This is a genomic window from Vibrio sp. EA2 (assembly GCF_033042495.1).
Classification (GTDB): domain Bacteria; phylum Pseudomonadota; class Gammaproteobacteria; order Enterobacterales; family Vibrionaceae; genus Vibrio.
Genome location: NZ_JAWLID010000005.1, coordinates 173,014 through 230,264, shown reverse-complemented (window position 1 = coordinate 230,264; position 57,251 = coordinate 173,014). Strand labels below are relative to the sequence as shown.

Genomic DNA, 57,251 nt, shown 5'->3' with positions numbered 1-57,251 from the left:
TTGCCGCCTCATACCCAGACTGCTTTGTCGCCTTGGTGTAATATGCAGATTGTAGCTCAAAGTTACTGTCACGGTTTACCTGGTTAATAAATGTATTCCCTCTTACGTCACTAATGTAACCTTCTGAAAAGTAGAGCACACTGTAGTGACTGTTTTTTGGGAAGCGTTGACTAAATTCTTTCGCCAGTTTGCGGCTGCCTTCAGCATGGTCAAAACCAACATAAAGAAACGGCTGGTGATTATCCCAGTCTCTTACTGGGGTCGTAATGTTTTGTAAGATCAGCTTAGTTTTCTTGGAATCCAATACATGCTCGATAAACTTACGATGTCTGGTGGTATCAAGAGTAAAGATCAGATAGTCCGAGTTGCTTTTCAATGCCTCCATCAGAGAGAGGCTTTGCTGTTTGATATCAGAATTTGGGCGAGTAAAAACCTGATTAAGCTGATAATCAATATTCAGCTTATCTAACCGCTTTTCAAATGCGTCTATATTTCTGATCCAGTAATCCGAAATTTGCTGCCCCGGGTAAACCACAGAAATCTTCAGTTCACGCTTTTTCTCAATGGTAATCGGAGTGGGTTTTTCTCTAACCGCTTCAGCCAACGCGTCGGTTAGCTGTTTTTGCTCAGGGAATTCGTCCAGAAACTCTTGATAGCCCCAATATCCATTCAGGACTTGAGATGCATGTGCTGCTGAGGCAATACCCGTCATTAAAATAAGGGAGAATACTAACTCTTTCTTCATCTGTTGCTCTTTTTAGTTTTTACCGAGTCCCATTCACTCTATTTATTATCTAGCCGAGTCATCCGTTACTTGGGCGTGTTGAACTATTGTAATCTACCTTCCACTGAGTGCTGGTTTCAATATCAATTTCTTCGTTATGCATTATGAGTGATATGAACTTTATATAACAAACGCATATTGCACGGTATTTCAGCCTATTATCAAAATCAATGCCTATTGAATCAGTGTGTTATTCTGAAAACGACAGCAGTTTTTGTACCAAGAACACATTTTGGATAAAAAGAAACCGCCTTCAAAACTTCGGCGGTTTCTTCATCAGTCCGTGCGGTACGTTTCTGGACTATCTATCGAGCCCTAAAGACGAACGGTCAAGTTCAAGCTTTGGTCTTCGTCCACGGCAAGTGAGGCTTTCGATTCAACGAGTAGCTCTTTTTTGCTTTTCGCTAGTTGTTTAATAAAGTATTCAGCTTTCATCGCAACACGCTTTGAGTCAAAGCTCATTGTCCATTCCAGGACTAATGGGCCTTTACCTTTGAGTGCCTTGGCACCTTTACCATTCTGGTGCTGTTGAAACCGGCGCTCAATATCATTGGTGACGCCACAATAGAGTGCATTGCGGTTATTTCGTATCAGATAAACACTCCAAACTTGTGCCACACTTTCACTCATCAAAGTAGCGATTCTACCTGAGCTTTCAATGCATCAAGCTCCTCTCTGAGCATGGACACTTCTTGCTCAAGCTGACTCACGCGATCAGAGCTCGGTGACACTGCCGCCGCTGACTCAATAGCAGATACATCGACTTCACCACAGAATAAATGCATATAGCGAGATTCACGCTTACCAGCCTCACGCGGAAGTTTGACGACTAATGGGCCTTTCTCTTCGCTCGCCAAATACTCAAGTACATTTTCCACCTCTTTAACATCGTGGAACGTTGTCAGGCGGTTAGTTCGAGTACGAATTTCACCTGGCGTTTGAGCACCACGTAGCAGCATACAGCATACGATGCCTTTTTCTTGCTCAGTGAGTTTCAAATCGCCAAACTCCGTGTTACAAAAACGGTGCTGATACTTGCTCACTCGGCTATTAAAGGCACTTTCGTCACTGACAAGTCGACGTTCAATCAATGCATCTACCGCATCTAATACATCAGACTCAGACAATGACATGACTGGCTCACGATTACTTTTTTGATTACATGCATTGGTAAGTGCATTCAGACTCAGGGGATAAAGATCGGGAGTCGTCACTTCTTTCTCGATCAGGCAACCAATTACTCGTGCTTCTATTGCCGTTAGCTCAACTTTCATAATGCATTCCTTATTATTTTTTGCATCTGAATTTTATACTCAAGTCACTTTATGCTGCCAGATTGAAACCTGAACGGTTTTAAAATCACTTGAGTATAAGGTAGTCAGGCTAAAGCATAGTCTAAGACCTGACCCCTTTTGTGAATAGGGTTAGGTCTCAGTGCTCGGAGAGAATAGGTACTTTTCTCATGTTTCCGTTTTCATCAATCATCATTATCTTCGAACGATTGAGTTCAACTTCTGTAATTTCAAGTTGATTACGCGCATTGACGTATGCTGTTTTTAACTTCTCAGCCAAAGAGCTCGTGACTTGTTCACTATCTTGACTGTCGACTTGCTCCGCAGTATTACGAGAGTCCATATCAAGTGTCATCATTTTGTATTTAATGACGCTGATAATATAGTGAAGGTTCAATCATGACAACGCATCGATGCACTCTAACCCAGAGTCAAACGCATATTTGTCCAAACTGCGTCGTAAAAAGGCTTTATGCTCACTGAATTACCTGGACACTCGAATATAGAAATCGCAGCAGATGAGGCGTTTCAGGCTGCGAAATCACCTTTGCTCTAAGGTAAGTCAAGTAAGACTGAGTATGGTGTCAACCAGCGATGCTTTCCTGTCGTGAGGCAAGGAACATAATGATTGGTCGAGAAATGTTCAACTCATCGTCGTGATTGATCTAAAGACTGTTATGCTACGAGATGTTGTGCTTTAATCGAGAAAGATATTCACAAATTAGGAAAGGGAACTATGAGTAGCGTATTTGAAATCGTTAGCCAAGCTCGTCGTAAAAATAAACTGAAACGTGAGCTTGTTGATAACGAGAAAAAAGTTCGTGATAACCGCAAACGTGTAGACTTGCTGGAAAACCTCCTAGACTACATCAAGCCAGAGATGACTCACGACGACATCGTAGCTATCGTCAAAAACATGAAATCAGATTACGAAGATCGTGTTGATGACCACATCATCAAGAGCGCAGAAATCTCTAAAGAACGTCGTGACATCAGCCGTCGTATTCGAGAACTGACGGAACAAGATAAACAAACTAGCGGCAAGAAATAAACACCAATAGTTCTGTTATAATTTGAACCCCGAGTAAGACAACTTGCTCGGGGTTTGTTTTTGTCACCGATCAGAGTGCTGTGTACAATAACATCAACCCATTCCCCTAACCTATTAACTTAATAAGCTGTTTATGTCCTCAACTACGATCACCCCACAACCTACATTAGCCAAGCAATTGTTTTCGATGACCTGGCCCATGCTCTTTGGTGTTCTATCACTAATGAGTTTTCAGCTTGTGGACAGTGCTTTTATCGGCCAGCTGGGGGTCTTACCGTTGGCAGTACAGGGCTTCACACTCCCACTACAAATGGTCGTGATCGGAATTCAGGTAGGCTTAGGTATCGCAACAACCGCGGTTATCTCTAAGGCGCTTGGCGCAAATGAAACTCGCTATGCCAAACAATTGGGTGGCTTAGTCCTTATGATAGGCTCAGTCGGAGTTGCGATAATCAGTGTGTTAATTTGGTTGCTTCGTTACCCAATACTATCCATGCTCAGCGCACCCGATACCATCATGCCTATCATCGATAGCTACTGGCCTTGGTGGTTACTGAGTTCCTGGACCGGAGCCCTGCTCTACTTTTACTACAGTATCTGCCGAGCCCATGGAAATACCATGTTGCCAGGTACCATGATGATGATCACCAGCGGTGTGAACCTTGTTCTGGATCCGATCTTCATTTTTACTTTAGACCTCGGTATTAATGGTGCTGCACTTGCGACGATTGCGGCCTTTGGTCTGGGTATTTTGGTGGTTGCTCCTCGAGTCAAAAAGAATCAGTGGGCCACAACACAGTGGCAAGACTTAAACGTGATAAAGAGTATCCGCTCGATCGGTAACATCATGGGACCCGCGATGATAAGCCAATTGTTGCCCCCTTTATCATCCATGCTGGCAACGAAGCTACTGGCTGGATTCGGTACGGCAGCCGTAGCCGCCTGGGCGCTAGGATCACGTTATGAATTTTTTGCTATTGTCTCTGTGCTCGCGTTAACCATGTCTCTGCCACCTATGGTTGGGCGCTTACTTGGTGCAAAGAACTACAGTGATATTCAATCACTGGTCAGTATCGCGGTTAAGTTTATTTTGAGCTTCCAGCTCTTAATCGCCGTTATCACCTTTGCCGTAGCAAACCCTTTGGCATTGTTAATGACCAGTGATTTACAGGTTGAGCAAGTGTTGGCGATGCATTTATCCATCGTCCCTATCAGCTTAGGTTCTCTGGGCGTATGTATGCTTATGGTTTCGGTTTGTAATGCATTAGGCAAGTCATACACGGCTCTTACTGTCTCGGCGTTACGTCTGTTCGTGTTTTTCTTACCGTGTTTGTGGGTTGGTTCTCAGCTGGGGGGAATTAAAGGCCTTCTGCTTGGGGCATGTATTGGTAATATCTGCGCGGGTATCGCAGCATACCTCACCTATCGTCGTACCATCGTAACCTTGTCTGAAATGCGTAAGACGAATTAAGCCGATAAAGCGATCTATTCCCTTATTCCTGTAATGAAGCCCTCCTGATTCGAGGGCTTCATTTTATACCTCAGACGCCTTTTATTGCATTAAGCCGTTTTGTCAGCAGGGAAAACCACGCCAGTTTGTCTTCTGACTTCCGTCAGCACGTTGGCAACCGTCAATGAACGTTGCTTGGTGTTCTCATCAATCACTCCTAACTTAAGTTGCTCGGCAAAAGCTTTAGCTTCGTAAAACATGTGGTTTTCGGTTTGTGGCAGGGTCAGTACTTCTTTCTCTTGACCACGAAGAATGCGTTCGACGCCACGACCCGTGGAGATCATATCAACTAGCACGCTACCCTGTTCACCCTGAAATTCACTCGGGATTAACGAGTCACTCACTTTTGAATGCAGTAAGTTCACGTTAAAACCATCGTAGGCAAGCGTCACACTGCCACATCCATCTACGCCTGATGGCAAAACAAACGCGCTGGCCTGAACCTGATTAGGCTCTCCGAATAACTCAATGGCAGCGCCCAGACAGTAATAGCCGATGTCCATAATTGAGCCATTGGAGAAATCGGGATTGAATGTATTCGGGTTCTCGCCATTTAAATACTTTTGATAGCGCGATGAATATTGGCAATAGCTGATCGTTGCGTGTCTTAACGGAGCTATAGTAGGCAGGCTTTCTTTCAGCACAGTAAAGTTGGGGGTATAAGGCGACATGAATGCCTCAAAAAGCACGACATTATTCTCTTCAGCGCACGTAAACATCTCCTTGGCAAGCGAGTAATTTGATGCCATTGGTTTCTCGCAAATTACGTGCTTACCTGCTTTTAGCATTTGCAGCGCTTGGGGTGCATGAAGTGAATTAGGGCTCGCAATGTAGACCGCATCAATATCGGGATCTTCTCCTAAAGCGTCTAGATTGTCATAGAAACTCTCCGCATGGTATGGCACACCAAATGAACGAGCCTTATCAAGCTCTCTCGAATAAACGGCTTTGAGGCTAAATTCTCCCGTTTGTATGGCAGCTTCAACAAATTGTTGCGATATCCAGTTCGTCCCAATAATCGCGAGTTTAAACATGTCATTTCCTTCTAATTTTGACTATCAACGCCAAGTGAATTCAGGTATATCGTCGATTTAAACAAGGTTTACAGGATTAGACAACGTTTAGAAGCGAAGGCGTTGCATAGTGGCGCGATCCAGTTGACATTCTTACCAAATGTGACAGCGTAACCAACAAAACAGAATACTTAGCGTAGTTAATCGTCGTTTTATTGATAAGCCTCAACAATCTCACACCATGGGGCTGGTAATTTTAGGCCGTTCGAGAGTTATCAGATACGAAGTTTAATCCTGATTTGCTCCTTTCGTGAACAGTAGACCTAGTATTAAAGTGGTTAATGTCTATTCTATGAGGGTTTAATCTCAGTTCACATTGTGATTTGCTGCAAACTTTTGATATTAAATTTTAACCTTACAATCTCATTTCAGCCTATCCATTCGTCTTAGTTAACAAATCACCTAATTACGAGTTTTATGTTTACCTCTTGAGTTGCGTTATCGATTCACATCACACATAAATGTAATTCATAACCTTAATTTCAACGAGAATCATTGATAGAAAACATTATCATCGCAAAATAAGTTTGCACATTTGAAAATGTCAACACCTTAAATGCAACGCCTTAGTCACATTAATCATCCACATAACCGTCATATAACAGTGATTTCCACTGGATTTATTTTTCCTAGCAGAATAAGCCCTTCAACCGTAGAATCCGCCCCATAATTATTACAACCCTACATTACCACCAGACTCCTACGCTCTACCGTAGAGGTAACAGCGGCGAGTATGGTTAGCCCCCAAAACGTGAAAGGTCCAATACAACAATGAGTCCAGAGAAATATCTCCAAGACTGGCAAACTAGCCAAACGATTGCTGAATCTATTTCCCCTCTAATTGGTAAGCTGTATCGTGAAAAAGGAATCGAAGTGGTTCTGTTCGGTAAAACGCTTATCAACGCAACAACTATCGACATTCTCAAAACTCACCGCGTAGCAAGACGATACACTGGAAACCCTCTCTCTCTAGAGCAGACAATGCCTATCATTGAAGCACTATGCGAAATGAGCATTTCTTCTAGCCGCGTGGATATCGGTCAGTTGGCAACTAAGTATTGGAATGAGCACGAAGACACTTCTGCGCTTAATGATTTCCTACAAACCGCACTTCAAGGTGCTCGTGATGCAGATTCTTCTTTGAAAGCTCGCGATGTGGTTCTTTACGGGTTTGGTCGTATCGGTCGTCTACTGACACGTCTTCTTATTGAAAAGAGCGGCCCTGGTTACCCACTACGACTTCGTGCAATCGTTGTACGTGGCGGCAAGAAAGGCGATTTAGAGAAGCGTGCTAGCCTACTTCGTCGTGACTCTGTACACGGTCAATTCAACGGTAGCATCATCATTGATGAAGAGCGTAAAGCACTGATCGTGAATGGTAACTTCATTCAAATTATCTACGCAAACAACCCAAGCGAGGTTGACTACACTGCTTACGGCATTAACAACGCACTTGTTGTCGACAACACAGGCGTTTGGCGTGATGCAGAAGGTCTAAGCCAACACGTAGCGTGTAATGGCGCAGAGAAAGTACTACTGACAGCACCTGGTAAAGGCGATATCAAGAACGTTGTATTCGGTGTAAACGAATCTGTGATTCAAGAAGATGACACCATCATCTCAGCAGCAAGCTGTACTACCAACGCTATCACGCCAGTGTTGAAGGCGTTGAACGATAAGTACGGTGTGCTTTCAGGCCATATCGAAACGGTTCACTCATACACTAACGACCAAAACCTGATCGATAACTTCCACTCAGGTGACCGTCGTGGACGCAGTGCATCTTTGAATATGGTTCTGACGTCAACAGGTGCGGCGAAAGCGGTAGCAAAAGCACTGCCAGAGCTAGCTGGTAAACTGACAGGTAACGCAATTCGCGTACCGACGCCAAACGTGTCAATGGCAGTTGCAAACCTAAACCTGGGTGAAGACGTGGATCGCGATTCACTGAACGACTACCTACGTGAAATGGCGCTGAATTCTGAGCTATCAGCACAGATTGACTACACAGACTCAACTGAAATCGTTTCAACAGACTTGGTTGGTTCTCGTCACCCTGGCGTCGTTGATGGTCAAGCGACTATCGCACAAGACAAACGTTGCGTACTTTACATCTGGTACGACAACGAATTCGGTTACAGCTGCCAAGTTGTGCACTGTATGGAACAAATGATGGGTGTTCGTTACCAAACATTCCCTCGATAGGTGAACATTGCTCCACAACGTTAACCACATGGTGTAGCGAACTATACCTCAACATTTGTTCTTAATAATAAGCGCGTAAGCGCACTACTAATCTTAACTCCCCTTTTATACGCCTGAGCTTCCCCTCAGGCGTTTTTTCATATGAACAGTTGTACTTTTTGAGGCTTTGACATTCCTCAGACATAATTGCGTCTATCGTTCATGTTTCGTTCATATTCACTGGGGTAATCTGAACACATAGACAAATAGAGAGGTCAAGTTTATGAATCGGATCATCGTTACAGCACTGGCACTGATTACCGGCCTTTTTGCTTTAGTAGTTAGCCTGATCATGGCGATCCCATTGACCATCGCGGCACTGATTACCGGAAAACGTATTGAGAAGCGCGTCAAGTACATGCAGAAAGAGATGCAGCAAGAATATGAATTTAATACTGGAAAAGCAGACGCAATAGAAGGCGAATTTGAAGAAGTTCGCCGATAAGAGAATTAAAGTGTTTCTCACCCCCTCGTCCCCCAAAAGCTAATAAAGCTCCTGAGAAACTCCTTGCTTACACCCAGCCTTGAACAAGCTGGGTGCTTTTTTATGTTCTGGAAATCAAATTTATATCGTTACAACCACGCGCAGAGCCAACAACATAAGCACGACGCCAGACAAGCGATCGATCAACACCGCTTTTGAGCGAATACGATCAACCACTCGCGAGCTGGAGAGTACGATAGTAATGAACGTGTACCACAAACCGTCAACGATAAACGGCGTAGCAACAATGATCATTTGATTACTCAGATCATTACCCAGAGCAACGAACTGGCTAAATAAGGCGATAAAGAACAGTGCAATTTTAGGACTGAGAATAGAGATAAAAAAGCCTTCTCTTGCCGACTGTGCAACGGTGGTTTCCTGCCCAGATTCAAGCTTAGCCGCTACACCACCTTTCGAACGCAGAGCATTAAACCCCAAATAGGCCAAGTACGCTGCCCCCGCCAAGCTGATCGCTTTAAACAGTAGCGGGCTTTGCTGTAAAACCACTGCCAAACCAATCAAAGTAATAAATGCGTATATCCCGATACCAAATGCGTGTGCCCACGCTGTCGCCAATCCATTAACACGACCACCAGCCAAAGCGTGTTTAGCGACAATGGCTAAACTGGGCCCAGGTGACATTGCACCCAATAAACAGACGGTAAAAAGTGATAGCCAAATTGTTAGTGTCATAAAATCCTCTCCTCATTTGGTATCAATCTATCAAGTGAAGGGATATAAATAGAAATCAAAGTTTTTCATAAAGGTCATGACTTGAAATCATAACTTAATGAATAGAGTATTCCGATAGCTTCATCACTGTCCGAATTTGTTCTCTAACCCAACGATGGGCAGGATCGGTGTCGTATTTTGGATGCCACATCAACCAATATTCATGTGTCTGGGTTGCAAAAGGCAGTGGCTTATTGACTAAACGCCAATGCTTGGCGAGGTTCAGCGCAATATGTTCCGGCACAACCATGAGGTGTTCACTCTTCACCAGCCTGTTTACCGCGGCAGAGAAGAACGGCACTTTGAGGGCAATATGACGCTGCAGACCAATCTCTTTTAACGCCAGATCAGCACTGGAGTCCTTGTCACCACCTCCCGTCACCTTAATGTGCGAATAGCTGACGAGTTGCTTCGCGCTGATACTTTTACACTTAGCCAGCGGATGAGAATCTTTCATCAGACAAACCGAATTATCCGAGCCGATATTGATGCTCGATACGCCTTCTGGTTTGGAGGGGTACATAGAAGAAGCGATGTGAATGCCGAGCTCATGCAGTTTGTCCAGAAAGTCTGGCTGCCAAAGCCGATAAGCCATATCAAGTTGTGGCGCGAACTCACAGAGGTGCGACGCTATATCCGGTAGAACATATTGGGCAACGTAATCACTCGACGCAATCACGAGTTCTCCCTGCCAGTCTTTGGGCTCAAATGGCTTGTCATCCAAAAGATGGTCAAATTCCGCGAGTAACGCATCCAGTTTTTCTTTTAGCGCTATCGCTCTTGGTGTAGGAATCAGCTGATTACCCTGGCGAATAAGAAGTGGATCACCACACAGCTCGCGGAGTTGAGCCAGCTGACGACTCACCGCAGATTGGGTGATGTGCAGCCGCTCGGCAGTGCGGCTTACATGACACTCTTCCAGCAGTACATGTAAGGATCTCAGCAGATTTAAATTGATGTGGTTTAACATTCTTTATCCATGTGACTGGTATTTAAGGCCTGTGTAGCTAATCACTTGACGAACTTATTACCCGTGGTATTAAAAAACTCGGTAAGTACGGTATGCGTCATGAGATGGCGAAGCTCAGGAAAGCGTTGAATTTGGTCTCTGATTTCGTTTAAGCGATTCATGTTGGGTACCTCGACAAAGACCATCATGTCGGTTTCACCACTAATGGCATGGCACCATTTCACCCCATCTATCTTGTACAGCTCATCCGCGTAGGATTCACAGAAGTACGTTGACGTCGACTTATCAAACTTCAGAGCGAAGTAAGCACAAATTGAATCTCCTGGCGTTGAAGCAATTTCTGCGTGATAACCCAGGATAACTTTGTCATTTTCTAGCTTACGAATTCGAGCAGTTACCGCTGAACGAGAGAGGTTCACTTGATCAGCAATTTCGGTAACCGAAAGTCGTGCATTATGCCGGAGGATATCAATGATCTTATGATCAAACTTGTCCATAAACTTACCGCTTCTTCCTTATTTTCTTCATTTTATAACGATTTTAAATGCATAAGAAACCAACATTTTGTTGGAATTATTTGAAACAACCGTCATATTGGCGGCTCAGTAACGCATTTTGTATTTCGGAACTCATTTATTCTTAGAGTTCACTTAGTTCTACACCCTCAGAGACCAGCATGGAACAGCTAAAAAAAGACATTTCACTTATATCCGGCATCGCCCAACTTTCCACCACATTAATGGGCACAGGTCTATTTATGATCCCGGCGATTGCGGCAGGGATTGCAGGTCATTTTTCACTCTGGGCATGGATATTACTGTTTGCTGCAATCTGCCCGATTGCTCTGACGTTTGCTCAACTAGGCAAACGATACCCCAACGCCGGCGGTACCGCTTTCTTTGTGCGTAAAGCGTTTAATGCAAAATTAGAAAGCAGCGTTGCCTGGCTGTTTGTCAGTGTGATCCCAGTGGGCATACCAGCGGCTATCGCACTTGCTGCGGGTTTTCTCAAACAGCTGCTTCCGGAACCAATAAACCATGACTTATTCGCTCAAATGGTTACGATAGCCCTACTGGTCATCGTCAACTTGCTAGGAACAAAATCGTCGGGCCGTTTACAAACAGTGATTGCGCTGAGCGTATTTGCCCTAGTCGGTGCCTTTCTCTGGAAAGGGGAAATAAATAGCGCAGACCTTACCATGCCAGCCGTCACAGCAGACTCAATTTGGCCAATTACCGCCGCGCTTGGCGTTATGTTTTGGTGCTTTGTCGGTATAGAAGCCTTTGCACACATGGGCGAAGAGTTTAAGAACCCACAACGCGACTTTCCTATCGCGATTATTGTCGGCAGCTTCGTCGCCGGTGCCACCTATTGGGCGTGTTCAGTTGTGATATTAAAGTTTGGCGCTTATGGCACGCCTCAGTTTGATAATGCCTCTATACCTTGGTTAAGCGCTCATTTGCTGGGTGATAGTGCGAAATGGATCATCAGTATCATTGGATTTTCAGCGTGCTTCGCCAGTGTTAATTTATACACCCAAAGCTTGGCACGTATGGTATGGAGTCAGGCTCGTGAATATCGTCCCGATAGTAAGCTGGCGAAAGTCTCGCGTCGAGGCGTACCGTCCTCAGCGACATTGCTGGTCGGATTCATCCTATTAGTGTCCTGTGCGGCAGGTACGCTTTCTCAGCTTGATCTAGAGTTTTTCCTTAAACTGGCGAACAGCATTTTTGTGTTGGTTTACCTGCTCGCAATGCTGGCCGCCTATAAACTGCTTAAAGGCGTCGGTAAGGTAATGGCGGGGGTATCTCTACTCCTTTGTACAGGCGTATTTATCTGCTTAGGTTGGTCTATGCTGTATGCGCTGACGATTTTTGTCGTGCTCTCATTACCATGGAAGCAATTAAGATCAAAACGCGAGTCAAAAGTGACGGAATAAAGCTTTAAACCACTCAGTTATTCGTTTTATGACAGGTCTAAAGCAACATTGCCGTACCCAGGCATACTCTTAGAGTCTTTCAGCCGCTGGCACTGCTGGCGGTTTTCTTTGTAAATGTATCCAATGACACAATTTTCCCGTATAACAAGTAATTCCCAAACCACATCAAAAAATAACATTCATTCGTGGTTTGGATAAAACTTACGGGAGGCTCTCAATGTCGGACAAGGAAAAAAACTTACCCACCCATCGCATCTCCAGATTCGGTAAATTTGCCTCTCTTGCAACAAGAGTTGCCGGAAATGTTCTTGCTGAAGGCACCAAACAGCTCGCTAAGGGCAATAAGCCGAAAGCGAAAGACCTCCTGTTGACACCACAAAATATAACCAGACTGACCGATCAGCTTGCTCACTTGCGTGGAGCTGCCATGAAACTCGGTCAAATGCTGTCAATGGATGCAGGTGATATTCTCGAGCCTGAACTAGCAGACATCCTCTCTAGGCTGCGCTCAAATGCCGATCCGATGCCAGCAAAACAGTTGAACAGCGTCATGGAAAATGCACTTGGCCCGGATTGGAAAGCGGAGTTTCTGGCGTTTAACTTTAAACCGATTGCCAGTGCTTCAATAGGGCAAGTACATCAGGCGTACAGTGACGCGGGTGATAAACTTGCGGTAAAAGTCCAATACCCGGGCGTTCGTAAAAGTATAAACAGTGACGTCGACAACGTTGGCACACTGCTTAAAGTCGTGGGCCTGATACCAGAATCCGTAGACTATAAAGGACTGCTTGAAGAAGCGAAAAAACAACTTCACGATGAAGCTGATTATGAGCGCGAAGCTCAATTCGCGCTGCGCTATTTCGATGCTTTAAAAGAAAACCCTTGTTTTATCGTGCCGAAAGTCCACTTGGAGAGTTCTTCACAGTCGGTGCTAGCCATGGAATTTATCGAAGGGGTTCCAGTGGATACCATCGTTAGCTGTGACCAAAGTACCCGCGATACGGTAATGCATAACCTGCTTGAACTGCTTTTCCGCGAACTGTTTGAGTTCAAAATGGTTCAGACCGATCCCAACTTTGCCAACTATTTGTACCTCGAAGAAACCAAACAGATTGGTCTGTTAGATTTTGGTGCCACACGCGAATACAGTGAACGATTCAGTTCTGGTTATCGTCAGGCCTTTTCTGCTGTTGTAAACCATGACGAACACAGCCTGAACGAAGCCTTAGAGAAGATTGGTTTTTTCAGCCAAAACATCATGCCAGAGCAACGCAAGGCAATTTTGGATCTGGTCAAAATGGCATGTGAACCCATGTTAGTGGATCAAGACTACGACTTTAAAGCCAGTGGCCTTGCGCAGCGATTACGTGACGCTGGTAAGATCCTCAGCATGGAGCAGGATTACTGGCATACACCACCAGCCGATGCGATTTTTCTTCACCGAAAAATCGCAGGTATGTACCTACTTGCCGCACGTATCGGTGCGAAAGTGAACATTCGTAAATTAGTGCAGCCTTATCTGAATATTCACGTCGAGTAGCCTATTGTTTTTCTGCTACTTTCGCGTACTTTAATTGGCGCGAACGTATAGCGCGATTCTTCGCTATTGTTACTAGACCACTATCTCTATTTTTAACGAACAAACTGTCGGGGTGCTCGGTGAGCAAGTTTCAAGATCTCTCCACTCTAATACAACAAATTGGGCAAGCTGAAGAAGCGGATCAAATCGCAACACTCAACGCATCAATCGAAGAGGGTTTAGACCCCGGCTCCATCGCTTTAATATTGGAAGCGTTTACCATCAATGACCGTGTTCGGTTATGGAGAGCATTACCGTTAGAGCTGCATATTGATGTGCTGACTGAAATGCGTGCTGACGTGCGCTTTTCAATCATTAATGCGCTGTCAGAAGTCGAGCTTAAACTGACGCTCGCCAAACTAGACAACCTTTCTCTGATCGAGTGGGCAGACTCCCTACCCGAAGAGATTATTAACGAAGCATTGGCATTGATCGAGAAGGACGAGTTAGAGCTTTACGATCAAGCCAACGCGTATGAAGATGAAGAGATCGGCCGTTGGGCAGATCGAAAAATCGTAACCTTACCTTTTAACATTACGGTTGGCACTGCAAAGCAGCTGATGGATCGCTACAGCTACGATACGCCTCAACACGTCTATTTGATTAACCGTAACAAACAGTTTCGTGGCACGGTTAACTATTTCGAAATCTTGCGTAGTGACTCTGACGTTCGCTTAAAAAGCCTGTCGATAGAAGCTGTCACGGTCCTCGACAGTAAAATGTCTTTGCCTGAAGCAGTCGAGGCTTTGGAGCACAGTGCTCTTTCGGCTTTACCCGTAACAGACGCCGACCAAACATTGATCGGTGAAGTAGACTGGCAATTTGCCTTAAGTACTCAGCGAGAGATTTATGAAGCACGATTGATGGCGGGTACCGGTATGGACGAAGGCGATGACTTGTTTGCTCCGGTCATCAAAAGCTCACAAAAACGTGGGGTATGGTTAGGAATTAACTTAATGACCGCCATTTTAGCCTCCGTCACTATTGGACTTTTTGAAGACGTGATCGCTCAAGTAGTGGCGCTGGCGGTATTAATGCCGATTGTCGCATCAATGGGTGGTATTGCGGGTAGCCAAACGCTCACGCTGATGATTCGCGCAATGGCACTGAATCAGATCACGCCCGGAAACCGCTTCAAGCTACTCAAAAACGAGTTAGGTATTGGGTCTCTGAACGGTATTGCCTGGGCTGTGATCATTGGTGGTCTGGCAGGATTATGGTTTCAATCGGCGGTCCTTGGCGGAACCATTGCTTTAGCTATCGTCGTCAATATCATCACTGCCGCTCTGTTTGGTGTGTTGATTCCAATTATTTTGGATAGATTAGAACTCGACCCTGCCCTGGCGGGTTCCGTTATTTTGACCACCGTGACAGACGTTGTTGGTTTTTTCGCCTTTTTAGGAACCGCTAGTCTCGTATTATTGTAAGTAACTAGTACTAATTTACTAATCAATCATTAGCATAATAACGTACTTTTGCATATCGCAATTGCAAATTGCAAAACCAGTCGGCATTTAGGCAACAAAACTCACAGAAACTACGCTTTTTAGTGGCTTTAAAAGTTGGCACGCCAGATGCATTACTTATAGCGACCCTTCTTAAGCCGAGGGTCACCTAGCCAACTGACGTTGTTAGTGAACTCAACTTTGTTCATATATATAAGCCAATCGCACCGTTTGCGGTTGGCTATTTTTTTATCTGTCTTTTCTCAATCTATCCTCCCTTTGATTACGTCAGTCTAATACGGTTACCGTGACTGATTCGTTATCGGCTATAAGTCTCAATAACTTCACCGCGCTTGGAAATTCGTTATCGGGTTGGGCATACTCCTCTCACCCCCAAGTATGAAGTATTACCCATGACCTTATTAAACAAAGCAGAACCCTTATTCCTAGAATTCATGCAGCAAGAGATGCAAATCGATGCCGCGCACGACCTGGGCCACGTAAAGCGTGTCGCCAAAACCGCGAAACAGCTCGCTGAGCAAGAGGGCGCTCAATTGGAAGTCGTCTTGCCTGCCGCCTATTTACATGACTGCTTTACTTACCCCAAGGATCATCCCAACCGTAAGCAGAGCTCGGCGATTGCAGCTAAAAAAGCCATCGCATTTTTGGAAAGTATCGACTATCCACGCCATTTCCACGATGAGATCGCCCACGCGATAGAAGCACACAGTTTCAGCGCTAATATTCGTCCCAACACACTCGAAGCCAAGATCGTTCAGGATGCTGATCGTCTGGATGCTCTGGGTGCAATAGGCGTAACGCGCTGCATCCAGGTTAGTACTCAGTTCGAGGCCAAACTGTATGATCATCAAGACATGTTTGCGGAAGAACGGGAACTGGATGATCAACAATTTACGCTTGATCATTTTCAGACTAAGTTGTTTAAAATTGTCGATACGATGAACACCGACTCTGCCCAGCAGGAAGCCCAAAGACGCAAGGCGTTCATGCAAAGCTATTTGGGCCAACTACGCGAAGAGATCGCTGAGTAAATACCAGAATACAATCGCTCTCTGGTTTGCATTCAGTGTTGCGAATAGGTACCAATGTGAGCCATTCATTAAAGGACAAGATTTTAACGGTATACTCTCAGCGGAAATGTTCTTTTTTGAATGGACACTGACAGCCTAATTAATTCCTTACCAGCCTCCGTCAATCTGTTTGTCGACCTCGCTATTGGTGTGTATATAGTAGTTACCCCTAATTTAGAGTAAGATACCTAGAGAAGTCATTGGAGATAATATGAAAATCATCATTCTACATGGTCTTTATATGCATGGGCTGGTAATGCAGCCGCTTAGCCAAAAGCTACGTAAATTGGGTTACGAAACGCAAGTTCTTAGTTACAACACCGTATCGATCAATGAACACGCTCTGTTTGATTCAATAGACCACGCACTCAACCCACTGACCACCAACGTATTGGTGGGACATAGCTTGGGAGGTTTGATGATTAAGCGATATTTAGCAAATAGAAAAACCTCCACCAGTTTGATTTCTCACGTTGTCGCCATTGGCTCTCCACTAAAGGGGGCGTCGATTGTCTCTCGCATCCAAGACCTCGGTTTAGGGGCACTTTTAGGTAACTCACCTCATCACGGTTTAAACAAACACGACGACGTCTGGGACTTTCCTCAGAAACTTGGCAGTATCGCCGGCACACTCCCTGTCGGGGCTCGTCCTTTGCTTATTCGCGATGATAACACCATGTCCGACGGCACCGTGACCGTAGAGGAAACTCGCTTAGAAGGGATGCAGGACCATATTGAGGCCAAACAGACGCATACTAGCCTGATCTACAATACATTCGTCCCAGAGCAAATTGATCACTTTATTCGCACCGACTTTTTTCGTCGGTAGCACATTTTTATGTAATAAAAGCGTAATCTGCTTCCCAAGATATCGCTTAATCAGTAATATCTCGTTGTCAGTCTTCGTAAAATTAACTGACTTGACATAATTTTAATTGTTCTCAGGGCGGGGCGAAATTCCCCACCGGCGGTATACTCTTTTGAGTGAGCCCGCGAGCGCTCGATTCGTCGAGGTCAGCAGATCTGGTGAGATGCCAGAGCCGACGGTTATAGTCCGGATGAAAGAGAATAAGAATACACCAGTCCACTTACTCAATGTGTTGAGAAGAACTGGTGCACTTCTTTGTAATCGCATAATACCGCGAGCTCTCATAGCGCCCTGATTCTGGTCATATTTAGGAGTTAACCATGAATCAGTCATCTCTACTTGCCGAATTCGGCGACCCAATTACTCGCGTTGAAAACGCACTTATCGCACTGCAGGAAGGCCGTGGTGTGCTTCTGCTTGATGATGAAGACCGTGAAAATGAAGGCGACATCATCTACTCAGTGGAACACCTGACTAACGAACAAATGGCACTGATGATCCGCGAGTGCAGTGGTATTGTGTGTCTTTGTCTGACGGATTCTCAAGCAGACAAGCTAGAACTGCCACCAATGGTTGTAAACAACAACAGCGCAAACCAAACCGCATTTACCGTTTCGATTGAAGCGAAAGTTGGCGTAACGACAGGTGTATCTGCGGCAGACCGTGTTACCACTATCAAAACGGCAGCAAATCCACATGCGAAGCCAGAAGATCTTGCCCGTCCTGGCCACGTCTTTCCTTTGCGCGCTCGCCCAGGTGGCGTGATGACTCGCCGCGGACATACCGAAGGCACGATTGATCTGATGCAAATGGCAGGGTTACAGCCTGCGGGCGTATTGTGCGAAGTGACCAATCCAGATGGCACGATGGCGAAAACACCAGAGCTCGTTGCATTTGGGCGTCTTCATAACATGCCAGTTCTTACTATTGAAGATATGGTCGCATACCGTAATCAGTTCGATTTGAAGCTGGCATAACCCCCCACTTTATTTAAAAGCCGTGCAATTACTGCGCGGCTTTTTGATCGATATCTAATCTCCTGAGTAACACTATACTGACTAAGGTGAACAAATAAGGAGATCAAATCATGAAAGGAATAGTGAGACCCTTTGTCACTATCGGGCTCTTCAGCCTGAGTACGTTGGCTTTTGCTTCGAGCTGCCCGGATATTCTTCAGGGCAAACAAAGGCTACTCAACTCCACTGATGAAATTGATTTGTGTGAGCAATTTAAAGGGAAGACATTGCTCGTCGTCAACACCGCCAGTCAATGCGGATTTACGCCGCAGTTCGAACAGTTAGAAACCCTATACCAGACGTATAAAGAGAAAAATTTCGCGGTGATCGGCTTTCCAAGCAATGACTTTAACCAAGATAAAGGCAGCGAAGAGAATTCCGCAAAAATTTGTTACCTCGATTATGGGGTCACCTTTCCAATGATGGCACGTAGTTCCGTGATGGGCAGTGATGCGAACCCAGTATTCAGCGAGATCAGCCAACAAGCAGGCGTCACCCCAAGATGGAACTTTTACAAGTTTCTGATTAATAAGGATGGCAAAGTCATTGCCACATTCCCAAGCTCAACTTCTCCTACTAGTACTACGCTTACTGATATGATTGAAAAACAACTGTAGGACAGCAATCATGACGACCACACGTTCTACCATGTTACGGCTGGGCTATTTAGGACTTATTCCATTCTTACTTAGTTTGCTGCTCATTATTACTGAAACCACTTTATTTAACTTAAGTGGTCATCAGTTCTTTATTGCCTACAGCGCGGTTATCTTAAGCTTCTTATCAGGCGTGTTATGGGGGAACGGGATTGACCACTATTACCATCGTTTAAGTCGCAATATTTTAGTTCTGAGTAATCTGTTTGTTTTACTCGCTTGGGGCGCACTGCTGCAGGGACATACTCACTACGTCACCGCCACTCTTCTTCTCGCTGCGGGTTACATTGCAGTCTGGTACTCTGAAAAATTAATTCGGAAGGTAGAACAGGAAATCGACCCAAAAGGTTATCAGGGAATGCGTGGAAAGCTTACCTGCGGGGTCTTGTTGATGCATGGCATCGTGCTGTTTGCTTGACGGTTAAGAAAAATGGCGACCATTAAGTCGCCATTTTTTGTGTTTTATATTTAAAGGGTCAGTAAGTAGTTAACTAGCTGGTTATACTCATCGTAAGAACTGATTTCATTGGGAATGACAATGTACTTGTTGTTCACAATCACCCCAGGCACCCCAGTCAACGTACTTGCTTTGAACTCTTGGTCGAAACGCTTTTGCATCGAGTTCACAGCAAAGCTGTTGTACGCTGCGTCAAACTTCTTACCATCTACACCATAATCAGTGAAGACTTGCTTTAGTTCAGCTTCGTCTTTCGGTGCCGCACGCTTTTGGTGGATCTGAGCAAACATCACCGGAATCATCTTATCTTCAACCCCGAGAGATACCATTGTTGCGTAAGACTTCGCCATCGGAACTGCCATGTTCCCACCCATAAATGAAACATGGATTTTCTCAAATCGCGCGTCTTCAGGTAAGGCTGGTTTCAAGTTCTCAACCAAGCTTTCAAATTTATAACAGTGCGGGCAGTAAAAAGAGAAAAACTCTGTCACCGTTGGTTTAGCGGCCTTCTCTGCATCCAGCACTTTGTAGTGTTTTCCCTCTTCAAACTGGGCTGCATGGGCCGTAATCGCAAGTAAAAGGGTGCTGCATAGAGCAAGTAATTTCTTCATTGTTTGTTTCCTTTAGACAGCAGTGTACTGTCTTGTTAAATCAATTAGTCGTTGTATTTAGATTAGAAGAAAATCAAACAATGGGAGGTCGATACGGTTGGTAGATCACCGATACCGCTTTTACGGCGGGAGATTTACCAATGAGCGCAAGCCGGTGAGGAAAGCGCATCAGACTATTTTGCGGCAAGGTTACTGGCACCTTCATAATACATGAAGAGCTGCAACTGGTGTGTTGGTCTTTCTCTGACGTAAGCACTCGTTCATTTTCTGAGGACTCAATACAGTCAGTATTAACCCCAAGCTGAGCCTGGAGCTCTTTCAATGGAATCTGATTACTGTGATTCTGGCTCGGTATAGTCGCTGCTTGTACATTAGGTGCCAGGCTCGTTAGCAGCATGGCTACCAAGCAAGTCAATGTCATCAGCAATGTTCGGTTAAAGGTGAGCATACCAACATCTTCACAATCCAGATGATTTTCATCATACAGAAACGTTCTATTCATACAAGCTTCAAGACCAGCTCGTCATTTATCCAGCTGATTATTTCGCCTTTTTTACCGTCTTGTCGCTGATATAACTTGAATTCAGTATGAAAGCTTAGTAATAGTTAGAATAGTTTTTGTACAAACAAGGAAAAAATTAATGCTTAAAAAAAGATTTTTTAAAACCAAAGATGAAGTTGAAGTCACCTTTGAACTTGATAAAGAGCAGCGTGAGTCGGTAAAAATTGCGGGAGACTTTAACAACTGGCAACCAGAACCAATGAAGTTGGTTAAAACCAGCGGCCAGTTTAAGTTTAAAACTCGCTTACCAAAGGAACAAAACATTCAATTCCGCTACCTGCTGAATGAAGCTGAATGGGAAAACGACCCTCAAGCCGATGCCTACGTTCCGAATGGTTTTGGCAGTGACAACAGCGTCGTTTGCACCAGCGAGCAGCCCGCTTAACGTTAATAACTCACCTGAATAAGTATTTAACCCTTTTTTCACAGGCGCACTCGTTGCGCCTTTTTATTTGTGAAAACTAGCTCGTCATCTACGCTTACTTTCTAACCTCATACTCATCCTTCTAAACCCAATAGCCTCATATTCACAAATGTTTCACGCGTAACCCATTAATCTCGTCACCAGCTTGGGGCACGTCGAAACCAGCCACGTATTTATCAACGAGCAGTATTGGAACTCTATTTTGAAACCAGGAAAAACAGGCATTCGCCGGGTCATGGACGCGACCGGTTATTCATTTCAAGGATTGAAAGCAGCTTGGCTCAATGAGGCCGCGTTTAGGCAAGAATTACTCCTGGCAGTAATTCTCACTATCAGCGCCTTCTTTTTGTCCGTCACAACATTAGAAAGAGTTCTCATGATCGGCAGTTTATTGTTGGTCCTAATCGTCGAATTAATTAATTCCGCCATAGAAGCGGTTGTCGATCGTGTCAGTGATGACTGGCATGAATTGAGTGGTCGTGCCAAAGATATTGGCTCTGCCGCTGTATTTGTTGCTTTATTACTCGCCCTTTTAGTTTGGGCGTCGTTTTTGCTTTAGTCATTTGTGAGGCAGGATCTATGAAGACCGTTGATTTACAGAATGAAGGAATCTCTTACGTTGCCTTTACTTTCTTGTTAGCGTTTTATTTTGCGCTTGTCGTCAATATTCCTATTTATAAAGAACTCATTGGCATTTTATCTCGCCTCGATAACGTTAAAATTGGGTTTATCACCACCATCCCCATTTTCTTTATCGCTGCACTCAATTTCTTGTTTAATTTATTCAGCTGGCCATGGATAGGAAAGCCATTTTTTATCCTGCTACTAATACTATCGAGCATGGTGAGCTACGCCAGCTTCAACTATGGCACACTGTTCGACTACGGCATGATCGCCAATATTATTGAAACAGATACCAGCGAAGCCAGCTCCTACTTCAGTACTTATTCCGCTCTGTGGGTGCTATTAATGGGGATCATCCCAGCATTGATTGTGGCTAACGCCAAGCTGCATCCGCTAAGTGGCCAGTGTTTACGTTTTTCAATCACTAAGTTGATTTCGATGGTCGCCTCTCTTGCTGTTATTGCAGCTATTGCAGCGTTGTACTACCAAGACTACGCATCAGTCGGAAGAAACAACAGCTATCTGAAAAAAATGATTATTCCAACTCAGTTCGTCTACAGTACAGCGGGATACGTTAAAAAAAATTACCTTACCACGCCGGAGCCATATCGCGAGATTGGGACAGAAGCCAAACAGTCAAAAGCCGCCTTACAACAAGCACAGGAAAAACCAACACTGTTAGTCTTTGTTGTCGGTGAAACCGCTCGATCGCAGAATTATCAACTTAATGGTTATACGCGTAAAACCAATCCATACACCAGTAAGCTAGATGTGATTTCGTTTCAGGACTTTGCCTCGTGCGGAACAGCAACCGCAGTATCGCTTCCGTGTATGTTTTCCCAACTGACGCACCACAACTTTGATCGCAGTAAAGCAGACAATCAAGATAATGTAATAGATATTATGCAGCGTGCTGGCATTGACCTGATGTGGAAAGAAAATGATGGCGGTGATAAACACGTTGCGCATAAAGTCAAAAAGATCGCGGTAGACAGAACGAAGACAGATCAATGGTGTAATGGTACGACTTGCTATGATATGGCGCTTCTCGACAACTTTGAGCAAGAAATAGATAGTATGGAGGGTAACCGAGTCGTCACACTGCACCTTATCGGCAGCCATGGTCCAACCTACTTTCAGCGATATCCGAAAGACAAAGCGTTCTTCCAGCCAGATTGCCCTCGCGCTGATATCGAAAACTGTAGTGTCGAACAGATAGTCAATAGCTATGACAACACGATCCGCTACACTGACTATGTACTAGAGCAAGCCATTGAAAAACTCTCAATTTTGGAAGACAAATACAACACGGCTTTGGTTTACATCTCTGATCATGGTGAATCTCTCGGCGAAAACGGAATGTTCCTGCATGGCATGCCTTATAGTCTCGCACCAGAGACTCAAAAACGAGTGCCGTTCATGATGTGGATGTCACCAAGCTTTAAGCAGGCGAAACAGATCGATACCGATTGTTTAAGCAAGGAAGCGCAAAGCGTGGGCAAGTATTCTCAAGATTATGTCTTCCACTCGTTGCTAGGAATTATGGATGTTCAAACCAACGCATATGACGGTAACCTGGATATATTCAAAACGTGTCGCACGCCAAATGCCTAAGTAATTATAGGGTAACTAAAACATTAAGCCTGATCACAATTTGTGAGTCAGGCTTTTTTATGACATGACACTTCAGCAAATTCTCTCTTGCCCTTGCTATAATAGGCGGCTAGTCACCTAAAAGAGAACAATCCAGATGAAAATTGGCATCATCGGCTTAGGAGATATTGCGCAAAAGGCTTACCTTCCGGTTATCACTCAGCTCCCCAATATTGACCTGGTATTTTGTACCAGAAATACCACAACTCTGGGCGCTCTGGCTCAACAGTATAGAATCTCAGAAACCTGTCAGGACTATCAGCAGCTTATGAATTTCGGCGTCGATGCCGTCATGATACATGCCGCTACCAGTGTACACTTTCAAATAGCTGAATACTTTTTAAAGCAGGGGATTCCGACCTTTGTAGATAAACCTTTGACCGACAACGCCACAGAGGTTGAAAAACTGTATGAGATTTCAGCTCAGACGAATCAGCCTCTTTATGTTGGCTTTAATCGCCGCCATATCCCGCTCTACAATCAACACATGCAGGGGGTACAAACGGGAGACCTCGCTGGATTGAAGTCACTTCGCTGGGAAAAGAATCGGCATAACCAGCCGGGTGATGTTCGTACTTTTATTTTTGACGATTTCATTCATCCGTTAGACAGTGTGAACATTATGGCTAAAGATAACCTGCAGGACGTTTACGTCACCCATCAGATTGATGGAGCTGAGTTAGCCCGACTGGATGTGCAATGGCAACATGGTGAGACACTTCTGCACGCTTCTATGAATCGCCATTTTGGCATCACAACCGAACGAGTACAGGCGTGTTACGCTAACCAAGCGGTCGAGTTCAACTCTTTTGTCGAGGGCAAACGTTGGCAAGAAAACCAAGAGCAAAAGTTAAGCTTAAAGGATTGGACGCCAATGCTAACCAGTAAAGGCTTCCATGCCATGCTGTTGGATTGGTTAAGCGTCATAGAAATCGGGACACTAGCTCACAATGTCGTTGAACGTAATATCGCCAGCCACCAATTAGCAGAAGCAATATGCCAACAAATTGAGAAAGCCATTTTACGTTAAGCTCCGTCAATACTGTATCCACGTTCGTTTGCTTTAGCTTAAGTGAAGAAGCATCGTGTGCGTGGATATTCTTCCCGCCTTACAACTAGTTACTTCCAAACCTTAGCTCAGATTAATGGTATTCATACTCTGTTAAGATTCCTGTGACATACTTATAATCATGTCCATATTGGATTCAATGAAGTCACTTTACATCGGTGGCATAAACTCGATTTAAAATCGACGATTAGAAATAGGAAATAGAATGAGAACTCTTGGCAACATCATCTGGTTTGTGTTGGGTGGCGTATTTATGGGGCTGCTGTGGTGGTTTTTCGGCATCCTAGCCTTCATCAGCATTATCGGTATCCCGTGGGGGCGCGCCTGTTTCGTCATGGGTAACTTTTCATTTTTCCCATTTGGAAAAGAAGCCATTTCACGTGATGAACTGACCAAAGAGATGGACATCGGTACTAGTCCACTTGGTGTTATTGGCAATATCGTGTGGTTTGTGTTTGCAGGTATCTGGCTGGCAATCGGTCATGTTATTTCCGCCGTAGCATGCTTCGTTACCATCATCGGTATTCCGTTTGCGCTTCAGCACCTGAAACTGGCAATTATTTCTCTCGCGCCAATTGGTAAAACGGTTGTATCGAAAGAAGAAGCTGCAAGTGCGCGCTTCAATATTAATCGATAAGACTTTCTGTCCTCTGGGAGGTAACTCTCAGAGGGTAACTCCGGTCAAAAGTAAGCCAATGATTGCTACCGCGTACTCGATTATGGTTGATTGTATGTTCATAACGTCGCCTAATATTGTAAGTTAATACCTAGACCACTACTGACTTGCTATTTTTGTTATATAAATCAAAGAAATTTATAAGATCACCTTCTGCAAAACGATAGCTCACTTTTGAATCCAGCCATCGATTTCGCCTATCCTCCACCCTGTAAGTTTCTAAAAGCCGAACTATAAGCATAGTAAAGATCCCTCTAAGAGATGGAGATTCAGGTTTAAATAGCGAGAGAATAATGAGTCGATTTCAAGGTTTGTCAGCGAAGATAATGACTTACAAACTCGAAATTTTGCCAGGGAGTCGACGAAAAGAACTAAACGAAAAGCACAAGAGCCGCAGTCGTTATTAGCGAGTTACATAAACCATAAAGCAGAGGCCATGAGCGCTCTGCTTTGAACTAAATTGAGCTATTCGAAAAGGCTAGAACTCGCGGTTCATTCTTTCCAGGCAGGTAAGGAAAATGGATTGTTGCTCAGGTTCAATATGCCGAGTCAAATCACGAACTAAATCCAGATGCAGCTGATTATGATGACGATGGATGAGCTCCCCTTCTGGTGTCAACTTGACCACAATCGCACGACGGTCTTCAGGGTGTGGGCAGCGTTCAATCAAATTTGCATTAACCAGTTTATCAACCTGAACGGTTAACGTTCCCGTTGTGATGCCAAGCTTTTCCGCTAGCTCTTTCATACGTAAAGCTCCATGCCCACCGAGTACTTCAATAGTGTGGACCTGAGCCAGTGAATAACCCGTTTCTTTCACAACTGACTGCTCCCACGACGACATTTTATCGTAGAACTCAGTCAGCATCTGATTCAGTTTTTCTAGTTCGCTCATCGTTTATTCGTTTTGTACTTCGAGAGTAAGATGGTGAATCTTATCAAACTTACTCAACATTTGTTTAAATTCACCGAGTGATTTGTTACTGCGATTCTTAATCGCAATAGCCGCTGAATAATGGTGTCCACTCACTTTCCATACATGAAGATCGACTACATCAGCGTAAGGGGCAAGCTCTGCACGAATATCTTGTCGATATTGCTCATCAATACTTTCATCTAATAAAACCGGGGCCGTTTGTCGCATTAACCCAATCGTCCATTTACCAATGACCAGCGCACCGACAATACCCATAGTCGCATCTAACCAAACCCAACCATAAAATTTACCAATGATGAGTGCGACAATCGCAAGCAGAGACGTTAACGTATCCGCAAGAACATGGAAATACGCCGCCGCCAAGTTGTGATCATGATGGTGATCGTGATGATGATGCTCATGCCCATGATGGTGGTGATCCTTTAACAGCAACATACTCGCCAGGTTTACCACCAAGCCAATGACCGCCACCATTATCGCTTCGTTAAACTTAATCGTTTCTGGGTTGAATAACCGATGTACAGACTCAACCATCATCATCAATGCGACGATGCCAAGTGCTATTGCGCTGGTGAACCCGCCCAAAACACTTACTTTGCCTGTACCAAAAGAAAATCGCTCACTGTTCGCGTGCTGCTTTGCGTAACGATAGGCAAACAAAGTAATGCAAAATGCCGCGGCATGAGTCCCCATATGCCAGCCATCAGCCAGTAACGCCATGGAGCCAAACAACGTACCCGCGCTAATCTCTACTATCATAGTGACCAGCGTAAGAAGCAGTACGTAAAAAGTTCGTCTTTCACCTTGATGGTTATGTGACACAAAATCATGTGAATGCTGCGAGACTGTCATTGCGTGACCTTTCATCCTGAATGCTCATTTGTTTGATAATCAAAATACTTGATATAAACTTAGTTTGACAATCAAACATTGTCAACGACTAATGCAACCCCATGTCTGGTTGGGCTTTGGTTATATCACTCAATACGTTAAGCTAATGGTCATCCAATCTGACCCAAACGTGATGGAAAATACCGATGGAACAAGTAGGTACTCGCGCATTGATTGTGGAGGGAGGCGCTATGCGGGGCGTCTTTTCGTGCGGCATACTCGACCACTTTTTAGAGCAAAATTTCTCGCCATTTGACAGCTTTTGGGGAGTGTCAGCTGGTGCAAGTAACTTAGCGGCTTACCTAGCGAACATGCCGGGCAGAAACCTGAAAATCTATCTCGATTACAGCCTACGTAAAGAATTTATTAACCCGAGTCGGCTGGTTCTTGGCGGAGATATGATGGATCTCGACTGGATGTGGAATCTCACACTCGAAGAGCTTGGAATAGACAAAGCCGCTCTGGCTGCAGACCCACGCCCTTTCTTCTTAGGGGTTACTCGTCAGGATACGGGGGAAGCGGAATACCTGATTCCAGACGTCGATGCACTGGCAGAAACCATGAAAGCCAGTAGTGCACTACCTATCCTTTATCGCAACGGCGTATTACTGAATGGTACACGATATGTTGATGGTGGCGTCTCTGATGCGATTCCTATTGCAGAAGCCATTAAACGAGGTGCAACGAAAATCATGGTATTGCGCAGTCGTCCCGCAAGCTACCGAAAATCAAAATCAAAGTTTGGGGCCGCAACTAAACGTATGTTGAAAGCTACACCTGCTTTGATTGATCCGATGCTGACTCGTGACATTCGCTACAATCAAGCCCTATCACTTATTGAGAATCCGCCAGAAGGCATAGAGATTATTCAGGTTTGTCCGCCAGAGACATTTAAATTGAAGCGCTTGAGCCGTTCTCCGGAGCCATTACGTGCAGCGTATAATCTCGGTTTAGAGGCTGGGAAAGAAGCCATTATGCGCTGGGAGCAGATTTAAAATTATCGGTTTCGAAAAGAAAAAAGCCACACCCTAAGGCGTGGCTAATGCAAATTCGATGGCAGTGGATTATCGTATTTGCTTTTCAGTAAGCCCAACAGTCAGGCTCCAAATCTCTTATTTTTTGTTCCCGGTAAACCACCAAAAACTAATAAGTTTCAAACAGTCCCGCATTGTAGTCTTGGATCGCTTGTTCGATTTCTTCAATGCTGTTCATAACAAATGGACCATAGTGAACCACGGGCTCGTTAATCGGCTCGCCGATGAAAACTAGTACTCCACTTGCGTCGTTTGCCGTCAGCTCTACCCACTCTCCTTGAGACAAGAGCGCCATTTCGCCTTGTTTTATCACGCGTTGCTGAGTTTCAACGTTACCTTGGTAGACATAAAGCATCATGTTGTGGTTCGACTCGGTGACCAGCTGGAGCGTTGCGCCTGCATGTGGTCGCCAATCAGCAACTGTTGCATCAACACCCGTTTTCGTTAGCGGCCCACTCGTGCGGTTCCCATTGATATTAAGTTCCCCGGCAATAATACGAACCAAGCCGACATGTTCGTCATTCACTTCGGTGATGGTTTCAGGCTGGAAATCATGATACTGAGCAGGTTGCATTTTATTTTTTGCGGGCTGATTAATCCAAATCTGAAAACCATGCAGTTCGCCATCTTGCATAATTGGCATTTCACTATGAATAACACCACGGCCAGCAGCCATCCATTGAGCGCCACCAGAACGAAGTTCACCGACATTATTCATGTGATCACGATGCTGAAAGTGCCCTTTCAACATATAGGTCAGGGTTTCTATGCCTCGGTGAGGGTGCGGAGGAAAACCGCCGATATAGTCAGCGCGGTTATCAGATTTCAACTCATCCACCATCAAAAATGGTGAAAAACTGGCATTATTGAAACCAGCTACTCGGCGAATTTTAACGCCATCGCCATCCGCAGTAGGCTGGGAAGGAATTAATTGACGGACTTCTCTTATTTTACTCATAATCTTTCTCCTCAAAAGCCTCGCTCACTTTTCTCTGTCAAGTTCGTATCACTTGGCTATCGGTATGCAGTTATTGTAGTTTGAAGAAAAATAATCATGACCATATGCAGTTGAGCTAATTGTTCAATATTTTCGAATGACAACAATTCTTCCCTCCGCTGTTGTGTAAATGGAGGCAAATTATCTGCTCGCTCACTGTTGGAACATTGGCTAACACCAACCAAAAAATAAATGTGGCTATTTTCTAAACTCGGTGTATAGTGGGCGTTGGCTCTTAAAGAAGAGCTGTTAATGCAACATTTAGTTTAAGTTCCTTCTCAGTAAAATCTTGAATCACCCATTCAGACACCTGCGTACAACTTCCTCTTGATTGAACATTCAATAGCTTAAAAAAGATCCACACGAAAATTCGTAATTAAAATGTTTATTTCAAAGGTGTTTTTATGTCTAAAGTAACGGGTTCAGTAAAATGGTTTAACGAAACTAAAGGCTTTGGTTTCCTATCTCAAGACAACGGCGGCCAAGATGTATTCGTACACTTCAACGCGATTGTTGCTGACGGTTTCAAAACACTGACTGAAGGTCAGAAAGTAAGCTTTAACGTAGAGCAAGGTAAAAAAGGTCCTCAAGCGACTGAAGTTACTCCTCTATAAGACTGCTTTTCTTGGTGTAGCATATTCATGCTGCACCAAACTTCTCCCCTTCAAAAATCCCATTTTAATTTTTAGCCATTTAATGGCTTAGCTTAGTGCTGTCTAAAATAAATTTGGCAGTGCGATTTTATATTTTATTAATAAAAGGAAAGTAATATGTCCTCTAGAAGAACTAGCCGTCAAAGGCATTGGTACCAACTACTTAACAAAGACAAAACGGTAAAGAAACAGGAGAATAAATGTTAGAAATTGAGTTTAATTTAAAACAACCACAAACCACTTGGAATGCCAGAATACATCAACTTAATAGCGATATATTAATGCGACATGTATTGCCAAAACTTCAAACCAACAGTGTTTCTATTGACTTCCAATATAATGAAAAAAACGGTGAAGGTGCAATTCTGTGTGACGAAGGTTCAAAGATAGGAAGTTTTATTGTCAAATAAAACATTTTTCAGGCATTGATAGTATTCACGTTCAAGTTGGAGGCCTTTTTATGGCTAAGAAAAGTAACAAACAATTAGAAAAAGAAAAGAAAGAATCTGAGCAAAATAATGCAGCGATTAAGCAAAAAACTCGACGCCGTATTGAAGACATTATGGAACAAAGAGAGTTTGATAAATTATTTGATCTCTAACAGAGTAACATCATCTTCTTTCTTCATGTTAAGTGTAAGGTAACGCCGCCTGCCTTTCACTCACATGAACAGTGCCTTTTCTATCCGAATCCTCTTCTATACAGCCTAACCGAATATCCTCCGATTATTTCACTCGTTAAGTGACACCAATAAACCCCTAGTCAAATTGATAATTTTGCGTATAATCGCAACCGTTTGCTTCGTATAACCCCAATGATATGGTTTGGGGGTCTCTACCAGCTCCCGCAAAGTGCTGATTACGAAGAGTTGAGATCACGATGTATCTTACTCTTTGTAATAGCGTTCGACTTATTTCTATCAATACCTATTCTTAGAGTAACTGCATCCACAATACACAAAAGGTGGAATATGAACGCATTTATTCAAGGTCTTCCAAAAGTAGAGTTACACTTACATATCGAAGGTTCACTTGAGCCAGAGTTGCTGTTCAAGCTTGCTAAACGCAACGGTATTGAAATCCCGTACTCGACCCCTAGTGAATTACGCGAAGCATACCAATTCGAAGATTTACAGTCTTTCCTCGACCTTTACTACCAAGGCGCTAATGCTTTACGTACAGAGCAAGACTTTTATGATCTGACCTGGGAGTATCTAGAACGCTGCAAAGCCGATAACGTCATTCATACGGAAATCTTTTTTGATCCTCAAACTCATACCGAACGCGGTATTGATTTTGATACCGTGATAAACGGAATCAGTCGCGCGTTAAAAGATGGTCAGGAACAACTTGGCATTACTTCTCAAATCATTGCCTGCTTCCTACGTCACCTGTCTGAAGAGAGCGCTATCGAAACGCTACAATCTGTTCTCAAACATCGCGATAAAATTATTGGTGTCGGCTTAGATTCATCAGAGAAGGGACACCCACCAGCAAAATTTGAGCGCGTATTCCAACAAGCAAAAGCGGCGGGTCTACTAACGGTTGCACACGCAGGTGAAGAAGGCCCAGCGCAAAATATCTCAGACGCAATTGAAATGCTGGAAGTCAGCCGCGTTGACCACGGCGTTCGCTGCGTAGAAGACCAAACCTTGGTTGCCTCACTTATCGAAAGCAAAATGCCTCTCACGGTCTGTCCACTCTCGAACATTAAGCTGTGTGTCTTTGATGATATGAAGCAGCACAACATTGTCGATCTTCTCCGTCAAGGCGTAGCGGTCACGATTAATTCAGATGACCCGGCTTACTTTGGCGGCTACATGACCGACAATTTCCTCGCTGTGAGTAAAGCACACCCAATGAGCAACGATGAGATCGCGCAGTTCACGCTTAACGCCATAGAAGCGAGTTTTATTGATGACGAAATGAAAGCTAGCTATCGTTCTCAAGTAAAAAACTACGTTGAAAGTCATTCTTCTTTATAGAAATTGAGACTCGTTAAATCGTTATAAATTGATGTGTATACTCAAATGACTTTCCGATTTAATTCAGAATGTTAATAATACTTGGGTATACCCTTACAAACCCTCAGTGGTTAATGTTCAACTTAAGCGCTAGACTGACTGAGACAAATAACGAATATCAAAAGGAAGACAATTATGATTCAACAAGGCCAAGCACTACCTTCTGCAACTGTCAGTGAACTCACCGCCGATGGCATGGCAAATCACGACGTAACTGAGCTGTTTGCGAATAAAAAAGTGGTGTTGTTTGCTGTCCCGGGCGCGTTCACTCCAACTTGTTCAGAAGCTCACTTGCCAGGCTATGTTGTTCTAGCAGACCAGCTAAAAGCAAAAGGCGTTGATCTTATCGCATGTATCGCAACAAATGACGCATTTGTTATGCACGCTTGGGGTGAAGCTCAAAATGCCTCTGAGATTATGATGCTGGGTGATGGTGATGCAAGCTTCACCAAAGCACTTGGTCTGGAAATGGATACCGGTAGTTTTGGTGGTATTCGTTCGCAACGTTATGCGATGATTGTTGATAATGGTGTCGTGACCACACTTAATGTTGAAGAACCACAGAAGTTTGAAGTGAGCAACGCAGAAACAATTCTTGCAGCACTTTAATTAAAAAAAGAACGCCCCGACTTAACTCGGGGCGTTCTTTTATGTTTATTAATACTAGCGATTAATAACTTTTCTTCTGCCTGCCGCTAAAAGTAGCATCAACAGTAGGTACATGTAACCGATAGAACCACCGCTACTGTCGTCATCGTCATCACAAAAAGCAACGTATTGACCTTCAATCGAAGCGTTACACTCTTCATCTTCTATGACTTCTTCGTCCTCTGTAACCGTTTCACCTTCTTCTCCTTCCGTCACCGTATCTTCGCCATCTTCGGTTTCCTCTGGAACAATCAGAAAGTCAGGTTTGGTAATTACTACTTCAGGCGGTTGCTCACTGTCCAAGTATGAGTCAATCCACTCTGTGTAATAAGAAACGTTGGTGTACCAAGTTGGTAAGGTGATAGAGCTACAGACGCTATTAATGATTGGACCAGCACTGATAATACCAACTTGGGTAAAGCTCAAACCATCGCTGCTTGGCAGTAATAAAGGACCACCAGTATCGCCGACACAAGCGCCGTTACCGTATATCGAGTCATCTTGCACTATTTCTGCTTCATCTTGTGTTAGTGAATCATCTTGTGTGGTTGGGTCCACTTCCTCTTCCGTAGCGCTTGTCAAATTTACAATCTCTGTAGGTAACGTACATAACTTTTTGGGATCGGCAGGAGACTCAATGTAAATAGGTAGCTCTTCTGCAGATTCAAGACGTTCATAACAAAGAGGCATTGGGTAGTAAGAGACATCTGTCTCTTCTAGTTCCGTACCATCTTCACCAGTCCCCCACCCTGCGACTTTTACATTGGGAACAGGCTCTGCAGAGTTCCAATCATCTTCTAGTTCAGAAAGCACTATATTGCTATCACTGTTTCCTAAGCTCACCTTGCCGACGAGACTGGCAGGAAAATCGCGTTCAACATAAAGTAAAGCAAGGTCATTCTGGTATGCGGTTGATTCAAGAACCATTACCTCGGTCTCACCGGTGTTATCTGTACTATCGATTGTTTCTACAGTAACAGACTGCTCTGGATAATAGTCTGGATGTATCACAACGTGAGTGACCTTATAAATGTCAGATATGTCAACTTGAGATAAATCTGCCTTACCAGCCGTTATTGAGATTTCTTTAGGTTTGGCCACATCATAAAGTGTAAATACGTCAGCGTTCGCGTTGCTATCTTCCAAACTGGTGTCAGATGCAACTAAACAGTGGGCAGCAGTCAACACCCAGCGGTCACTGATAATGGTTCCTCCACATGAGTGATCTTCTGCGAAAATACTGGCTCGAACAGAGGCTAAAAAGGCGAAGTTTTCCTCAAATGCCCCCTGTAATACTGGTGCATCCTCCTCTCCACCAACAATCGCATATGTTGGTGCACTGATCAAAAGTGAGGCAAATAGCGGTGCCCATTTGTTTCTCATACATTTCCCTCCTTGGATATACAAAGCTGACTGAGTATGATCGAAAAACGCTATTACGCACTCACATACTTAGGCAATGACTATCATAACAGTATAAGCACTTTGTTTAACTCAAACTGCAACTTAAGTTGTAAAACAGGATCTAGCCTGCATTAATCTAAAGTATGAGAATTGGTTTCAGTTATTACACAGATTTATGATACATGGCACATAACACGTCTAATAAATCGGTAAACATCTTAACCAAAAGGATGAGCAGACGTTTACTCGAAACAGCATGAGAAACTGTTAAAGCGACAGTGAAAGAAAGTAAAAAGACGTCCGCACTCAGGCGGGTTAAAAAACACGTGTGCGGACATAACAACAACACAGTTCATGCTGGCGAACTGGAAAATAGGGGGCAATGAAAATCAACGAAACATGACTTCCAATAAGGTTAGTATTGCGTCTCTTTGATTTTATATTGTTAGCTAAGGGTCAAAAATATGGCTGGGAAAATCAAGCAGGATAAACATTCAATTAATCGTTTTAAAAAACAAAATCAAAACTATAGCGATAACATATAAATTTCGCTTATGTCAGATATTAATAGCGTTTATGTTTTCAAACTAGATTTAAAAATAGAAGAGTCTTTTCCGTTGTTGATACTACTAATATTAAACGTAACTTTAGTTAATCCGTTTTAGTATGCGAGTTCATAGAAAAGCTGAATAGAAAACTGCGCACCAGTCTGGAGAATGGTACGCAGAATAATGTCTTTGAGCCTATGGTTTTAGCTTTAACACATTATCAATATCTTGTGCGCTATGTCGTTCCTCTAGATACTCACCTTCTTCTCCCCAAGTTCGGTTAACGATACGGCCACGTTTTACCGCTTCGCGTTGGTCAATGGCTTTTGCCCAACGAACCACGTGCTCGTAGCTGTGTACATCTAAGAACTCAGCCGCATCATAAGCTCGTCCCAACACTAGATTTCCATACCAAGGCCACGTAGCGATATCGGCGATACTGTATTCATCGCCACCTAAAAACTCATTGTTCGCTAAGCGCTTATCCAGAACATCCAGCTGACGTTTTGCTTCCATGGTGAATCGGTTGATCGGATACTCAAATTTCTCTGGAGCGTAGGCATAGAAGTGCCCAAAACCACCGCCTAGATAAGGCGCAGAACCTTGTAGCCAGAACAACCAGTTCATTACTTCTGCTCGCTTTGCCCCCTCTTTCGGTAGGAACAGGCCAAATTTTTCAGCGAGGTAGAAAAGAATGTTGCCAGACTCAAACACATTGACCGGTTCTTCGCCAGAGCGATCGACTAGCGCAGGAATTTTGGAGTTTGGGTTTACGGAGACAAATCCAGAACCAAACTGGTCACTATCACCGATTCTGATCAAATGCGCGTCGTATTCCGCCTCTTTCACACCAGCAGCCAACAGCTCTTCAAACATGATGGTGACTTTCTGGCCGTTTGGCGTCCCCATGGAATACAACTGGAATGGATGTTCACCAACGGGTAACTCTTGCTCAAAACGTGCGCCTGAGTCCGGGCGGTTGATGCTTGCCCATTGGCCGCCATTTTCACTATCGTTTGTCCAAACTTTTGGTGGTATGTACTCGTTTGACATTGTTATTCCTTATCTTGTTTGAATACGCCTTTAGCTAGGTAGGATCGGAGGAGTTTCACTCATCCACGTCTTAAACTCTTTGGGTCTAACAAGAATATTAGGCCGCAATAGCGAATTTAAAGCCCGCCAGACGAGTTTGATTAGAACCTTTGGTTATGGTTTTTTCTTTAGCGGTATAAGATAAATCAAACAGATAAAGTCAGAGACAGAAAAAAGTCGCCCCATGAAGGGGCGTCGTGAACAGGCTACAATACTAAGCCACCATCGATTTTAAGGACTTGTCCGGTGATGAACTCACTCTTGTCAGATGCTAAAAATGAGACACCATTCGCGATATCTCGAACTGAGCCCATACGGCCTAACGGTGTTTTACCTTCCATCATTTTGATCACTTTCTCTGGCAGGTCTTTGGTCATATCGGTAACAATGAATCCAGGCGCGACACAATTCACTCGTATTTGTGCGCCTTTTCGAGCGAGTTCTTTCGCCCATCCTTTGCTCATTGATATCACACCGCCCTTGCTGGCAGCATAGTTACTCTGACCAATATTCCCATCAGTGCCGACAATGGAAGAGATATTAACGATGCTGCCGGAACCTTGATTTAACATTACTGGCGCAACACTTTGCGTTAATAAAAATACCGCTTTGAGGTTGACATCAATAACACTATCCCAATCTTTCTCCAGCATATCCTGAAGCAAAGCATCTCGTGTAATGCCCGCATTGTTAACCAGTACATCAATACGATGATGTTGCTGAATGATATTATCTACGACTTCATTGACCCCTTTGGAGTCGCACAGGTTAACTTGATAGCTTGTGAGCTGCGGTGAATGGTTCCATTCGACCGGAGAGATATCTAACCCGATGACATTAAAGCCATCTTCCAGTAATTGTTCACAAATCGCTTTTCCAATACCGCGAGCGGCACCAGTGACAATGGCTACTTTGTCATGTTTCATCTTGGTGTTCCTTTGTTTTAGAGAATACAAACTGCGCTTGAGCACTTATTCCTGTATTCTCTTTCGCTTCTCGTTCTAGCACGCCCTCTGCGTAGCTAATAAAACTATAGATAAATTCTAAACGCACGTTGTGAGCGAACCGATACAATTGGGCAGTATTTTTTATTACCCCTGTGTGTCGGCGCATTTAGCTTTGTTTTTTTCTAACAAATTTTCATACACTCTTTATAAGGTCTTTAAGTCAGTTTGGACTGTTACAGGTACAATAAGAAAACATTCTGCGAAAAATAGGTCTCGGAATTTCAGCATGTTGAATATGAATTTTACTCAGAGAGTCGTGATTGACACGACTCAACAAGAATGGATCGCCAGCCCCGCTGCGGGCGTTTGGCGTAAACCTCTCGAGCGTGAGGCGAAAGAATCAGGACACACCACCAGTATTGTAAAATATGAAGCTGGATCACGCTTTGCGACGCACTATCATCCAAGCGGAGAGGAGATTTTGGTGCTTGAAGGTGTGTTTTCTGATGAAAATGGTGATTATCCTGCGGGCTCTTACATTCGCAATCCGCCAGGCAGCCATCATGCTCCCTTCAGTAAAGAAGGCTGTGTCATTCTGGTAAAACTGAACCAGTTTGATCCTCAAGATCTCACTGAAGTCCGTATAGATACCAACAAAGCAGAATGGAAACCGGGAGTGGGTGGGTTGCAAGTCATGCCTCTGCATGAGTTTGAAAACGAATCTATCGCACTGGTGAAATGGCCGAAGGGAGAGAAGTTTCAACCACACCGACACTTTGGTGGTGAAGAAATTTTGGTGTTATCCGGTGAGTTTAAAGATGATCTTGGCGTCTATCCCAAACATTGTTGGCTGCGGGCACCTCATTTGAGTGAGCATACTCCGTTTGTTGAAGAGGATACGGTGATTTGGGTCAAGACTGGGCATTTACCGGTTCAAACATAAAAAAATGGCTCGTACACACAAATACGAGCCAATACTCATTAGTTGGCTATGAACCCATGATCTTGGAATGTAACCAATCTTTCAGCTCAGCACGATTATGCTTAAGCATATTCATCTCGTGATCATCGATGGGGTTACCTTGTAGTTCCAAAACACGTATTTCTTTGTCTAAGGCGTTGTAGTTTTTCACGTTTTCAGCAAAAGAGGCATCATTTGCTGACAGGTGGGAGATGGTATCCGAGTGATCTGGAAATTCATTAATTAATGAGTGATTTTCACCTAACATATAGACCTCTTGGTGGATGGTTGATGTATATGTTTGCTCATATTTTGAGCAGTGCATTAATAACCATAGCATCACATTCGCCAATATATCGTCGAATTGCCCACACTTTTACTTACTCATAACCATAACGCAAACCAAAAGATTAAGCGTCGACTTTCTCTTAGTCTTCGTTGCCAGTGTAGTGGGTTAAAAAGTTCCCTCGCAAGAATTTATTTTTTCTTTCAGATCAGTTTTCTACAGTAAGTCTCTGTTTTTATTCGCGCCTCAGTAATCGACGTGATTTCTCACCAGATCACACATTTGATGGTTGGAAAAGTTAGGACTATCTTTCAGACAAAGGCATCAACTTTGTAGCATTAATACTCTCTAATTCAGGCACTTTTGTCAGTATCGAATTAGAGTAATGCAAAGTGTCGAGGACATAACGAGAACGAACAAGGTAACCTGCTACTAAGAGTTGATCACAACCATTCTGAAAGTCGCGAATCTATCAGACTGACCGGGGGAATACGTCCAGTCTATCGCGCTAAGAGACAGAGGGGTTATCAGGATGAACACTCGAAGACTAAAAGGGCTAGTCGCTGCTGGCTTGTCCGTCCTATTTTGCTATTTACCCGCTTTCTACTCATATGCGGCAACATCTCCAAACTGCAATAATATACTGGCAACAAATCGAACCTCCGTGTCACAAAAAATGGTGGCATTACTCGGGCAGGACATTACCAAATCCAATCATGTTACTACCGTAATTCCGACAGAAAAAAATCCATTTGTAACCGAAGAACTGGTGTCAGTAGCAAACGACGTTTCTCCTAATAGCCGCTATCCACAACGAACACTAAGAGAAATCGAAAGACTTAGAACGAACTTAGCACTGGCTGCCAGAGAAACAGAGCGATTGAAAGGCACCTATGAGCTGGCATTGATCAGCCTTATCGATGGTTATTGCCAGTTTTCAAATCATCAACTGACCCAGCATGCGAAAATAGATTTTGACCATTTAGAAGGTCTTACCCTTTATTCTATTCCTACACTCATCGCCATGGCAGATCAGTCTTACGCCATGGTCAAAAAACAAAGCAATAAACAGCCGGGCGAATCTAATAAACCTAATAATGACGAGCAAAACAGCGAAGAAGAGGCAAGCGCCGTTGCCGCGGCAAGCTATCAAAATGACAACGTGTTAGTCAAAGTGGAAAACTTTGACGGCTCCAATGTGACTTTCTCGGTAACCAATATCGGCTCAGAAGGAGAGTTGGAGCCTCAGTTCAACACCTTTAGCGCTTATCGTAGTGAAAGCGGAAACCTGTTGTACCGACCAGAATCTCTGCTCAGTATTGAGGATGATGATGGTAACAGCCTGCCAACCATAGGGATCGCAGAGCTTTCTTCTCAAGGAAGTCAACGTTTATCGATCTCACCAGGAGAAACGCGAAAATTCGTCACGAAACTTATCAGAAAAGCACCAGAACACGCCCAATTAAGCATAGAATTTCCGGCTAGGGCTCTGAATACGGATCAGTCTTTCTCATTATCATTTACTGACTTAATCGCTATCGCGACCGCTGACATAAACTAGCTGACTGAGGGCTAACCAAACTCGGCAACAAAGCAGGCACTACAAGCTAATGCCAGTCACTTAAGGACTCCTATACGGTCATTCCAGCGAGCCTTAGCGAGACTAGGAATCTAGTATCAGCTCGCTGGAATATAGAGAAATACCTTTGATAACAATGTACTCGGATAGAAGATCCTGAATCACGCTCCTTCGTCGCGGTTCAGGATGACGGCTGACTGTAGTATCTGCTTACTGTTAACTGATTAGCATTAGGCTCTACCAGCCTGCTTTGACACTTCAATGAGACAAGCAACCCAAACAGTAAGGTCCTAACTAGTATTCTTTTTGTATCTGCGATAAAACGAGTGGTGGTAATAAGTGAGGGATAATATTTGGCCGCAAAGAATAAACTGATCCGTTATGTCGCTACGGAAGTTTCTGATGTGTTCGAGAAAGAAGATCAACTAATCGCTCAAGTTCAATCAGATCAACTGTCGCAAGTATTGCTACTCTGGCAGGTCAAAAGCCCGACACTGGTGCTGCCAGCCGGGAGGAAATGGCCTATTTCGGAAGAGTTGCAAAGCGCTTTGACTGAATCCGGATGGAAGTTATTCTCACGCAAAACTGGCGGCGCCCCCGTTCCGCAAGTTCCGGGAATCATCAACCTATCTCACATCTATCACTGGCCAGAAGATCAACCATACGACATAAAAAAAGCCTACCTCGATTTGTGCGCTATCTTAACGGTCTTTTTTGAGCAACTTGGCGTTAAAGTTGATGTCCACGCGACGCCATATTCGTACTGTGATGGTGAGTACAACTTAAACATTGCCGGACAAAAGGTCGTCGGTACCGCCCAACGCGTATTGCTCAAGAAAGGCGGTGGAAAAGTTGTCTTATCCCAAGCTTGTATCCTGATTGATGCCAATGTCGACAAGATCGTTGAACCAGTGTGTCTATGCAACCAACTTTGTGGTCACAGCGATGATATTCGGGGACATGTCCACACGCCACTGTTCAATCACATCGAACAAAGGCCATCTGTTGACTCGCTATTCCAGCAGTTGACCAGTGCGTTTCTGCAGCACGCTCAAACCGGTTAAGTAGAACACGAGAAAGATGTGATTTTGCTTTTTCCTCTCGCTTTCATGTGGTTACTAAACACTCTAAAACCTCAAGTTAAGTTGAGGTAAAGGGCGATTTTCAATGTGGCTATGAAAACGAGATGACGATCAAATACGGAATTAGTTGAAGCTAGCGCATAAAAGCCTCAGAATGTCGCACTTTTCGCGGCGAAACTGATTTCGACGCGTTGTTATCTAACTCGACAATTGAGAATCATACATATGGGTTTTACCTCGTTAGGTCTATCTGCTCCAATCCTCAAAGCTATTCAGGAAAAAGGCTACGATACCCCTTCTCCTATTCAGGCTCAGGCTATTCCGGCAATATTGGAAGGGAAAGACGTCATGGCAGCAGCACAGACCGGCACAGGTAAAACAGCAGGCTTTACGCTGCCAATCCTGGAGCGTTTGTCCAATGGACCTCGCGTTCGTGGTAACCACATCCGGGCTCTGATCCTGACCCCTACGCGCGAACTTGCCGCTCAGGTACAAGAAAACGTCTTCATTTACAGTCGTCACCTTCCACTTACCAGCGCCGTTGTATTTGGTGGGGTGAAGATCAATCCGCAAATGCTGCGCCTGCGTAAAGGTGCGGATGTACTGGTCGCGACTCCAGGTCGTCTAATGGACCTTTACAGCCAGAACGCGATTAAGTTCGACCAACTGGAAGTACTGGTGCTGGACGAAGCGGACCGTATGTTAGATATGGGCTTTATTCGCGATATCCGTAAGATTCTTAATTTACTACCGAAGCAGCGTCAGAACCTACTGTTCTCAGCAACCTTCTCAAATGAGATTCGTGACCTTGCGAAAGGTTTGGTGAACAACCCTGTCGAGATCTCAGTTAACCCGGCAAACTCTACAGCACGCACCGTTGAACAAAGTATTTACCCATCAGACGTGAAGAAAAAAGCGCCGATGTTGGTGAAGCTGATTAAAGATGGTGACTGGCGACAAGTCCTAGTATTCATGCGCACAAAACATGGCGCAAACCGCTTAGCGAAATTCCTGGTAGAACAAAATCTACCAGCGGCAGCGATTCACGGTAATAAAAGCCAAGGTGCACGTACCAAAGCACTGGCTGATTTTAAATCGGGTGAAATTCGTGTGCTGGTTGCGACTGACATCGCCGCTCGCGGTATTGATATTCCTCAATTGCCACAAGTTGTGAACTTTGAATTGCCAAAAGTTGCAGAAGATTACGTTCACCGCATTGGTCGTACTGGTCGTGCGGGCGAAGTGGGCAAAGCGATCTCTCTGGTTTGTGCGATTGAAGCGCCAGAATTATTTGCGATCGAACGTTTGATCCAAGAAGTGTTGCCACGTAAAGAGCTTGATGGCTTCGCACCAACGAATGTCGTGCCAGAGTCAAAACTGGATACGCGTCCGATTAAGCCGAAAAAACCAAAGAAACCTAAAAAACCAAAAGCACCTCAAACGGAAGGCAGCAACACGCAACCTGCCGATAAAAAAGCCTCTAACGGTACGGGTAAACCTAAGCGCCGTTTCAATGGTAACGGTAAGGGTAACAACAACGGCAACAAAAATGGCGCGAACCAAGCTGGAGCGGGTACACCAAAAGGTAACCGTGAAGGTCAAGCACGTTCAAACACCCAACCAAATGGCAACAAGCCAAACGGTAATAAAAGCGGCAATGGCGGGAAACCAGCAGCTAATCGCAAGCCACAAGGCGCTAAACCAGCCGGCAATAAGCCATCGGGTCAGCGTCGCAAGGCTCGTCCACAGCCAGCAAACCAAGCTTAGAGCCTTAGCTCCCGATTGCCAAGACAAAAAGGCCCCAACACAACGGTGTGTTGGGGCATAACTAAGGTAAAACCCTTATGCAATCAACTGAAATTAAACGACTTGTAACTCGCCATTTCGCCAAGGTTCAATGACAACTTTAATGTGGTCGTTTGGTGTCATAAGTTGCTTAAATGCACCTTCCACGCCATCCATACCCACTTTCGCCGTCAGCATTTTCTGCCATGGAACTTTGCCTTCCGCAATGGCTTGAAGGCACTGCTCAAACTCATGTGGCTGATAGTAGTAAGAGAAACGCAGATCAAGCTCTTTTACTGTCGCGTAAGCGTAGTTGACGCTCGTAGGTGTGGTATGAATACCAGTCACTACGATGCGAGCACCAGCTGGAGCACGACGAATAAAGTCATCAATCAACGTATGTTTACCTACACATTCAAAGATAACCAGACGTGAATCTGTTGCGACTTCAGCACCGACTGCAACTTCGTCTTCTTTGGTTGGATTAACAACACGTGTTGCACCAAACTCTTTCGCCAGTTCCAGCTTCTCATCTTGAATATCGACCGCCAGAATATTAGTAACTCCACGCAGTTTAAGCGCTGTGATAGCCGCAAGACCGATAGGACCACAACCCACAACCAATGCCACTTCGTCAGCCTGGATATCACTGCGGTTCACTGCATGCAAACCAACCGCTAGTGGCTCTGTTAACGCGGCAGCTGCTGAAGGTACATTCTCAGGGACAGGCAGAAGCAGTGCTTCATCAAGCAGGAAGTATTCAGAGTATGCACCGTGGATTCCCGGAGTCACACCAACACCAGCGCCATTTTGACTCATGAGGATCGGCACAGAAGTCACGCGGCTACCAACTGACAAAGCTTGTTGTGTATCATCACCGTATTCGACGATTTCCGCACAAAATTCGTGCCCTAACATGACTTGTGTATGGTCATCCATGCTTTCTGACATCACACCAAGCTTGCGGTAAACATCAAATACTTCGTCCGTATGACGTACGATGTGTAAATCTGAACCACAAATACCACACGCTAAGCTACGAACAAGTACTTGGCCCGGTGCTGGTTTAGGCACATCCACCTGCTGCAGATGAACGCCGCCATCCTGCATTACGATACTGTTCATTGTTGTCATGGAATTACTCTCCAAGCTCATCGCTTAAAGCAGCAATCGCACCTGGCTTGATGTAACGCGGTGTGATGCCCTGAGCTTTAGCCGTTGCGATAACCACTTGCTCGATCCAACCCGCGTCCATGATGTTCATGAAGTTGCCGTCTTGGTCAAAGTTAATGTTCGCACCTTGGATGACCATAAAGCCATCTGCACCGCCTGACTCTTCTGGACAGTGGAATGTATGGATAGAACCGCCTGGCTCATACAGGTAGCTGCCAGCCGTTTGTTTTTGATCTGGGTATTCGGTGTAGTGCCACATACCGCTTAGCGTGTAGAAATGCACCACGCCCGTGTGGAAGTGCTTAGGCAGGGTAATACCTGGTTTGAACTTCGCTCGAATTACCCAAGTGCCGTTTTCTGGGTCAAGAAACAGCGGGTAAACATCGACACCCGGCAGTGCATCTTTGATGATTGACTCTTCATTTGTGTTTAGAGTTAACAGAAAATCCTGATGCTGAATAACTTCTGGTAATGACATAACTTGCTTCCTCGCTTTTGTTGTAATTAGACTTCCACGTCTTAGCCCAATAGTGGGTATTTAAAATTCTCGAAACCGTCTGATGCACTGACTGTGCAACCGTTGATGCAATTCGCTTTTTCGCTGACCAAAAATGCAACGACGTTGGCGATTTCTTCTGTTTGAGTAAAGGTATCGCGCATCTGCTCTTTACGGATATGTTCCCAAAGACCAATTGCTTCATATTGGCGTAACATTGGTGTATCCACACGACCCGGTGCGATGGCGCAAACACGAACACCCAACGGTGCAAGCTCCAAAGCTGCACATTTTGTCATCATGTCGACCGCAGCTTTGCTCACGTTATAAGTGAACGTCATTTCCGCCGCCATTTGCGCGTAAACAGAAGAGGTATTAAGGATGACACCTGGTGTGCCTTGTGCCTGAAACTGACGCCCTGCCGCCAAAATGCCGTAGTAAACTCCGTTTTGGTTGACCTTAGAAACGGGCTCGAAATCTGCGACTGGATCATGCTCTAGTAAAGGTTTCGCTAAACCGATGCCAGCGTTGTTGATCATGATATCCAGCTTACCAAACTCCGCGACTGCGTATTTGACCATTGCTTCAACTTGCTGATAATCAGTCACATCGGCCGAAAAGGTTTTTAATGATTTCGGATCTGCGTCTTTATAGACGTCAAGCGACTGCTCTGAAATGTCGACAGCCAGCACATTCGCTCCATGCTCGCGTAACTTGCCTACGATGGCTTGACCAATTCCACCCGCGGCACCTGTGACGATCGCAGTTTTGTTCATCAATTCCATTTAGCTTCCCTTCCACGCTATGTTATGAAAATGTAACTTAGATCAAGTCACTGACACTCACTTGACCTTTTGCGAATAAAATTTGATATATTACGATTCACAAACCATTAACATTTCAAAACCGAGATATGTATATCGTTAGAAGTGGTGCTGCAGACAAATTTGATAGTTTAGTTTCTGAGTACGGACAGAATCCGATAGAGATAATGAAACAGGCGGGACTTTCTGCTGCTCAGTTCCGCGATCCCGATACTTACATCGCTAACTCGAGGCTAGCCGAACTTCTGGAAGTCGCAGCGTTACGCTGTCAGGAGCCCATGTTTGGCGTGTTATTGGCTCAACGGCAAAGCTTTAATGCCTTGGGTGACTTACCGATGCTGGTTGCTCGTGCTGAGACCGTGAAAGAGGCGTTGATGCACGCCAATGACTACCTCTATCTACAATCTTCAGGTGTAAAGTTCTCGATGACGCCACAAGATGACTGGATGAGGCTATCTTTGAGTATTGATACTTACAGTGAGCAAGTTTCCACTCAGCTAATGCAGATGAGCATTATGCAAATGGCGAGGTTTTTGGCAAATTTACTCAACATCGATATGAACAGCTTCACCTTATACCTGACTCAATTTGGCAGTTTAGAACATCGAAGCGAAAGTGCCGCTACCCTTCCCAAAATACGCTTTGGCGAAAAGTTTAACGGCATCATGCTAAAAGCGAGCCTGCTTGATACACGCAACCATCAGGATGAAGATGCGTTAGATAGACACTTCCAGGAGCATCTAAAATATTTGCAAAGTCGTTATCCGGATAACCTGAGTGATCAGGCCAGAGATATGATTGGGCGATTATTGCCAACAGGAGAGTGCAGGGTTGAGCAGGTTGCCAGAGCATTAGATATGCACCCGAGAATGCTACAAATCCGATTAAAAGAGCGGGGAAAAAATTATAGCCAGCTATTAAGACAAGTGAGACAGAGCCTTGCGGAACGGCGCTTGAACGAGAATATTCAAAGTATTACCGATATTGCCCTGCAGCTCGGCTACGCAGAAACGGCGGTATTCAGTCGTCATTTTCGTCAATGGACGGGAAAATCACCGAGTCAGTGGCGAAAAGATCATCAATTAGAAAAAGTAAAAGAGCGCTAATATTAGCGCTCTTTTGTATTAAATTCGGTCATTCACTTTAACGATTTAAGTACACGTTAAAGCTCTGCACCATTCGACGCGATGACTTTTTTGTACCAGTCGAAAGAAGCCTTCTTCTTACGATCTAACGTACCTTCACCATTATTGTCTTTATCGACATAAATGAAGCCATAACGTTTTTCCATCTCACCGGTTGAAGCACTCACCAGGTCGATACAACCCCAAGGTGTGTAACCCCATAATTCAACGCCGTCTTTCACCGCCTCACCCATTTGCTCAATGTGCGCTTTTAGGTAGTCAATACGGTAGCTATCGTTGATGGAACCGTCGTCTTCCACTTTGTCGAACGCGCCTAAACCGTTTTCTACCACCATGAGTGGTTTTTCGTAACGAGCATAGATTTCATTCAGCGTGTAGCGAAGACCAACCGGGTCAATTTGCCAGCCCCAGTCTGATGCTTGCAAGTAAGGGTTCTTTACACCGCCCATTAAGTTACCAGAAGTCGTTTCTTTACTTGAATCCGAGGAAACACAGTTCGACATGTAGTAGCTTAGTGTGTAGTAATCGACGGTTCCTTCAGCAAGGATTTCTGCATCTCCCGCTTCCATTTTCACTTCAATGTTGTTTTCTTCGAAGTAGCGCTTCGCGTAGTACGGATATTGACCGCGCACCTGAATATCACCGCAAAAGTAGTTGTGCATTTTCATATGTTCCTGCGCAAGCACAATATCTTCTGGGTTACAGGTAAATGGGTAAGTGGTCAGGAAGCAGATCATACAACCAACCTTGTTCTCAGGGTTGATCTCATGGCCCAGTTTTACCGCTTTAGCGCTGGCGACAAATTGGTGATGTAACGCCTGAAAACGTAGCTGCGGGTAATCAACCTGATTGATAAAGTCTTCTGTACCTTCGTTAAGGATTCCCAAGCCTAGGTAGTTACCGATAGGCATAGTACCAATGTTGATTTCGTTGAAGGTTAACCAGTATTTTACTTTACCATTGAAACGCTTAAATAGTGTTTCCGCGTAGCGTGTATAGCAATCAACCACTTCTCTGCCAGCCCAGCCGTTGTATTCTTGAGTCAGACCGAACGGCAGTTCGTAATGTGAGATAGTAACCAGCGGCTCTATATCGTATTTTTTTAGCTCGTCGATAACGTCTTCATAGAACTTTAAACCCGCTTCATTGGGTTCCTGCTCCATACCGGTTGGGAAAATTCGCGTCCAGTTAATTGAAAAGCGGAAGGTTTTAAAGCCCATTTCAGCAAACAACGCAATGTCTTCACGAAAACGGTGATAAAAGTCGATCGCTTCATGTGAAGGATAATGAACCCCTTCTTCGATAGTACGAGTGATTCGGCGCGCAACGGTATGAGTACCACCACTAAACATATCACTCGTACTTGGCCCTTTACCATCTACGTTCCAAGCACCTTCAAATTGGTTTGCTGCCGTTGCACCACCCCACATAAAATCTTTTGGAAAAACGTTGTTGCTCATTCTATTCCACCATTATTCAACGAGTTAAAGCATTCCACATCTCGTTCAAACCTGAGTTTAATGTGGTTCTGAGATGTATTTGCATACAATACAACATAAAATGGAACCGGTTACAATTGTGTTTTAGAAATTATTTGGTTTGTCATCCTCAATCAAAAATTGAATTGGGTCTGTAAAATGCGCCAATCTGAACTTAGATAGTGGGTGGTTGCCGCAGCGCTTACGCTTGAGGAGTTCATAAAAAATTGCGCATTACACTACACAAAAAATGGCTCCTAGTAGCATGTTGGCTAGATTTCACATTAACAAAAATGCTCAGAGACAGGACCAACTGGTCACTTTCCATTCAAAAAAAGCGTTTATGAAGCACTTTTTCAAGATGAGAAAGCGATCTAGGTATCGTTTTTGTACTTTCCTGCGGCTCTTTATGTGATCCATTTCTTTATTGTTTTTTATCGATGTTGATGTCAAAAGCGATTCCAACCTATTCTGGAACCGGTTTCGGAAACCGGTTCCAGAAGTATAGCGATAAGTGAATATAATAAAGGGAAAGGTGAATATTATGGCTGCGGTCAGAGATTATGCCCAACTGGCGAAAGACATTCTTTCAGAAGTTGGTGGGCAAGAAAATATTAATCAGTTTTCACGTTGTGCAACTCGATTACGTCTAGTTTTGAAAGAAACTCCGGAAGGTGCGGCTGATAAAATCAAGCAGATGCCTGGTGTTATTACCGTTGTATTAAGTGGCGGTCAGTTTCAGGTAGTTATCGGTACTCACGTATCGGACGTACATGAAGCGATGTCGGCGCTAGTTGATTCGACTTTATTACAAGAAGGTAAACAAAAAGTACGTACGCTGGATGCAATTATTGCAGCGATGTCAGCGATTTTCGCACCAATCGTGTTCATTCTGGCAGCTGCGGGTATTCTGCAGGGTGCTCTGATTTTTGCCAACTTCCTCTTTCCGTCGGTATCGGGCACCGGTACATATGAAGTTCTTAACTTTATGTCCTGGACTCCGTTTGCTTTCTTACCAGTGTTCATCGCAATAACAGCTTCAAAATACTTTCAATGTAACCCGTTTATTGCTGTTCTCTGTGCCTGTGCATTGATTAACCCTTCATGGGGTGCCATTGCCGCACGAATTGCTGATGGAGAAATCGTTACTTTCCTTTCGCTACCGCTAGCGAAGACCGTGTATACATCGTCGGTATTACCACCAATCTTTATGGTGTGGGCACTCAGCTTTGTTGAACGATTCGTGAAACGCATTATTCCAGCGGTTGTCAGCGAATTGTTTACGCCGTTGGCTTGTATGCTGATTATGGTTCCAACCACTCTGGTTCTTATTGGTCCAGCAACCAGCTTAGTTGCAAGCTCTATCGCGGGTGGTTACAACGCGCTATTCGATACGGCTCCGATGCTCGCTGCAGCTCTGATCGGTGGTGTTTGGCAGATCATTGTTATCTTCGGTGTTCACTGGGGTATCACACCAGTGGTATTCGCTAACTACGAAAACTATGGTTATGACTCATTCCAGGCATTTCAGGCTATTGCGGTAATCGCACAAATGGCTGCGGCGTTTGCTGTTGCATTTAAATCACGCAATCGACTGCTAAAAACAACCGGCTTTTCTGCGGGTATAACAGCGGTGTTTGGTATTACTGAGCCAGCACTTTATGGTGTAACTCTGCGTCTGAAAAAACCTTTCGTTTGCGGTTGTATCGGTGGTGCGTTAGGCGCAGTTGTCGCTAGCCTATTTGGTACTTATTACTACGCTTTCGCTGGATTACCAGGTCTTCTAACCGTTGTGAATGCAATTAGCCCTGACAACCCATCATCATTTATGGGCGAGCTGGCTGGCGCGGCTGTGGCAATCGTTTCTACTACCATTATGGTTTACATGGTTGGTTTTGAAGACCCAATCGAAGAAGAAAAGAAACAAGACGTACAACCAGAAGTAAATGCGGCGCCTGCTCTGAAGAAAACAGCGACTTTAGTTAGCCCACTTAAAGGTCAGGTTATTCCACTTGAATCTGTTAATGATGAAAGTTTCTCGCAAAAACTTCTGGGTGATGGCGTGGCTATCAAACCGACTGAAGGTGTTGTTCGCGCTCCATGTGATGCGACGATTTCATCAGTCATCGAAACAAAACACGCCGTGGGTATGACGGCGACTAATGGCGCAGAAGTATTGATTCACGTCGGCCTTGACACAGTAGAACTCAAGGGTCAATTCTTTGAATATCTGGTTGAACTCGACCAAGAAGTTAAAGCCGGTGACCCATTAATCAAGTTTGACCTGCAAAGTATTGCTGCAGCGGGTTATGACACAACCACACCGTTTATCGTGATGAACAGTGAGGAGTATGAATTTGAACTGATCGAGCAAGATCAAGAAGACAAACAAATTGAAATTGGACAGCCTGTAATTCAAATGGCTTAAGGGTAAGTAAAGATGAGTAATGTATTTCCTGACGACTTTCTATGGGGCGGCGCAGTAGCAGCACACCAAGTCGAAGGCGGATGGGACCGTGATGGAAAAGGTCCAAGTATTGTAGATGTGTTGTCCGGTGGTGACGTCAACACTCAACGTAAAATTACCGATGGTGTGTTAGAGGGTTACCACTACCCTAACCACGAGGCTACAGCATTTTACGATCACTACAAAGGTGATGTTGCACTGCTTGCCGAGATGGGCTTTAAATGTTTCCGTACGTCGATCTACTGGCCACGTATTTTCCCTAAAGGTGACGAGTTAGTACCAAACGAAGCGGGCTTACAGTACTACGATGACTTGTTCGATGAGTTATTGAAACACGGTATTGAGCCAGTTATTACCTTATCTCACTTTGAAATGCCACTGCATTTGTCAAAAGAGTATGGTGGCTTTAAAGACCGTCGCGTGGTCGACTTCTTTGTTCGCTACGCAGAAACCGTGATGCGTCGCTACAAGAACAAAGTAAAATACTGGATGACGTTTAACGAGATCAACAACCAACGCGATTTGCATTTACCTCTGTGGGGTTACTCAAACTCAGGCGTAGATTACACGGTTGAGGAAAATCCGGAAGAGTGTATGTACCAGGTGGTTCACCATGAAATGGTAGCCAGTGCAAAAGTGGTCAAGTTAGGTCATGAGATCAACCCGGACTTCCAAATTGGCTGTATGGTTGCGTGGGTACCAATTTATCCATATTCGTGTAATCCGGATGACGTCATGCTGGCTCAAGAAGCAATGCGTAACCGTTTCTTCTTCAGCGATGTCCATATGCGCGGTGAGTATCCGGCATACACGCTGAAAGATTGGGAACGTAAAGGCTACAACATCCAGATGGAACCAGGCGATCTGGAAATCTTAAAAGAAGGCGTTTGCGACTATATCGGCTTTAGTTACTACATGTCAGTAGCGGTAAAAGCTGATGCTGAAGAAACAACAGAAGGCTCAATGAGTGGCTTTACTGGCAGCGTTAAGAACCCATACGTTCAAGCCTCTGAATGGGGTTGGCAGATTGACCCTGTCGGCTTGCGTTACTCGCTTTGTGAACTGTATGAGCGCTACAACAAGCCATTATTCATTGTAGAAAATGGTTTTGGCGCGATAGACAAAGTCGAAGATAACGGTGAAATCAATGATGACTACCGAATCGACTACCTGAAAGCGCATATTGAAGAAATGCAGAAAGCCGTTAATTACGATGGCGTTGATCTGATGGGTTACACCCCTTGGGGCTGTATCGACTGTGTTTCTTACGGTACGGGTGAATACCGTAAACGCTATGGCTTTATCCATGTTGATCGCCACGACGATGGCACAGGTACCATGGAACGTAGCCGTAAGAAGAGTTTCTTCTGGTACAAAGACGTTATCAGCAGCAACGGTGAAAAACTGTAAATTGTCCTGAGCTTAGTCTTATAAAAATACACCCTACGTCTCAGACTCTGGGTGTATTTTTTTTGCCTGAAACAGGGCAAAATAATCCTATTCGATCTTAGTGATAGTCATCACAACGCTTAGCAATATTCGTTTCTCACCGGCCAGTCGAGAGCTACTATCACTGAAAATGGAACCGGTTACATTAATAAAAATATAACCGGAAGTGGTTTTAAAAATATCCACTGGAAATAGCAAACAATGGAATCCACGAACACTGAAAATAACAAAAATCTTTCTCTCGGTAGCCAGGTAATTCAGGTCGTATCCGATAGCTTTTCACCCATTATAGGTGTGATGGCGGGTGCTGGTATGCTCAAAGCACTGTTAGCAATTTTGCTTATGTCGGGTTGGCTTTCAGCAGAAAGCAGCACCTACCTGACGCTGTCTGCTGCGGGCAACGCGGTTTTTTATTTTTTGCCGGTTATGTTGGGAAGCTCGATAGCAGTAAGACTAGGAGCGAATGGTTATATCGGTGCAACCATTGGCGCGGCGCTGCTTGAACCCAATTTTATTGCCATGATTGGTCATCACGAAAATACCTTTATGGGCGTACCTTTTACCGCAATGAGTTACGCCTCAACCGTTTTTCCTATCTTCATTGCAATTGCGGCATTGGCTCTGCTGGAAAAAAGAGTGCAGCAGCTATGCCCTACAAACGTAAAGTTATTTCTGGTACCCATGCTCTGTTTGCTAATCATAGTGCCGATGACAGTCACCGTATTTGGCCCTATTGGGATCTATCTAGGCGATATAGTCGCGGCAGGTATTGAACACCTTCAGGCATACAGCTCAATGCTCACTGGCGCAGTCATTGGCGCAAGCATCATGTTCCTGGTGATCTTCGGATTACATTGGGGCATTTTCCCTGTAGTGATCGCTAACGCTGCTGCTGGAGGGGACTCGATTTTCCCAATGTGGGCGCCGAGTACTTTCGCTCAGATAGGTGTCGCATTTGCCATTTGCATACGAGCACGCAGTTCAGAAGTACGAACACTAGCGGGACCTGCCGCTTTTACAGGATTGCTTGCCGGTGTTACGGAACCCATCATTTATGGTTTAATTTTACGTTACCGCCGCACGATTCCTATTGTGGTGATTTCTGGCATGCTAGGTGGAGCGCTCAATGGTTACTTTCAGGTAAAAATGACCGCATTTGCATTTCATAGCATCTTTACTATCCCAGTCTTTTCCCCAGCGTTAATTTACTTCCTGGGCATTGCTGTTGCGTTCTCTTTGGCGATGCTGCTGACTTTCGTGTTTGGTTTTGAGCGTACTAACGCATCACAGATGAATACCGTCGCTGGCTACAATTGCAGCTAACGGATTTTGATCAAGGCAGATTACTCGGAAGGAATTGGACTTCACCACTCAACGGGTGAAGTCCTTTTAGTCGTTAACCAAGAAGTTTCAGAACCTCTTGGGAAGATGGAAAATCTTCAAGCGAAGTGAGTTTGATATCCGCGATACCAAAACGCGGATTCATTTCTTGTCCCGGCTCAGGCACACATATCGCGGTCATACCTGCTGCCTTCGCTGCAATCAAACCATTGACCGAATCTTCAATCGCCAGACAATTATAAGGTTCAGCATTCAACTTAACTGCTGCATCCATATACACTTGAGGATGAGGTTTTCCATACGGAAGGTGCTCCGCGGAAACATAGATCGAGAAATATTTACCTATTTCAAATGTTTCCAGAACCGCTTCGATTAAGCGTAATGGCGAAGATGACGCCAAGCCTATTTTCAAACCGGTCTTCGCCAGTAAATCTAGCGACTCCTTTACACCAGGAAGTAATTGACCATGTGCCTTAATTTGTCCTATCACTTCCGTCAAAATAGCATCCGCAAGATCGGGCGCGCACTTCGGGTCTAAATCGCAGTAGCGAATCCAGTAATTGGCGATTTCGTCGATGCGTAGCCCAGTACTCTGGTAAGCAAGCTGTTCGGTAATCTGGCCACCAAAACGGGCAGCGGCATTAACTTTTGCCTTACGCCAGAAAGGTTCGGAATCAACAAGCACGCCGTCCATATCAAAAATAATTGTATCTATCAAAATGGTTTCCTGTTCCTAAGATGTGAAAAGTGGTAAATAAATGACTTTAAGATGCAGGATTCAGATTGCGCTGTCTCGACAGGTTAACCCAGTAGGTGCCAACTCAGGAAGACAACTTAATAGCGAAGCGTGTTGATACTTTTACTCATCAAGAACCCTCTGATTTTCCATGACAGTATAGCAACCGATGTAACCGGTTTCAGTCAGTTAATTAATTTTTTCAAAAAAGTGTGACGTCCAGCATAAGGCGACAACATTATATACCAAACGACGTTTACTCCGGTTGTGAATGAACACCAGTTTATGGATAAAAAAAGACAACAGTTTACTTTCGTTTGGACAAATAGTGTAAACTGATAAGCTGTTGTGTTTGGGAATAAAAAAATGGCCACAATCAAAGACGTATGTAGAGCGGCAGGCGTGTCGAAGGCAACCGTATCCAGAGTTATTAATGGAAGCGAATATGTTAAAGATCAGACACGTGAGTCTGTATTAGCAGCAATGAAATCTTTAGGCTATCAACCTAATGCTTTTGCCCGTGCTCTGGCGACAAATAGTTACAATACATTCGGTTTAATTCTTCCTCATTTTGAAAGCCACTATTTTAGTTCCATTCTGACCCAAGCGGCACTGGATATGCAAAAAGCAGACAAGAAATTGTTTGTTATGAATAGCAGCGATAACGCAGAAGGGGAAGAGGACGCGGTTCGCTCTCTGAATGCCCATAACTGTGATGCCATTCTGATTTATAGCCGCCACTTATCTGAACAGCAGCTTTCTACGCTTCAACAGGAAATCAAAACCCAGCTTATCGTGATCAACCGTGCTTTGGATGATGAAAAGTTATTCAGTTTCGGTTTTGACCAGGAGCAAGTGGCTCGTCTTGCAACCAACTACCTTTTGGACATTGGCCATAAACACGTCGCCTGTATAACTACACCAATGTCCAGCAGTACCGGTCATAAACGTCTTTCTGCCTACAAAGAAGCCCTGAAAGAGCATAGTATAGAAATCGTCGACTCACTTATTTTGGAAGGTGAGAGCACCACCAAAAGTGGTTATGACGCAACAATCAAACTCATTGATAGTGGCACACCTTTTAGCGCTATTTTTTCTTGTACTGACTCAATGGCCATCGGCGCTATCCGCGCATTGCATGACAGAGGAATCAAGGTTCCAGAGCAGGTTTCCGTCATCGGTATTGATGGAGATCCGACTGCCGATTATATCGTGCCACGCCTGTCTACAGTTACGTTGCCAGTTTTGGAGCTAACCCGAGACGCTGTCACCACGGCACTTACACTCAATAAAGAAAAAGAAAGCGACCAAAAGCATTTCCAGTATCAGGGTACGCTAGAAGTAAAAGAGTCAACTCTCAGAGTAAATGGATAAAACTCATTGACCAGCCTAAATACGTTCTTTTTCCCGCGCCTTCCTTCCCGGCGCGGGCTCACTAAGTTAAAAACGCGCCCAATTAGCGTCTAAGCATTCGACTATCGCTATCAATCTTTGAGCAGAAGTCAAAGATGATCAGCTCACAGCCTACACTTAAAAAATCCAGAATATACAAAAACCTACCGATTTAATTTTCCATAGTGCACCTTTGTCGCAAAACGAGTGTCAGCGTTTTTTACATAAAAAAATGCGGCATTAAGGACAAATCTCAACCACACTTGTTTTTATTGATAAGAATTAAAATGACGGGGAGCAGATAAATGTGCCGATATTTTTAACCATCGATTTCAAGCTGTGGTTGAAAATAACGACAGGTCTAGGTGACCTGAATATGGAATTTAAGACCTCACCTCCGAGGGCTAAGAGCATCGGATTTTCCACAAGGAGAGTGTATGAGAGGCATTACTATGCATTTTACGTTGGAAGAATTCCAAGAACGTTTATCTAAAGTTCGACAGTCGATGCTCGAACGAGAATTAGATGTACTCATTATCCATGACCCATCCAACATGTCTTGGTTGACTGGGTATGATGGATGGTCTTTTTACGTGCCTCAATGCGTGATTGTAGGTCCTGAAGGCGAACCTATCTGGTTTGGGCGCTACCACGACGCAAACGGCGCTTATCGAACCGCGTATATGTCGGCTGAGAACATCGCCTCCTACCCCGATCATTATGTGATGAACCCGCCTCTGCACCCAATGGATTATTTGGTTGAGTCGGTATTGACTCCTCGCTGCTGGGACCGTGGCCGCATAGGCGTAGAAAAAGACAACTATTACTTTAGCGCGACCGCATACGAATCGCTGATTAACCATTTGCCGAATGCGCAGTTGCTTGATGCTACTGGCTTGGTGAATTGGTGTCGTGCGGTAAAGTCTGACCAAGAGCTATCGTATATGTACCGCGCCGCACGTATTGTAGAAAATATGCATCGTGTTGCTTTTGACATGATAGAGCCGGGCTTACCGAAACATCACCTAGTAGCAGAAATTAACCGTCAGGCCGTCCTTGGCCATGAGGAACATTTTGGTGATTACACCGCTATTGTTCCGCTATTACCTTCAGGTGCCGATGCGTCTGCGCCTCACTTAACCTGGGACGACAGGCCGTTCAAAAAAGGAGAAGGCACTTTTTTTGAAATCGCAGGGGCGCACCGGCGTTACCACTGTCCTTTATCTCGCACCATTTTCTTGGGCGAGCCCGATGATAAATTCAAACGCGCCGATGAAGCACTGACTCGCGGACTTGAAGCTGGTTTAGAGGCCGCTAAACCTGGCAACACTTGTGCTGATATTGCCAATGCGTTGAACAAGGTCCTCGACAAAGCAGGATTTTCCCGTGAAGGGGCTCGTTGTGGTTACCCTATTGGCCTCAGCTATCCCCCAGATTGGGGCGAGAGAACCATGAGCCTTCGCGACTCCGACAATACCGTGCTACAGGAAGGAATGACCTTCCACTTTATGCCTGGCCTGTGGTTTAAAGACTGGGGGTTAGAGACAACAGAAAGCATTGTCATCACCCGACTTGGCGCAAAAACCCTGTGTGATTTTCCGCGCCATTTGTTTATTAAACACTGATTAAACAGGGTTAATACAAAAAGATTTCGTAAAGAAAAGGAGTTTGCATGCAAGATAGCTCGATCACAGCCACTGTCGACTTTGACCGAGAAGGTATCCAACACGGATTTCTAACCCTACCTCACTCCCATGATGATTCCGCGTGGGGAAGCATTATGATCCCGATAACCGTGATAAAAAATGGTCCGGGTCCAACATCACTTTTGACTGGCGGCAACCATGGTGACGAATATGAAGGGATCACCAGTCTCTTAAAGCTATCGAGTTCACTACAGCCCGAACAAATACGTGGACGCGTGATTATGGTGCCAATGATGAATTTACCAGCGGTCCAGAATGCCTCTCGCACTTCCCCTATCGACAAAGGTAACTTAAACCGAAGTTTTCCCGGTAACCCTGTAGGAACCGTAACAGAAAAAATCGCCGATTATTTTACTCGCTATCTGGTGCCATTGTGCGATTTCGCTCTGGATATTCACTCTGGGGGAAAAACCCTGGATATCCTGCCGTTCGCAGCGGCCCACCGCTTAGAGAACCCAGAACAAGAAGAAGCAAGCATATTGGGTGCAAAACTGTTTGGCGCCCCTTACACCATGATCATGCTCGAAATGGATGCCACCAGCTTGTATGACACCGCCGTCGAGTCTCAGGGGAAAGTGTTCGTCACCACTGAACTGCGCGGGGGCGGAACCAGTACCCCGCAAACAATTCAATATGCAGACCGTGGTATTCGTAATTTTTTACGCTATGCCGGCAACCTTTCTGGTGAGTACGCAACACCCGCTCAGCCAACCCAATTACTCGACATGCCAGACGCAGACTGTTACGTACAAAGTCAGCACAAAGGGATCACAGAGTACCTGTTTGAGCTTGGAGACGTCGTCAAGCAAGGCGATGTTATTGTCAGAGTCTACTCTACCGAACGCACTGGTGAAGCTCCGATAGAGTACCAAGCAGAGCGAGGCGGTATTTTCGCTGCGCGCCGTTTTCCTGCTATGGTGAATATTGGAGATACGCTCGCTGTCATCGCGAAAGATTGCGGAGAATTCATTTAAACATCTGGCTTACTTTCGTCAGTATTTCGTCCAAACCAGGAGGAGAATAATCATGCGCCTCGATCGCTACGACGTCAAAATTCTGCAGATCCTTCATGACAATGGTCGCATTACTAAATCCCATCTAGCGGAAGAAATAAACCTGTCCGTCAGCCCATGCTGGGAACGGGTAAAAAAACTCGAAGAAGCGGGCATCATCGAAGGTTATGGCGCAAAGGTGAATACCGATGTGTTATTTAAACGCACTTCCGTCATGGTCGAGGTTTCGCTCAAAGAGCACAACGCGCAGGCTTTCAAACGCTTCGAGCAATTGGTCAGGCACACCCCCGAAGTGACCGACTGTTATGCCACTGGTGGCGGCATTGATTACATCCTCAAAATTCAGTCAGA

Annotated in this window: 57 protein-coding genes and 2 riboswitches (2 of these 59 only partly in view); of the genes, 35 read left to right on the top strand and 22 right to left on the bottom strand. The window is 44.6% G+C overall.

Annotated elements, in window-relative coordinates; translation table 11 throughout:
• The 4 genes from RXX31_RS13835 to RXX31_RS13820 form a co-directional block, all read right to left on the bottom strand.
• On the bottom strand, nt 1–745 hold the 5' portion of the coding sequence (locus RXX31_RS13835) for an autoinducer 2-binding periplasmic protein LuxP (protein ID WP_317590062.1). Its footprint begins 353 nt before the window's first position; only the first 745 of its 1,098 coding nucleotides appear in the window; the start codon lies at nt 743–745; the stop codon falls past the left edge of the window.
• Nucleotides 746–1,099: 354 nt separating this feature from the next.
• Complete coding sequence (locus tag RXX31_RS13830; protein WP_317590061.1) at nt 1,100–1,414, bottom strand: GIY-YIG nuclease family protein; 315 nt, start codon at nt 1,412–1,414, stop codon at nt 1,100–1,102.
• Complete coding sequence (locus RXX31_RS13825) at nt 1,414–2,058, bottom strand: YceH family protein (RefSeq protein ID WP_317590060.1); 645 nt, start codon at nt 2,056–2,058, stop codon at nt 1,414–1,416. The genes RXX31_RS13830 and RXX31_RS13825 overlap by 1 nt, the downstream gene beginning before the upstream one ends.
• 157 nt (nt 2,059–2,215) lie before the next feature.
• Nucleotides 2,216–2,419 carry a hypothetical protein gene (locus RXX31_RS13820; RefSeq protein ID WP_317590059.1) on the bottom strand — a complete coding sequence of 68 codons (204 nt, stop codon included), beginning with the start codon at nt 2,417–2,419 and terminating at the stop codon, nt 2,216–2,218.
• Between the two features lie 393 nt (nt 2,420–2,812).
• On the opposite strand from RXX31_RS13820, the gene RXX31_RS13815 reads away from it, so the two are divergent.
• The gene (locus RXX31_RS13815; protein WP_317590058.1) at nt 2,813–3,127 is read left to right on the top strand and encodes a DUF496 family protein; all 315 of its coding nucleotides are present in this window, start codon (nt 2,813–2,815) and stop codon (nt 3,125–3,127) included.
• Nucleotides 3,128–3,260: 133 nt separating this feature from the next.
• Nucleotides 3,261–4,598, top strand: coding sequence for an MATE family efflux transporter (locus RXX31_RS13810; protein WP_317590057.1), 1,338 nt, complete (start codon nt 3,261–3,263; stop codon nt 4,596–4,598).
• Between the two features lie 89 nt (nt 4,599–4,687).
• Here RXX31_RS13810 and RXX31_RS13805 read toward each other — a convergent pair whose 3' ends face one another.
• A complete protein-coding gene (locus tag RXX31_RS13805; RefSeq protein WP_317590056.1) occupies nt 4,688–5,671 on the bottom strand; it encodes a Gfo/Idh/MocA family oxidoreductase in 984 nt (327 codons plus the stop codon).
• Nucleotides 5,672–6,481: 810 nt separating this feature from the next.
• Between RXX31_RS13805 and RXX31_RS13800 the strand changes: the two genes are divergently transcribed.
• Nucleotides 6,482–7,915, top strand: a complete 1,434-nt coding sequence (locus RXX31_RS13800) for a glyceraldehyde-3-phosphate dehydrogenase (protein ID WP_317590055.1) — start codon at nt 6,482–6,484, stop codon at nt 7,913–7,915.
• A 262-nt stretch (nt 7,916–8,177) separates the two neighbouring features.
• Nucleotides 8,178–8,399, top strand: coding sequence for a hypothetical protein (locus RXX31_RS13795; protein ID WP_317590053.1), 222 nt, complete (start codon nt 8,178–8,180; stop codon nt 8,397–8,399).
• Nucleotides 8,400–8,519: 120 nt separating this feature from the next.
• On the opposite strand, the gene RXX31_RS13790 is transcribed toward RXX31_RS13795, so the two are convergent.
• The 3 genes from RXX31_RS13790 to RXX31_RS13780 all read right to left on the bottom strand — a co-directional run bounded on the left by RXX31_RS13790 (nt 8,520) and on the right by RXX31_RS13780 (nt 10,640).
• Nucleotides 8,520–9,134 (bottom strand): LysE family translocator, encoded by a 615-nt coding sequence (locus RXX31_RS13790; RefSeq protein WP_317590052.1) that lies wholly within the window; start codon nt 9,132–9,134, stop codon nt 8,520–8,522.
• 94 nt (nt 9,135–9,228) lie between these two features.
• Nucleotides 9,229–10,143 (bottom strand): LysR family transcriptional regulator, encoded by a 915-nt coding sequence (locus tag RXX31_RS13785; protein WP_317590050.1) that lies wholly within the window; start codon nt 10,141–10,143, stop codon nt 9,229–9,231.
• Between the two features lie 41 nt (nt 10,144–10,184).
• Nucleotides 10,185–10,640, bottom strand: a complete 456-nt coding sequence (locus RXX31_RS13780; protein ID WP_317590049.1) for an Lrp/AsnC family transcriptional regulator — start codon at nt 10,638–10,640, stop codon at nt 10,185–10,187.
• 179 nt (nt 10,641–10,819) lie between these two features.
• On the opposite strand from RXX31_RS13780, the gene yjeH reads away from it, so the two are divergent.
• From yjeH to RXX31_RS13740, 8 genes are all read left to right on the top strand, one after another.
• The gene (gene yjeH / locus RXX31_RS13775) at nt 10,820–12,082 is read left to right on the top strand and encodes an L-methionine/branched-chain amino acid transporter (protein ID WP_317590048.1); all 1,263 of its coding nucleotides are present in this window, start codon (nt 10,820–10,822) and stop codon (nt 12,080–12,082) included.
• A 217-nt stretch (nt 12,083–12,299) separates the two neighbouring features.
• Nucleotides 12,300–13,622: an AarF/ABC1/UbiB kinase family protein gene (locus RXX31_RS13770; protein WP_317590047.1), complete on the top strand. Its 1,323-nt coding sequence runs from the start codon at nt 12,300–12,302 to the stop codon at nt 13,620–13,622.
• Nucleotides 13,623–13,741: 119 nt separating this feature from the next.
• Nucleotides 13,742–15,088: a magnesium transporter gene (locus tag RXX31_RS13765; RefSeq protein WP_317590046.1), complete on the top strand. Its 1,347-nt coding sequence runs from the start codon at nt 13,742–13,744 to the stop codon at nt 15,086–15,088.
• 431 nt (nt 15,089–15,519) lie between these two features.
• Entirely contained in the window at nt 15,520–16,158 is a 639-nt protein-coding gene (locus RXX31_RS13760) for an HD domain-containing protein (protein ID WP_317590045.1), read from the top strand.
• 250 nt (nt 16,159–16,408) lie between these two features.
• On the top strand, nt 16,409–17,026 hold the full coding sequence (locus RXX31_RS13755; RefSeq protein ID WP_317590043.1) for a triacylglycerol lipase: 618 nt from the start codon (nt 16,409–16,411) through the stop codon (nt 17,024–17,026).
• Between the two features lie 104 nt (nt 17,027–17,130).
• Nucleotides 17,131–17,271, top strand: a riboswitch (FMN riboswitch).
• A 114-nt stretch (nt 17,272–17,385) separates the two neighbouring features.
• Nucleotides 17,386–18,042: a 3,4-dihydroxy-2-butanone-4-phosphate synthase gene (gene ribB, locus RXX31_RS13750; RefSeq protein ID WP_317590042.1), complete on the top strand. Its 657-nt coding sequence runs from the start codon at nt 17,386–17,388 to the stop codon at nt 18,040–18,042.
• 110 nt (nt 18,043–18,152) lie between these two features.
• The gene (locus tag RXX31_RS13745; protein ID WP_317590040.1) at nt 18,153–18,698 is read left to right on the top strand and encodes a glutathione peroxidase; all 546 of its coding nucleotides are present in this window, start codon (nt 18,153–18,155) and stop codon (nt 18,696–18,698) included.
• Between the two features lie 10 nt (nt 18,699–18,708).
• Nucleotides 18,709–19,155: a DUF3429 domain-containing protein gene (locus RXX31_RS13740; protein WP_317590038.1), complete on the top strand. Its 447-nt coding sequence runs from the start codon at nt 18,709–18,711 to the stop codon at nt 19,153–19,155.
• A 50-nt stretch (nt 19,156–19,205) separates the two neighbouring features.
• On the opposite strand, the gene RXX31_RS13735 is transcribed toward RXX31_RS13740, so the two are convergent.
• Both RXX31_RS13735 and RXX31_RS13730 read right to left on the bottom strand, forming a co-directional pair.
• Nucleotides 19,206–19,805, bottom strand: coding sequence for a thiol:disulfide interchange protein DsbA/DsbL (locus tag RXX31_RS13735; protein WP_065297807.1), 600 nt, complete (start codon nt 19,803–19,805; stop codon nt 19,206–19,208).
• A 73-nt stretch (nt 19,806–19,878) separates the two neighbouring features.
• Nucleotides 19,879–20,307 carry a hypothetical protein gene (locus RXX31_RS13730; RefSeq protein ID WP_317590036.1) on the bottom strand — a complete coding sequence of 143 codons (429 nt, stop codon included), beginning with the start codon at nt 20,305–20,307 and terminating at the stop codon, nt 19,879–19,881.
• Between the two features lie 139 nt (nt 20,308–20,446).
• Between RXX31_RS13730 and RXX31_RS13725 the strand changes: the two genes are divergently transcribed.
• The 5 genes from RXX31_RS13725 (at nt 20,447) to RXX31_RS13705 (ending at nt 24,774) form a co-directional block, all read left to right on the top strand.
• Entirely contained in the window at nt 20,447–20,752 is a 306-nt protein-coding gene (locus RXX31_RS13725) for an isoamylase early set domain-containing protein (RefSeq protein ID WP_317590035.1), read from the top strand.
• Between the two features lie 241 nt (nt 20,753–20,993).
• Nucleotides 20,994–21,350, top strand: coding sequence for a diacylglycerol kinase (locus RXX31_RS13720; protein WP_317590034.1), 357 nt, complete (start codon nt 20,994–20,996; stop codon nt 21,348–21,350).
• Between the two features lie 20 nt (nt 21,351–21,370).
• Nucleotides 21,371–23,029 (top strand): phosphoethanolamine--lipid A transferase, encoded by a 1,659-nt coding sequence (locus tag RXX31_RS13715; RefSeq protein WP_317590032.1) that lies wholly within the window; start codon nt 21,371–21,373, stop codon nt 23,027–23,029.
• 136 nt (nt 23,030–23,165) lie between these two features.
• Complete coding sequence (locus RXX31_RS13710) at nt 23,166–24,098, top strand: Gfo/Idh/MocA family oxidoreductase (RefSeq protein WP_317590030.1); 933 nt, start codon at nt 23,166–23,168, stop codon at nt 24,096–24,098.
• A gap of 244 nt (nt 24,099–24,342) precedes the next feature.
• Nucleotides 24,343–24,774, top strand: a complete 432-nt coding sequence (locus RXX31_RS13705; protein ID WP_317590029.1) for a YccF domain-containing protein — start codon at nt 24,343–24,345, stop codon at nt 24,772–24,774.
• Between the two features lie 517 nt (nt 24,775–25,291).
• Here the strand turns inward: RXX31_RS13705 and RXX31_RS13700 are convergent.
• Entirely contained in the window at nt 25,292–25,708 is a 417-nt protein-coding gene (locus RXX31_RS13700; RefSeq protein ID WP_317590028.1) for a MarR family transcriptional regulator, read from the bottom strand.
• Between the two features lie 3 nt (nt 25,709–25,711).
• A complete protein-coding gene (gene dmeF, locus RXX31_RS13695) occupies nt 25,712–26,602 on the bottom strand; it encodes a CDF family Co(II)/Ni(II) efflux transporter DmeF (protein ID WP_317590125.1) in 891 nt (296 codons plus the stop codon).
• 185 nt (nt 26,603–26,787) lie between these two features.
• Between dmeF and RXX31_RS13690 the strand changes: the two genes are divergently transcribed.
• Complete coding sequence (locus RXX31_RS13690; protein WP_317590027.1) at nt 26,788–27,636, top strand: patatin family protein; 849 nt, start codon at nt 26,788–26,790, stop codon at nt 27,634–27,636.
• Nucleotides 27,637–27,784: 148 nt separating this feature from the next.
• Here RXX31_RS13690 and RXX31_RS13685 read toward each other — a convergent pair whose 3' ends face one another.
• Nucleotides 27,785–28,633: a pirin family protein gene (locus tag RXX31_RS13685; protein WP_317590026.1), complete on the bottom strand. Its 849-nt coding sequence runs from the start codon at nt 28,631–28,633 to the stop codon at nt 27,785–27,787.
• Between the two features lie 443 nt (nt 28,634–29,076).
• Between RXX31_RS13685 and RXX31_RS13680 the strand changes: the two genes are divergently transcribed.
• The 5 genes from RXX31_RS13680 to RXX31_RS13660 all read left to right on the top strand — a co-directional run bounded on the left by RXX31_RS13680 (nt 29,077) and on the right by RXX31_RS13660 (nt 31,957).
• Nucleotides 29,077–29,286: a cold-shock protein gene (locus tag RXX31_RS13680; RefSeq protein ID WP_014233736.1), complete on the top strand. Its 210-nt coding sequence runs from the start codon at nt 29,077–29,079 to the stop codon at nt 29,284–29,286.
• Nucleotides 29,287–29,525: 239 nt separating this feature from the next.
• On the top strand, nt 29,526–29,735 hold the full coding sequence (locus RXX31_RS13675; protein ID WP_020334121.1) for a hypothetical protein: 210 nt from the start codon (nt 29,526–29,528) through the stop codon (nt 29,733–29,735).
• A 50-nt stretch (nt 29,736–29,785) separates the two neighbouring features.
• Entirely contained in the window at nt 29,786–29,926 is a 141-nt protein-coding gene (locus tag RXX31_RS13670; RefSeq protein ID WP_014233734.1) for a PA3496 family putative envelope integrity protein, read from the top strand.
• A 180-nt stretch (nt 29,927–30,106) separates the two neighbouring features.
• Nucleotides 30,107–30,206, top strand: a riboswitch (purine riboswitch).
• An 89-nt stretch (nt 30,207–30,295) separates the two neighbouring features.
• A complete protein-coding gene (locus RXX31_RS13665) occupies nt 30,296–31,309 on the top strand; it encodes an adenosine deaminase (RefSeq protein WP_317590024.1) in 1,014 nt (337 codons plus the stop codon).
• 174 nt (nt 31,310–31,483) lie between these two features.
• Nucleotides 31,484–31,957 (top strand): peroxiredoxin, encoded by a 474-nt coding sequence (locus RXX31_RS13660; RefSeq protein ID WP_176290720.1) that lies wholly within the window; start codon nt 31,484–31,486, stop codon nt 31,955–31,957.
• A gap of 54 nt (nt 31,958–32,011) precedes the next feature.
• Here RXX31_RS13660 and RXX31_RS13655 read toward each other — a convergent pair whose 3' ends face one another.
• The 3 genes from RXX31_RS13655 to RXX31_RS13645 form a co-directional block, all read right to left on the bottom strand.
• On the bottom strand, nt 32,012–33,379 hold the full coding sequence (locus RXX31_RS13655) for a S1 family peptidase (RefSeq protein WP_317590021.1): 1,368 nt from the start codon (nt 33,377–33,379) through the stop codon (nt 32,012–32,014).
• A gap of 764 nt (nt 33,380–34,143) precedes the next feature.
• Nucleotides 34,144–35,001, bottom strand: coding sequence for a glutathione-dependent disulfide-bond oxidoreductase (gene yghU, locus RXX31_RS13650; RefSeq protein ID WP_317590019.1), 858 nt, complete (start codon nt 34,999–35,001; stop codon nt 34,144–34,146).
• 245 nt (nt 35,002–35,246) lie between these two features.
• On the bottom strand, nt 35,247–35,966 hold the full coding sequence (locus tag RXX31_RS13645) for a beta-ketoacyl-ACP reductase (protein ID WP_317590017.1): 720 nt from the start codon (nt 35,964–35,966) through the stop codon (nt 35,247–35,249).
• Nucleotides 35,967–36,273: 307 nt separating this feature from the next.
• On the opposite strand from RXX31_RS13645, the gene RXX31_RS13640 reads away from it, so the two are divergent.
• Nucleotides 36,274–36,930, top strand: coding sequence for a cupin domain-containing protein (locus tag RXX31_RS13640; protein ID WP_317590015.1), 657 nt, complete (start codon nt 36,274–36,276; stop codon nt 36,928–36,930).
• A 46-nt stretch (nt 36,931–36,976) separates the two neighbouring features.
• Here RXX31_RS13640 and RXX31_RS13635 read toward each other — a convergent pair whose 3' ends face one another.
• Entirely contained in the window at nt 36,977–37,216 is a 240-nt protein-coding gene (locus RXX31_RS13635) for a YdcH family protein (RefSeq protein ID WP_317590013.1), read from the bottom strand.
• A 550-nt stretch (nt 37,217–37,766) separates the two neighbouring features.
• Between RXX31_RS13635 and RXX31_RS13630 the strand changes: the two genes are divergently transcribed.
• The 3 genes from RXX31_RS13630 (at nt 37,767) to RXX31_RS13620 (ending at nt 41,662) form a co-directional block, all read left to right on the top strand.
• Entirely contained in the window at nt 37,767–38,795 is a 1,029-nt protein-coding gene (locus RXX31_RS13630) for a hypothetical protein (protein ID WP_317590012.1), read from the top strand.
• A 371-nt stretch (nt 38,796–39,166) separates the two neighbouring features.
• The gene (locus RXX31_RS13625) at nt 39,167–39,877 is read left to right on the top strand and encodes a lipoyl protein ligase domain-containing protein (protein ID WP_317590011.1); all 711 of its coding nucleotides are present in this window, start codon (nt 39,167–39,169) and stop codon (nt 39,875–39,877) included.
• 243 nt (nt 39,878–40,120) lie between these two features.
• A complete protein-coding gene (locus RXX31_RS13620; RefSeq protein ID WP_317590009.1) occupies nt 40,121–41,662 on the top strand; it encodes a DEAD/DEAH box helicase in 1,542 nt (513 codons plus the stop codon).
• A gap of 93 nt (nt 41,663–41,755) precedes the next feature.
• Here the strand turns inward: RXX31_RS13620 and RXX31_RS13615 are convergent, their stop codons facing one another.
• The 3 genes from RXX31_RS13615 to RXX31_RS13605 are packed head-to-tail and all read right to left on the bottom strand — an operon-like array spanning nt 41,756 to nt 44,134.
• The gene (locus RXX31_RS13615) at nt 41,756–42,814 is read right to left on the bottom strand and encodes a zinc-binding dehydrogenase (RefSeq protein WP_317590008.1); all 1,059 of its coding nucleotides are present in this window, start codon (nt 42,812–42,814) and stop codon (nt 41,756–41,758) included.
• Nucleotides 42,815–42,818: 4 nt separating this feature from the next.
• Nucleotides 42,819–43,331, bottom strand: coding sequence for a 2,4'-dihydroxyacetophenone dioxygenase family protein (locus RXX31_RS13610; protein ID WP_014233718.1), 513 nt, complete (start codon nt 43,329–43,331; stop codon nt 42,819–42,821).
• Nucleotides 43,332–43,372: 41 nt separating this feature from the next.
• Nucleotides 43,373–44,134 carry an SDR family oxidoreductase gene (locus tag RXX31_RS13605; protein WP_317590006.1) on the bottom strand — a complete coding sequence of 254 codons (762 nt, stop codon included), beginning with the start codon at nt 44,132–44,134 and terminating at the stop codon, nt 43,373–43,375.
• Between the two features lie 128 nt (nt 44,135–44,262).
• Between RXX31_RS13605 and RXX31_RS13600 the strand changes: the two genes are divergently transcribed.
• Entirely contained in the window at nt 44,263–45,279 is a 1,017-nt protein-coding gene (locus RXX31_RS13600; protein ID WP_317590004.1) for an AraC family transcriptional regulator, read from the top strand.
• A 56-nt stretch (nt 45,280–45,335) separates the two neighbouring features.
• Here RXX31_RS13600 and RXX31_RS13595 read toward each other — a convergent pair whose 3' ends face one another.
• Nucleotides 45,336–46,778 (bottom strand): glycoside hydrolase family 1 protein, encoded by a 1,443-nt coding sequence (locus tag RXX31_RS13595; protein ID WP_317590003.1) that lies wholly within the window; start codon nt 46,776–46,778, stop codon nt 45,336–45,338.
• A 562-nt stretch (nt 46,779–47,340) separates the two neighbouring features.
• On the opposite strand from RXX31_RS13595, the gene RXX31_RS13590 reads away from it, so the two are divergent.
• The 3 genes from RXX31_RS13590 (at nt 47,341) to RXX31_RS13580 (ending at nt 52,035) form a co-directional block, all read left to right on the top strand.
• Nucleotides 47,341–49,224 carry a beta-glucoside-specific PTS transporter subunit IIABC gene (locus RXX31_RS13590; RefSeq protein WP_317590002.1) on the top strand — a complete coding sequence of 628 codons (1,884 nt, stop codon included), beginning with the start codon at nt 47,341–47,343 and terminating at the stop codon, nt 49,222–49,224.
• Nucleotides 49,225–49,236: 12 nt separating this feature from the next.
• Entirely contained in the window at nt 49,237–50,673 is a 1,437-nt protein-coding gene (locus RXX31_RS13585; protein WP_317590000.1) for a 6-phospho-beta-glucosidase, read from the top strand.
• A gap of 240 nt (nt 50,674–50,913) precedes the next feature.
• Nucleotides 50,914–52,035 carry a PTS transporter subunit EIIC gene (locus tag RXX31_RS13580; protein WP_317589999.1) on the top strand — a complete coding sequence of 374 codons (1,122 nt, stop codon included), beginning with the start codon at nt 50,914–50,916 and terminating at the stop codon, nt 52,033–52,035.
• Between the two features lie 73 nt (nt 52,036–52,108).
• Here the strand turns inward: RXX31_RS13580 and hxpB are convergent, their stop codons facing one another.
• On the bottom strand, nt 52,109–52,771 hold the full coding sequence (gene hxpB, locus RXX31_RS13575) for a hexitol phosphatase HxpB (RefSeq protein ID WP_317589997.1): 663 nt from the start codon (nt 52,769–52,771) through the stop codon (nt 52,109–52,111).
• 384 nt (nt 52,772–53,155) lie between these two features.
• Here hxpB and RXX31_RS13570 point away from each other — a divergent pair, with 384 nt between their 5' ends.
• The 4 genes from RXX31_RS13570 to RXX31_RS13555 form a co-directional block, all read left to right on the top strand.
• The gene (locus tag RXX31_RS13570; RefSeq protein ID WP_317589996.1) at nt 53,156–54,163 is read left to right on the top strand and encodes a LacI family DNA-binding transcriptional regulator; all 1,008 of its coding nucleotides are present in this window, start codon (nt 53,156–53,158) and stop codon (nt 54,161–54,163) included.
• A gap of 455 nt (nt 54,164–54,618) precedes the next feature.
• A complete protein-coding gene (doeA, locus tag RXX31_RS13565; RefSeq protein WP_317589995.1) occupies nt 54,619–55,806 on the top strand; it encodes an ectoine hydrolase DoeA in 1,188 nt (395 codons plus the stop codon).
• 47 nt (nt 55,807–55,853) lie between these two features.
• The gene (doeB, locus tag RXX31_RS13560; RefSeq protein WP_317589994.1) at nt 55,854–56,861 is read left to right on the top strand and encodes a N(2)-acetyl-L-2,4-diaminobutanoate deacetylase DoeB; all 1,008 of its coding nucleotides are present in this window, start codon (nt 55,854–55,856) and stop codon (nt 56,859–56,861) included.
• A 52-nt stretch (nt 56,862–56,913) separates the two neighbouring features.
• Nucleotides 56,914–57,251 carry the 5' portion of an Lrp/AsnC family transcriptional regulator gene (locus RXX31_RS13555; RefSeq protein ID WP_317589993.1) on the top strand. Its footprint extends 142 nt past the window's final position, so the window shows 338 of its 480 coding nt (coding positions 1–338); the start codon lies at nt 56,914–56,916; its stop codon lies beyond the right edge, outside the window.

Bases quoted from the DNA above. Each gene is read 5' to 3' on its own strand.
- RXX31_RS13830 (WP_317590061.1), bottom strand. From the start codon at position 1,414: ATGAGTGAAAGTGTGGCACAAGTTTGGAGTGTTTATCTGATACGAAAT.
- RXX31_RS13825 (WP_317590060.1), bottom strand. From the start codon at position 2,058: ATGAAAGTTGAGCTAACGGCAATAGAAGCACGAGTAATTGGTTGCCTG.
- RXX31_RS13820 (WP_317590059.1), bottom strand. From the start codon at position 2,419: ATGGACTCTCGTAATACTGCGGAGCAAGTCGACAGTCAAGATAGTGAA.
- RXX31_RS13815 (WP_317590058.1), top strand. From the start codon at position 2,813: ATGAGTAGCGTATTTGAAATCGTTAGCCAAGCTCGTCGTAAAAATAAA.
- RXX31_RS13810 (WP_317590057.1), top strand. From the start codon at position 3,261: ATGTCCTCAACTACGATCACCCCACAACCTACATTAGCCAAGCAATTG.
- RXX31_RS13805 (WP_317590056.1), bottom strand. From the start codon at position 5,671: ATGTTTAAACTCGCGATTATTGGGACGAACTGGATATCGCAACAATTT.
- RXX31_RS13800 (WP_317590055.1), top strand. From the start codon at position 6,482: ATGAGTCCAGAGAAATATCTCCAAGACTGGCAAACTAGCCAAACGATT.
- RXX31_RS13795 (WP_317590053.1), top strand. From the start codon at position 8,178: ATGAATCGGATCATCGTTACAGCACTGGCACTGATTACCGGCCTTTTT.
- RXX31_RS13790 (WP_317590052.1), bottom strand. From the start codon at position 9,134: ATGACACTAACAATTTGGCTATCACTTTTTACCGTCTGTTTATTGGGT.
- RXX31_RS13785 (WP_317590050.1), bottom strand. From the start codon at position 10,143: ATGTTAAACCACATCAATTTAAATCTGCTGAGATCCTTACATGTACTG.
- RXX31_RS13780 (WP_317590049.1), bottom strand. From the start codon at position 10,640: ATGGACAAGTTTGATCATAAGATCATTGATATCCTCCGGCATAATGCA.
- yjeH (WP_317590048.1), top strand. From the start codon at position 10,820: ATGGAACAGCTAAAAAAAGACATTTCACTTATATCCGGCATCGCCCAA.
- RXX31_RS13770 (WP_317590047.1), top strand. From the start codon at position 12,300: ATGTCGGACAAGGAAAAAAACTTACCCACCCATCGCATCTCCAGATTC.
- RXX31_RS13760 (WP_317590045.1), top strand. From the start codon at position 15,520: ATGACCTTATTAAACAAAGCAGAACCCTTATTCCTAGAATTCATGCAG.
- RXX31_RS13755 (WP_317590043.1), top strand. From the start codon at position 16,409: ATGAAAATCATCATTCTACATGGTCTTTATATGCATGGGCTGGTAATG.
- ribB (WP_317590042.1), top strand. From the start codon at position 17,386: ATGAATCAGTCATCTCTACTTGCCGAATTCGGCGACCCAATTACTCGC.
- RXX31_RS13745 (WP_317590040.1), top strand. From the start codon at position 18,153: ATGAAAGGAATAGTGAGACCCTTTGTCACTATCGGGCTCTTCAGCCTG.
- RXX31_RS13740 (WP_317590038.1), top strand. From the start codon at position 18,709: ATGACGACCACACGTTCTACCATGTTACGGCTGGGCTATTTAGGACTT.
- RXX31_RS13735 (WP_065297807.1), bottom strand. From the start codon at position 19,805: ATGAAGAAATTACTTGCTCTATGCAGCACCCTTTTACTTGCGATTACG.
- RXX31_RS13730 (WP_317590036.1), bottom strand. From the start codon at position 20,307: ATGAATAGAACGTTTCTGTATGATGAAAATCATCTGGATTGTGAAGAT.
- RXX31_RS13725 (WP_317590035.1), top strand. From the start codon at position 20,447: ATGCTTAAAAAAAGATTTTTTAAAACCAAAGATGAAGTTGAAGTCACC.
- RXX31_RS13715 (WP_317590032.1), top strand. From the start codon at position 21,371: ATGAAGACCGTTGATTTACAGAATGAAGGAATCTCTTACGTTGCCTTT.
- RXX31_RS13710 (WP_317590030.1), top strand. From the start codon at position 23,166: ATGAAAATTGGCATCATCGGCTTAGGAGATATTGCGCAAAAGGCTTAC.
- RXX31_RS13705 (WP_317590029.1), top strand. From the start codon at position 24,343: ATGAGAACTCTTGGCAACATCATCTGGTTTGTGTTGGGTGGCGTATTT.
- RXX31_RS13700 (WP_317590028.1), bottom strand. From the start codon at position 25,708: ATGAGCGAACTAGAAAAACTGAATCAGATGCTGACTGAGTTCTACGAT.
- dmeF (WP_317590125.1), bottom strand. From the start codon at position 26,602: ATGACAGTCTCGCAGCATTCACATGATTTTGTGTCACATAACCATCAA.
- RXX31_RS13690 (WP_317590027.1), top strand. From the start codon at position 26,788: ATGGAACAAGTAGGTACTCGCGCATTGATTGTGGAGGGAGGCGCTATG.
- RXX31_RS13685 (WP_317590026.1), bottom strand. From the start codon at position 28,633: ATGAGTAAAATAAGAGAAGTCCGTCAATTAATTCCTTCCCAGCCTACT.
- RXX31_RS13680 (WP_014233736.1), top strand. From the start codon at position 29,077: ATGTCTAAAGTAACGGGTTCAGTAAAATGGTTTAACGAAACTAAAGGC.
- RXX31_RS13675 (WP_020334121.1), top strand. From the start codon at position 29,526: ATGTTAGAAATTGAGTTTAATTTAAAACAACCACAAACCACTTGGAAT.
- RXX31_RS13670 (WP_014233734.1), top strand. From the start codon at position 29,786: ATGGCTAAGAAAAGTAACAAACAATTAGAAAAAGAAAAGAAAGAATCT.
- RXX31_RS13665 (WP_317590024.1), top strand. From the start codon at position 30,296: ATGAACGCATTTATTCAAGGTCTTCCAAAAGTAGAGTTACACTTACAT.
- RXX31_RS13660 (WP_176290720.1), top strand. From the start codon at position 31,484: ATGATTCAACAAGGCCAAGCACTACCTTCTGCAACTGTCAGTGAACTC.
- RXX31_RS13655 (WP_317590021.1), bottom strand. From the start codon at position 33,379: ATGAGAAACAAATGGGCACCGCTATTTGCCTCACTTTTGATCAGTGCA.
- yghU (WP_317590019.1), bottom strand. From the start codon at position 35,001: ATGTCAAACGAGTACATACCACCAAAAGTTTGGACAAACGATAGTGAA.
- RXX31_RS13645 (WP_317590017.1), bottom strand. From the start codon at position 35,966: ATGAAACATGACAAAGTAGCCATTGTCACTGGTGCCGCTCGCGGTATT.
- RXX31_RS13640 (WP_317590015.1), top strand. From the start codon at position 36,274: ATGTTGAATATGAATTTTACTCAGAGAGTCGTGATTGACACGACTCAA.
- RXX31_RS13635 (WP_317590013.1), bottom strand. From the start codon at position 37,216: ATGTTAGGTGAAAATCACTCATTAATTAATGAATTTCCAGATCACTCG.
- RXX31_RS13630 (WP_317590012.1), top strand. From the start codon at position 37,767: ATGAACACTCGAAGACTAAAAGGGCTAGTCGCTGCTGGCTTGTCCGTC.
- RXX31_RS13620 (WP_317590009.1), top strand. From the start codon at position 40,121: ATGGGTTTTACCTCGTTAGGTCTATCTGCTCCAATCCTCAAAGCTATT.
- RXX31_RS13615 (WP_317590008.1), bottom strand. From the start codon at position 42,814: ATGACAACAATGAACAGTATCGTAATGCAGGATGGCGGCGTTCATCTG.
- RXX31_RS13610 (WP_014233718.1), bottom strand. From the start codon at position 43,331: ATGTCATTACCAGAAGTTATTCAGCATCAGGATTTTCTGTTAACTCTA.
- RXX31_RS13605 (WP_317590006.1), bottom strand. From the start codon at position 44,134: ATGGAATTGATGAACAAAACTGCGATCGTCACAGGTGCCGCGGGTGGA.
- RXX31_RS13600 (WP_317590004.1), top strand. From the start codon at position 44,263: ATGTATATCGTTAGAAGTGGTGCTGCAGACAAATTTGATAGTTTAGTT.
- RXX31_RS13595 (WP_317590003.1), bottom strand. From the start codon at position 46,778: ATGAGCAACAACGTTTTTCCAAAAGATTTTATGTGGGGTGGTGCAACG.
- RXX31_RS13590 (WP_317590002.1), top strand. From the start codon at position 47,341: ATGGCTGCGGTCAGAGATTATGCCCAACTGGCGAAAGACATTCTTTCA.
- RXX31_RS13585 (WP_317590000.1), top strand. From the start codon at position 49,237: ATGAGTAATGTATTTCCTGACGACTTTCTATGGGGCGGCGCAGTAGCA.
- RXX31_RS13580 (WP_317589999.1), top strand. From the start codon at position 50,914: ATGGAATCCACGAACACTGAAAATAACAAAAATCTTTCTCTCGGTAGC.
- RXX31_RS13570 (WP_317589996.1), top strand. From the start codon at position 53,156: ATGGCCACAATCAAAGACGTATGTAGAGCGGCAGGCGTGTCGAAGGCA.
- doeA (WP_317589995.1), top strand. From the start codon at position 54,619: ATGAGAGGCATTACTATGCATTTTACGTTGGAAGAATTCCAAGAACGT.
- doeB (WP_317589994.1), top strand. From the start codon at position 55,854: ATGCAAGATAGCTCGATCACAGCCACTGTCGACTTTGACCGAGAAGGT.